This window comes from Niallia sp. FSL W8-0954, from assembly GCF_038005605.1.
In the GTDB taxonomy this organism is placed as follows: Bacteria; Bacillota; Bacilli; order Bacillales; family Cytobacillaceae; genus Niallia; species Niallia circulans_A.
Map to the genome: position 1 here is coordinate 1,434,178 of NZ_JBBOTN010000001.1, position 57,671 is coordinate 1,491,848.

Sequence of the window (57,671 nt, forward strand, 5' to 3'; positions counted from 1 at the left end):
TCCTGGAATGCTAGCAGAAATCACTGGATTAGCTGACGCTCTTCAGTGGAGAATAGAGGATGCATTACGAGAATTTGGCGGCCATTATGTAGAGTATGGAAGAAGTGGATGCTCTATTTTAGCAGGCTCCCAGTATTTAATTAGAAACTATGATAGTCATCCAGGTTCCTATGAGGGTCGCTATATGATCTATCAGCCAACTGATACTGGATATGCAGTAATCGGTCCATCTATGCAAATAACAGGAAGAATAGATGGGATAAATGAAAAAGGTCTCGCAATGGGTTATAACTTTATTAATCGAGTTGGTTCAGGGGATGGTTTTATTTGTAATATGATTGGTCGAATGATTTTAGAGACATGTGCAAATGTAGAAGAGGCCATTGATTTATTAAAAGAAATACCACACCGAACATCCTTTAGTTATGTGTTATTAGATCCAAGTGGAGAGGCGTATGTTGTAGAAGCAACTCCACGATCTGTCATTGCCAGAAAATCTAATATTAGTACGAATCACTTTGAAATATTAAAAGAAGAAAACCGCTATCAGATGGATGAATCTATACAAAGAAAGCAGAATATCGAAAAGCAGCAGGGAAATCATTCAAATGTGTATGAGGCCTTTCGAATATTGAATGACAGAGATAAAGAGATATTTTCAAATAAGTATAATGCTTGGTCTGGAACACTGCACACCGCAGCATATTTACCTAATGAAAGAAAAGCGTGGTTTGCGCTTGGGAGTGATCGAATGCCTGTTATCATCGATTTAGAATCTTTCTTAAAGGGAGAAAAGCTGAACTTTAAAAAAATTATAGGGCAGCTTGATTATGATACTCCCTTTATTAATATGGAGCTATTATAGTGTATTTATATAAAAAGGAAGTTAGTGATGGTAAGAACAATCATAATTAACTTCCTTTTTTGCGTTTGCTGAAACTCTGAAGTAGGGAATATTGTTTTTCTTCCGTTAGATTCGTGTATCAGAAATGGCATTCCTAATTCTTTCTAATGATTGATTAGCAACATTTTTATTTAAAATCATTACATTGACATACAATGCATCTATTAAACTAAGCTGGCCAATTCTTGATGATAAAGCTTCCGAACGATATTCTGTTTCCTCAGAGCTTGTGAACAGTGCTACATCTGTATTCTGGCCGATTGGTGATTTAGGATACCCAGTGATACCGATTGTTTTGGCACCATTGTTTTTTGCTGTTTTCATTATGTTAATAGTATCTTTATTAGTGCCAGAATGTGAAATAATTACAGCTACATCCTTCTCTGAAAGCTGAGAAGAGGACATTAGTTGAAAATGAGAGTCAACGAATGAAAACGCTTTAATTCCAGTTCGGACAAATTTATGAAAAGCATCCATAGCGATAACTGCTGAACCACCTGTACCATAGAATTCAACCCGATTTGCCTGTAAGAGAAATTCCACTGCTTTTTGAATCGAATGACCATTTAATATTTCTAATGTATTTTCTAGTGTACGTACATTCGACTTAAATACTTTTTCAGTAACGGTTTTTACACTGTCATTTTCATTAATCTCTTCATGTATTTGCTGAATAGGTTCAATTACTTCTGAGGCCAATGCTATTTTCATTGCTTGATAGCCTTTAAATCCAATTCGTTTACAGAAACGAAAAACAGTAGCATCTGCTACTCCTAGATCCTCTGCTAATTCGTTAATGGTGGAATGAATGATTTTTTCTGGATTCTCAAGAATATAATCAGCGATTTTTTTTTCTTTTTCACTCAGTCTAGCGTAATAGGAACGAATTTTCCCAAGACAATTTTGCGCCATTGACTTCTATCCTTTCCAAATTAATATAGTTGTAGTATAACACAATTAGTCTCTTGAAAAAAAATTTCTTATTAAAATAATTTTTTTCAAAAAATATTTTCAAGGGGGTATATTTTCGAAAAAAATTTCTATATAATAGTATATAGAAAGAAATATTTTTTCAAAAGGAGAGATAACGAATGAACATCGGTCTTATAGGTTTAGGAAAAATGGGTTTTAACTTGGCTTTAAATATGGTGGACCATAAGTATAGTGTAACAGCTTTTGATATAAATGAAAGCGCTGTAAAAGAAATTTCTAATAAAAATGTAACAGGAGTTAATACAATTGAAAAATTAGTAAGAAATTTGCCAGCTCCAAGAGTAATTTGGCTAATGGTGCCAGCAGGAGAAGTAACGGAAAATGTCTTGCGTGAAGTAAAGAAATATGTGGAAGCAGGGGATATTATTATCGATGGTGGGAATTCCCATTATAAAGATTCCAAGAGAAGAGGATTAGATTTACAAGAGTTAGGAATCTTCTATCTAGATGTTGGCACAAGCGGCGGAGTAGATGGAGCTCGACATGGTGCCTGTATGATGATTGGCGGCAATAAAGGAATATTTGATAAGGTAGAAGGATTATTTAAAGATTTATGTGTGGAAAATGGTTATACGTATACCGGCGTGTCTGGAAGCGGCCATTTTCTGAAAATGGTTCATAATGGAATTGAGTATGGCATGATGCAATCCATTGCAGAAGGATTTGAATTGTTAGAGAAAAGTGAGTATGATTTTGATAATGAAGGAGTTGCAAAGGTTTGGAATAATGGCTCTGTTATTCGTTCGTGGTTAATGGAATTAGCACAAAATGCCTTTTCTAAGGATTCAAAACTGGAAGGAATCAAAGGAGTAATGCATTCCTCTGGTGAAGGCAAATGGACGCTAGAAACAGCCCTAGATTTACAAACTGCTATGCCAGTTACAGCCTTATCTTTAATGATGCGTTATCGTTCGTTAGAGGAAGATACCTTCTCTGGAAAAGTGGTTGCTTCCTTACGAAATGAGTTTGGTGGGCATAGTGTAGAATCAAAATAGAATGACAAGGAAATCCTTTAGCAGGTAGAAGTAATGCTGAAGGATTTTTTTGATAAAATAATATTAATGTATCGGAATGGTTTCTTGACTATGGTAAGAATACAGAAAAAGGAGGCGGAAATACATGAGAACTTGTCAGAATTGTGATCAAAAATGGACTTGGAAGCAAACTTTAAAAAGCTCTTTTACATTAGATAATAAACTGATTTGTCCACATTGCAGGGAAAAGCAATATGTTACCTCTCGAACAAGAGGGATAACGTTTATGGCAACTATTTTAATAATCACATTTACGCTGCTTAGCAATCTTCTCTTTGGACCTTCCTTTGTCTTTGTAGTTATTCTAATAAGTTTTATCCTAATCGTTCTTGGACTTTATCCTTTCTGGGTCGAACTTTCCAATAAAGAAACAGGGTCATAGCAATAAGCAGGCTAACTAATAAAAGGTGGAAAGACAAAATCTTTAATTTAGTAGCGCAGCCCAATTCGTTACACTACAGACTGTGGATGATCCACAAACCTTCTTTCTTAAAAAGCATAAAAAACCCAAACAATTATACGATATATTGGTATCACCGTAAAATTGTTTGGGTTTGAATTCGTTCGACTGAGTTACTTTATATGCAGGTAATTTTCTTAAGATGTTTGTGGTGCTTATTTAACCCATTTATTCTGAAAAGATGCTATGGCATCATATTCTTTTTCTAAAGCTCGAGAAATACGGATATAAATAGCGGTTAAATCTTGATAGATATCAACATTCTCTTGAATTGGCTGATGGGAATGTGTACTACCGACTAATTGTTTCATAATCGAAAAATCATCAATTTCTCCGAGTGCATACATACCTAAAACGATGGCACCAAGACAAGAGCTTTCAAAGCTTTCTGGAACGACTACTTCTTGATCAAAAATGTCTGCCATCATTTGTCTCCATAGTTCAGAACGAGCAAAGCCACCTGTTGCTTGAATTTGCTTTGGTGCTCCAATCACTTCTTGTAAGGCTAACATCACCGTATAAAGATTTAAGATAACTCCTTCTAATACAGCTCTCACCATATGTTCTTTTTTATGATGTAAACCTAGTCCAAAGAAGGAGCCTCTTGCATTGGCATTCCATAAAGGCGCTCGTTCCCCAGCAAGATATGGATGGAATAATAAACCGTCCGCACCAGGTGTAACTCTAGAAGCAATTTTTGTTAAAACTTCATAAGGATCAATTCCGAGTCTCTTTGCCGTTTCCACTTCCGAGGAAGCTAATTCATCACGAACCCAGCGGAATGTCATGCCACCATTATTTACAGGGCCACCAACTACCCAGTGATCTTCTGTTAAGCAATAACAAAAGATTCTTCCTTTAGGATCGGTTACTGGTTTATCGGTTACAGTACGAATCGCCCCGCTTGTACCGATTGTCACAGCGACAACTCCAGGGTCAATAGCATTTACCCCAAGATTAGATAGTACGCCATCACTTGCGCCAACCACAAATGGAGTTTCAGCAGGAATTCCAAGTTCCGCTGCATAGTTATCCTTCAGTCCTGTTAAATAATGGGTCGTCGGAACGGGTTTTGCCAACTGCTCAGATGTTACGCCGGCAACTTTTAAAGCTTCTTGATCCCAATTTAAGTGTTCAAGATTAAACAGTCCTGTTGCAGAAGCAATTGAGTAATCGATCACAAATTCGTTAAATAAGCGATAGAAAATATATTCTTTAATGCCAATAAATTTAGCTGCCTTTGTAAAAATATCTGGTTGATCATTTCTTAGCCAAGTTAATTTTGATAAAGGAGTCATAGGGTGAATTGGCGTTCCTGTTCTGCGGTATATTTCCAAACCATTATATTCTTCTTTGATTTTTTTTGCCCAAGAGGAAGAACGGCTGTCAGCCCAAGTAATACAACGTGTTATTGGTTTCCCCTTTTCATCTAATGCAATAACACTGTGCATTGCTGAACTAAAGGAAACTAATTTTATTTTACTAGTATCCACGTTCGCTTTTTTAATAGCTGTTTTCATTGTTTCCATTACAGCCTGAAAAATTTGCTCTGGATCTTGCTCTGCGATGGCTGGTGCAGGGCTATGCAGCGGATATTCAACATGATGCATGCTTAATACTTTGCCAGCTTCAGCAAATAAGACAGATTTTGTACTCGTTGTACCAATGTCTACACCTAAATATAGGGATGATAATTGCATATTAAAAACTCCTTTAATAAAAAGTCTAAAAAATATTTCATAAAAATATAAATTCGCAGAAAAAAATTTCTTTAATTATATTTTAAAGGAAACAAAATGATTTTGAAACTGTTTTCATTCATTATTTTAAATTAATTTCCCATTATTCTTCCTCAAAAGATAAAATAATTGTTGATTTCTCAGATAGCTGTAAATTTTTGCCCTGGTTAGCATAAAAATAAAGCAAAAATATGCTAAACTTAATCTATCTTATGGGGAAGGAGTTTTTTGAATGAATAACGAGATTGAAACGACTTATGAGGCTATTTATAATCAAATTCTCCATTTTCAACTGCAACTGGAAGCGTTGAGTATACAAGCAGGTTCATGGCAAGAAGAGGATCAAGAACAGTTAATTAGAATGTCTATTGCCCTTCAAGCCTCGAAAGATATTTTGGAAAATATGCTTACACCAGGGAAAAAGCTGAACTTTATTTATGAAAAAGGAATGTTCAGCTTGGAAATGTTTGATGAAAAATAAGCATTAAAGAAGAATATCCTCGCTTGGCCGAATATTCTTCTTTCGAAATTCTCCAGGAGTAATACCAGTAGATTTCCGAAATACTTTTGTAAAATAGTTGGCATTCGCAAAACCTACTTGGACTGAAATGTCTTCAATAGAATATTTGGTTTGATATAATAACTCTGCTCCCTTTATGATACGGATATTCGTTAAATATTGAATCGGTGTAATTCCAAGTACCTTTTTGAATAAACGAGTGAAGTGGAAGCGGGAAAGCGCAGCAGCCTCTGCCATATCATCTGGTCCGATTGGTTTATGATAGTGATTTTGAGCAAATAATGTCGCATTTAGTATACTTTCAGGAAGCTGAATGTCTCCTATGTTCTTCTTATATTGATACAATTCCATGATAAAGGAATAGGCGAGACTTGAAGCATAAAAAGCGTTATTTATCTGTTTATCTTTTGCTAGCTGATAAATATGCAGAAGGTGCTGAATGGGTCTCGAGTCCGAAGCTAATTGAATAATTGGCTGCTCGTTTTCCGTAAGAGAACGCCAGCATTTTTTTACCGTTTCACCATATAGTGTAATAAAAATAAATTCCCAATGCTCACTAGTTGGAGGCAGATAGTATCTGTATTCCTCTGAAATATCAATTAAAAATGCCTTTCCAGCTGTCAATTTATGATTTTTACCTCCAAGTTCAATAGCACCAATTCCAGATATGGTATATTGAAAAACATACATACTATCCTCTTTACGCTTTTTTCCTTTCCAATTATATAGATGGGAGGTTTGATTTTCCCATCCGATTGACCAAATTTGGGCTACCTCTTTTGTAATTTTTTCCGTAAATCTGTAAGCAAATACATTATTATCTTTTTTGGACAATAGAATGCTCCTTTCTTAGTAGAGCTGGCATTGGTAGATACTTGCCTTGGATAAGATAGGAGTAATAGATAGAAATTAAGTGTTTGGCATAAAAATTTGAAATTTATTAGCAAATTATTACCCTTTTCCCTTTCTTATTTTACCATTGAGAGAGAAAGGTTTGAAGCATAAAATAAAATTGTAAACGGTTTAATGGAAGTCTAGAAATATGAGTAAGCATAAATGTTCATAAAAAAAGGAGAGATAGAAATGGCAAAAAATCTATTTGCAACTTTTACAAATATTTTTAATGAAACAGAAACAAGCATCCGTACTTTTTTTGCACCAGGACGTGTGAATTTAATAGGTGAACATACTGATTATAATGGAGGACATGTTTTTCCTTGTGCCTTATCTATTGGTACGACAGCACTTGTAAGAAAAAGATCAGATCGAGTGATTCAATTTTATTCTACAAATTTTGCGGATTTAGGTATTATTAAAGTTTCTTTAGACGATCTATCCTTTAATCAAGCAGATGATTGGGCGAATTATCCAAAGGGAGTAATAGTAACGCTTGCGCAATATGGATATCAGCTCGATGCTGGATTCGATGTTTTATATGAAGGAGAAATTCCCAATGGTGCTGGCTTATCTTCGTCTGCATCCATTGAAGTAGTGACAGCCATTATGTTAAATGAGTTGTATTCCTTTGCAATTGATCAAGTCAGCTTAGTAAAAATGTGTCAAAAAGCAGAAAATGAATATATTGGTGTGAGCTGTGGAATTATGGATCAATTTGCAATCGGAATGGGCAAAGAAAAACATGCTATATTACTAGATTGCGACACACTTGACTATGTGTACAGCCCACTAGATTTAGATGCTGCTTCTTTAATTATTGCCAATACAAATAAACGCAGAGGGCTAGCGGATTCTAAATATAATGAGAGACGAGGAGAGTGTGAAAGAGCATTAAGAGACTTGCAGGGAGAATTAGAGATTCGATCATTAGGTGAATTAACGCCAGAGGAATTCGATTCGCATGCTCATTTGATTAAGCAAGATGTCGATAGAATGAGAGCAAAGCATGCTGTGTATGAAAATGCTCGAACAATAGAAGCTGTAAAAAAACTTCAAGCAGGAGATATTGCAGGATTTGGACAATTAATGAATGCATCACATATCTCCTTACGTGATGATTATGAAGTGACCGGAAAGGAATTAGACGCACTAGTGGAAGCTGCTTGGGAACAAGCAGGGGTTATTGGATCTCGTATGACGGGAGCAGGCTTTGGCGGTTGTACGATCAGTATTGTCAACAATGAGCATATTGATTCTTTTATCGAGACGGTCGGAGCGAAATATGAGGAGCAAACAGGATTGAAGGCAGACTTTTATGTTGTTCAAGTTGGAGATGGAGCCAAGGAAATTGTTGAATAGTAACAGTTAAATAAAAAGGAGAGAGAAAATATGGCGATATTAGTATGTGGTGGTGCCGGTTATATCGGAAGTCATATGGTTTCTGAATTATTAGACCTAGGTGAAGAAGTAATTGTTGTTGATAATCTTCAAACTGGGCATAAAGCTGCTGTAAGAGCGGAAGCAACCCTTTATATTGGCGATTTACGGAATGAAAGCTTCTTAGAAGAGGTCTTTAAGAATCATACGATTGAAGCGGTAGTCCATTTCGCTGCTGACTCTTTAGTAGGTGAAAGTGTAACAAATCCGTTGAAATACTATGATAATAATGTAAACGGTGCGATGACTTTATTGAAAGTGATGCACGCAAATGATGTGAAGAGAATTGTTTTCTCGTCAACTGCAGCAACTTATGGAGAGGCAAAGAATTTTCCGATTCAGGAGAGTGATGACACGATTCCAACGAATCCCTATGGAGAAACCAAACTAGCCATCGAAAAAATGCTAAAGTGGTGTGAAGCAGCATATGGGATTCATTATGTAGCTCTTCGTTATTTTAATGTAGCAGGTGCGCATATAGATGGGAGATTAGGGGAAGATCATTTTCCAGAAACGCATTTAATTCCCATTATACTGCAAGTAGCGTTAGGAAAGAGAGAAGTAATTAGTATTTTTGGTGATGATTATGAGACACATGATGGGTCATGTATTAGAGATTATATTCATGTCACCGATTTGGCTAATGCTCATATCCTTGCTTTAAAAAAATTGCAGAAAGAAGAAACAAGCGGTATTTACAATCTAGGGAGTGGAACAGGTTTCACGGTGAAAGAAGTAATTGAGACAGCGAGAAAGGTAACGGGGCATCCTATTCCAGCAGAAATTGCTCCAAGAAGAGCAGGGGATCCGGCGCGATTAGTTGCTTCATCAGAGAAAGCGCAAGTAGAGTTAGGGTGGAATCCACAGTACACTTCACTGGAGACAATGATAGGAAGTGCATGGAACTGGTTCCAAGCAAATCCGAATGGCTATAAAGAATAAATGAGAATGCACTAAGAGGAAAGGAGCAATGTTATATGACAACCACTATTTATCAGCATGTAGAACAATTGCTTCATTATGGAATAGAATCAAACTTAATTACAAAATGGGATATAGATGTAGTGCGGAATAAATTACTCGAAATCTTAGAATTGGATGATTTTGTCCCATCAGAGATTAGCGCTCCAGTGAAAATAGAGTTGCGTGAACTATTAGATACTATTTTAGATTGGGCTGCTGAACATAATCTCTTGGTAGAAAATACAATTACCTATCGAGATTTACTAGATACTAAATTAATGGCTTGCTTTGTTCCGCTGCCCTCTGAAATAAATAATAGATTTGCCATGCTCTATAAGGATAAGGGAGCAAAGAGTGCAACTAGTTGGTTTTATGACTTTTCAAAAAAAGTTGATTACATCCGCACGGATCGAATTGCTAAAAATGAAGAGTGGCTGGCGCATACGAGTTATGGAGATTTAGAGATTACGATTAACTTGTCTAAGCCAGAAAAAAATCCACAAGAAATAGCTGCTCTAAAAAAAGTAAAACAAGGTTTTTATCCTAAATGTTTGTTATGTAAAGAAAATGCTGGTTATGCAGGAAGAGTTAATCATCCGGCTAGACAAAATCATCGTATTATACCAGTGACTCTAGAAGAGGAACAATGGTTCCTGCAGTTTTCGCCATATGTTTACTATAATGAGCATGCTATTTGTTTTTCTGAACGGCATGAGCCAATGACCATTTCGAAAAGAACATTTACTAGATTACTAGAATTTGTTCACCAATATCCTCATTACTTTATGGGGTCTAATGCCGATCTGCCGATAGTTGGAGGGTCCATTCTTGCCCATGAGCATTTTCAAGGGGGATATCATGAATTTCCGATGGCAAAGGCAGAAATAGAAGCTGGATTTACGTTGGAGCAGTTTCCTGCTATCCATGCAGGAATAGTTAAATGGCCGATGTCTGTTTTACGTCTAAATGGTACAGACAAACAACAATTAGTGGAAGCATCTGATTATATATTAAAAAAATGGCTGGATTATAGTGATGAAAGTGTTGATATTCTTGCATATACAAACGGTGTTCGTCATAATACGATCACGCCAATTGCAAGAATGCGCAATGGCCAATATGAAATGGATTTAGTGCTCCGTAATAATCGTACAAGTGAAGAATATCCATTCGGGATCTTCCATCCACATGAGGAAGTTCATGCGATTAAACAAGAGAATATTGGTTTGATTGAAGTGATGGGGTTAGCAGTTTTGCCAGGAAGATTGAAAGTAGAAATGAGCTTACTTGCAGAGAATATCGTCAAAGCTGATTTTGAAGAGCGCATCCGTCTAGAGCCAGCTATTGTAAAACACTTAGCATGGGCAAAAAAAGTTAAAGAAAACAATCCACAGATGACAAAAGAAAATGTAAGTACTATCTTACAAACAGAAATAGGAATTGTTTTTGAGACAATCTTACATCATGCCGGTGTATTTAAAAGAGATGACGATGGAACAAAAGCCTTTTATCGGTTTATAGAGACACTATAAAAAGTGCAGAGGAAAAAGATTAGATTGGTTAAGGTTAGAATATGAATGAGAGATGAAAAAAATTCTTAGAGATCACTCGTTTTATAAGAAAACAGGCGGTCTCTAAGAAATCAACTCTTAAACTTAATATTAAAGAACCTTTAGCGCCAAGTGATTGTGAATGGTTTTATAAAAATGCTGCTTATCTGTTTGCTGCTTTTTTAACCGGAGCTTAGGGTTCGGGATATGTAATTGGACTTTATGATAATCTCTATAAGATAAATAAATAGTATAAACTGATTTTCCAAGAGCGGTAAAGAATGCTTCTGGTACCATAATTCTCTTTAAAGCCCCTTCATATGGTTCAATCGAAAACATAAACTGGTTATGGATGTTGTTTCGATCGCGGAACAGGAGATGTTCAATCTCTTTTGGGTGATCACCTGCAATACGAATATCGAAGCGGAAGAAACCATTCGTATATTCACAATTTATTAATTCAGCATACATAGGGACTCTAATAAAGTTATAAGGCGAGCTTAGCGGAGAAACCCAGTAAGCAGTATCATCTTTAACTACATGTTTTTTTATTTTTTCTTGATTCATCCATCGAAATAATGTTTCGATATCCTTATAGCGTTTTTGTGAAAATAACTGATAACAAACCTTATTATAAGGATGGTAAAAATGGTCACTGATCTCATAATCCAACGAAGAAGTCGTCCGTAACATTTTTTTCATGGTGGATATATATGCTTTCCTTTTTAAAAACTCATCTAATTTCCCTTTAAATGTTTGATTGTTTTCCGTTCTTAGCGTATGATACCGATTTATAAATCGATTAAAGCAATCAAATTCATACAAGCGATTAAGGACCATTCGCTTTAACTCTGAATCCATTTCTTTCTCTTTAAAGTAGTTGATTACTTTTCGATTACAATGCATTTTATTTAATACATTCGTCTGCTTCGTCAAGGATTCGTCATTATCATCTAAGCGATTTAAATAGTAGATAACAGCTTCTGTTGTTGAGATTTTTTTACAATTAGTCAATACTTCCATGAAAAATTGCTTATCTTCTCCATACTTCATCTCAGGAAATTGAATTTGGTTCTGTTTTATAATGCTAGACTTCATTAATCTTGCCCTAGGTCCTAAATGATGAAAAATATGTGGGATACTCGCCGGGGGGATACTTCTTCTTTCTTTCCATGATTCGTGTTCGCCTACTATGGCATTTTTTTTAGACGTGACTTTAATTGTTTTTCCCACTATATAATCATCATCTGTTTCATTTAGTACACTATAGAGTTTTTCCAAGCCAGTCTTTTCAAACCAATCATCTGCATCTAAAAAAGTTAAGTAAGGGGCCGATGAAAGTTCAATGCCTAAATTTCTAGGATAGCCAGGTGTGCCTGTGTTTTTCGCTAGAAGAGCGAGTTTAATATTAGGATGCTCGTTAACAAATTTCTTCAAGATAGAACGAGTTTGATCTTTAGAGCCATCATCAATAAGTATATATTCAATCTGTGGCATAATGGATTGCTGTAAAACCGATTCAATCGTCTTCTGGATCGTTTTTTCATTGTTAAATACGGGGGTAATAACAGAAATAATCGGCTGTTCTAAATAGTTTGCACTCTGTAATAGTTCATATTTATATTTATTGTTTTTTCGAAGAGATGATATATTTTTCATTGCATTCCCTACCTTCATAATTAAAACTAAAAGAAAGTCCTTATAGCAATCATTATGAATCAACAAGCTACAAGGTATACTTCCATAAATAGAAAAAATAGTGCATACGTTATTGTTTTTTATCCTGTATAATATAGAGAGAGAAGAACAAGTAAGGAAATCTAGCTTTACATCAAGGAAAAATGAAAAGGCTTTCTTAATTAGCGGGTTTCAAAGAATGCCTGCTCTATAATTGATTTTTCTGGAAGAAAGCAATGTATAAGGAGGTTTATAGGTGACAACTATTAGTGATATCGCTAAACTTGCGGGCGTGGCCAAAAGTACTGTTTCTAGATATTTAAATGAAGGTTCTGTCAGTGAAGCCACGAAAAGAAAAATACAGCATATTATCAAAGAAACCGGCTATACGCCTAATGCATTTGCTCAAAGCTTAAAAGCAAAGAAGACAAATATTATTGGAACAATTGTGCCTCAATTAGATTCGTATGCTTTTTCACGGACTTTAATAGGAATAGATGAAGAGTTGAAGGCAAGGAATTATCAAATGTTAATTTCTCATTCAAATTTAGATTTGGAACGGGAAATAGAAAATATTCATTCTTTAGTAAGACAGAAGGTTGCTGGGATCATTTTATTAGCAACAGAAGTTACGAATCGCCATTTAATGATCATTAAACAACTAGGAATCCCTGTGCTTATTGTAGGGCAACAGCATGAGGAGATTCCAAGTTTAATTCATAATGATTATGAAGCAGCATATGAATTAGGGAAATATATACTTTCTCAAGGGCATAAAAGAATCGCCTTCCTTGGTCTCCAAGAAAAAAATGTTGCAATAGGAATTGATCGGAAAGAAGGGTTTAAGAAAAGTATCGAGGAAACAGCAAATATAGATGTCCAATTTTTTGAGGTGAAGATGGATCAAGAAACACAATCATTTTCCATTGTTTCTGAAATAATCGATCGATTTCACCCTAGCATCATTGTATGTGCTACAGATAATATTGCCATGGGAACAATGAAAGCAATCTATTCGAAGGGGATTTCTATTCCTTGCGATCTGTCCATAACCGGGTTTGGTGGGTATGAAATGACTGAGATGATATATCCAGGTTTAACCACTGCAAAGTTTTTTTATAAAGATGCTGGCAATCTAGCAGCCAGAAAGATGTTAAGTCTCATTAATGGTGATGATACTCCCATGAAAACAGTTTCTGGGTATGAAATTATTTACCGCGAAAGTGTTAGGCAAATGTAAGTTCAACTAAATGATATCAGCTAAAAGTGGATTTAGCCGATATCATTTATTCATATTTTTAGAAATAGCAGCAAGAAGGACAATAGGAACTTGACGAAATAAAAGGAAATAACTATAATTTGAGGTGAAACCGATTACCGCTAGTTAGTTTGGGGAAATAGAAAAATAGTGAATATCTGATAGGTTAATATTTAATCATCCAAGAAGAATAAGTATAAATCAACTGGTATAGACATCTAGATATATAGATACGCATATTTTTAAAAAAAGGAGCTTTTAGAATCATGATAACGGATGAAGCAAAAGAATTAATATTAAAAAATGTATGTATTTACACAGAAACGGAAGTTAATCCAAATGGGTATGTAGTTGTGAAGGAAGGGAAAATTAATTCGATTGGGTTAATGGACTCCTTCCTTGAAAAAGAATGGGAAAATGCACATATACTAGATTTTCCAAAGGGTATGAATTTAATACCAGGGTTTATTGATATTCATATCCATGGAGCAAATAATGCTGACGCAATGGATGCGTCACAGCAAGCCTTAGAAATTATGGCTGAGACATTGCCAAAAGAAGGAACAACAAGCTTTTTAGCAACTACCATGACACAAGAGGTAGAAAGTATTGAAAATGCGCTCACAACTATTGCCCAGTATGTCGAGACAGCTGATCAATCAGGAAAAGCAGAAATCATCGGGATTCACTTAGAAGGTCCCTTTATCTCCGAAAAGAGAGTTGGAGCACAGCCAGTCCAATCTGTTAAAAAGCCGAATGTAGAGTTATTTAAAAAATGGCAGACATTATCCAATAATCAAATCAAACTTGTTACGATGGCACCTGAGGAAGATGAAAACTTTGAGCTTGTTCGCTATTTAAAGGCAGAGAATATCGTTCCATCAATAGGGCACTCAGATGCAGTTTATGAGCAAGTATTATCAAGCATTCAAGCTGGTGTAAATCATGTTACTCATCTGTTTAATGGAATGAGAGGTCTGCATCATCGTGATCCAGGAGTTGCAGGCGCAGCCTTGCTCCATTCGGAGTTAATGGCTGAAATGATTGTCGATGGTGTTCATATTCATCCAGAAATAGTTAAACTTGCTTTTTTACAAAAGGGGGCTGAACATATCATTCTCATTACAGATAGCATGCGGGCAAAATGGCTTGCGGATGGTATTTCATCCTTAGGTGGGCAAAAGGTAATTGTTCGTGATGGAAAAGCGTTATTAGAAAATGGTGCTCTTGCGGGTAGTACATTAAAAATGAATGATGCTATCAATAATATGATGAAATTTACAGGATGCTCTTTACAGGATGTTGTCAAGATGGCATCTTATAATCCAGCTAAGCAAATTGGTGTCTTGGATAAAAAGGGAAGTATTGCAAAAGGTAAAGATGCAGATTTAGTCGTATTAGATGAAAATAATCAAGTGGCACTAACAATTTGTAAAGGGAAAATTGTATATTCGAATGGAGGATTTTCAGCATGAAATTAATTGAAGTTCAAAACTACGATGAAATGAGTAAAGTAGCAGCCAAAAAAATAATAGAGCAAATACAAACGAAGCCAAATAGTGTGCTAGGTCTTGCTACTGGGGGAACTCCAGTAGGAACCTATCAGTATTTAATAAAGGATTTTACGGAGAACCAAACATCCTATGAAAAAGTTATCACCGTTAATTTAGATGAATATGTTGGTTTAGAAGAGGATAATCCTCAAAGTTATAGCTATTATATGAAAGAACACTTATTTAATCATATAAATATTCCTGAAAATCAAACTCATTTGCCTTTTGCCAAAAATATTGATGATAAAGAAGCAGGAAAAAATTATGAGAAACTGATTGATTCTTTTGGTGGAATGGATATGCAAGTTTTAGGAATAGGTGAAAATGGACATATCGGTTTTAATGAACCAGGTACTTCGTTCTCTTCTACAACTGATGTTGTTCAATTAGCTGACTCGACAAGAGAGGCAAATGCTCGCTATTTTACTAGTATGGATGAGGTACCAACACATGCTATCTCTATGGGGATTTCCACTATAATGAAAAGTCGGAAAATCTTATTGCTCGTGTCTGGAGTGAAGAAGGCATCTGTGCTTAATCAGTTATTTCATTCCGATATAAAAGAGGATCTTCCAGCTTCTATTTTGAAAAAGCATCCGGATGTTACAATTATCGCTGATCAGGAGGCTTTATCTATTTTGAAAGAAAATAAAGGAAGTGTGTATAGTTGATCATTAAAGATTCACATATTCCTATCTATTATCAATTAGAAATGGAGATAAAAGAAATTATTAAAGAGCTAAAGCCTGGTGACCCTATTAGCTCGGAACGGGAGTTTTCCGAAAAATACGGTATTAGCAGGATGACGGTTCGTCAAGCTATTAATAACTTAGTAGCTGAAGGCGTACTTGTTCGTCAAAGAGGGAAAGGGACTTTTGTTGCTGCACAAAAGGTAGAACAAGAGCTTTCTGGATTAACAAGTTTCTCGGAAGATATGCATTCAAGAGGGTTAACACCAAAAACAAAAATTCTTGATTTTAAAATAATTCCTTGTCCAAGAGGCATTGCCAGTAAGTTGAAGATAGAAGAGGGCGACCAAGTTTATGAGGTTAGCCGATTACGGATTGCGGATGATATCCCAATGGCCCTTGAAACTTCCTACCTTCCGACGCTCTTGATTAAGGAGCTGCAGGAAGAGACTTTACATGGTTCTATATATGAATATGTGGAGCAAACTTTACATCAAAAGATTAGTCACGCTACCCAAACAATTGAATCAACGTTATCCCATAAAAATGAAAGTGCATCTCTTGGGATTAAAGAGGGGGCACCGGTGCTGCTGATGGAGCGTTTTAGTTATTTGGCTAATGGAACTCCTTTTGAATATGTGAAATCTATTTATCGCGGAGACCGGTATAAATTTATTATTGATATGAAGAGATCTTAATCACGATGCTAGATTACTACAAAGTAGTTACATGAACTGATGATAAAGAGATGGAGTCCCTACAAATAGAGACTGTATAAATATGGTCAGTAATTGCTTCTGACGACAGCATATTTAAAATAAAGTTTGATGAAAAACATAAATATAACAATGGAAATACGGTAGCCCCTTTGTAGGACTTCCGTATTTTTTTTTGTAAAGTGAAAAGGGAAATAGTAGAGAAGAGGAGGTTTAGTCATCTGTATTCTAGAATTCATTATATTGGGGCTTGAGGTGAATAAATAGGGGAAGAAATTTACTAAATAGGAGGAGCCTATATGTCTATTGATATAAATTGTGATTTAGGGGAAAGCTATGGTGCTTATCAAATTGGGAATGATGAAACAATTATCCCCTATGTAACTAGTGTAAATATTGCTTGTGGTTTTCATGCCGGTGATCCAACTACCATGAGGAAAACGGTGAATCTTGCACTGGAGAATAAAGTGGCGATTGGTGCCCATCCAGGCTTTAATGATGTTCTTGGCTTCGGGAGGAGAGAAATAAATATATCACCCAATGAAGTATATGATATAGTCATTTATCAAATAGGAGCATTAGAAGCATTTGTGAAAGCAGAGGGCGGAACCTTGCAGCATATAAAGCCACATGGTGCGTTATATAATATGGCTGTGAAAGATGGACGATTGGCTGATGCGATTGCCAAAGCTATTTACAAGATAAATCCTGCGTATATTCTATTCGGTTTAGCGAACAGTGAATTGATTAGAGCAGGGAAACGTTATGGCTTAGAAACTGCTAACGAGGTATTTGCAGATCGAACTTATCAATCAGATGGAAGTTTAACCCCACGTACACATAAACAAGCTCTTATCGACTGCCCTAAACAGGCAGCTAAACAGATAATTGATATGGTTAAGAATAAAAAGGTTACCTCTGTACAAGGTGAAGAGATACCTATTCAAGCAGATACCATATGTATTCATGGTGATTCCACCCATGGTATATCCATTGTAAAAGAAGTAACATCTACGTTACTTCAATCGACAATAACCATCCGCAATTTTATGGAGAAAATATAAGTATTTGAATTTAGTATTGCTAAAAAACCCCCTCAACTAGGATGTTGGAAACTAACTACAATAAAAGAATTTAGTTACAATTAATGATTTAATAAAATGAATAGAAAATTAATCAATTTTTAAAGAAAAAACTGGAATTTTTATTACGTTAAGATGTATAATATATTTCATTGATGTTACAATAAAATAGTTTTGTAATTGCTTTGTAACAAAAAAGATAAATACTTTAGGATAGTAATAATTAAATGAAGAACTCGCAAGAAATACATACTTACTATTTAATAATGGAATAAAAAATGCTCTCTGGAATTTTAGTAATAGGAGTTTTTTGATTGTTATCTGTCCGTTGATTCACTGGTTTTGTTAGGGGTGGGGGAAATGGGTTCGATTGAAGAGCTCTATGAAAGATATAGTCAAGAATTAATTCATTTTCTGATCTATTTAGGGGTGAAAAAGGAAGAGGCAGAAGATTTAGTACAAGAAGTTTTTATACGATTGCTAAAAACAAAGTGTCTCTTTAAAGGGGAAAGTAGTGAGCGAACTTGGCTATATACAATTGCTAAAAATATTGCCATTGATCATTTTAGAAAACAAAAAAATTCCTATACCTTTGATTGTGAAATACCTATCCATATAAAGGATGAACAAGCTCTTCCTGATGAAGTTGCCATGAAGAAAGAACAGCTTGATTGGATTAAACATTTACTTTATTGTTGTACAGAAGATCAAAAAAAAGTAATTTACTGCAGATATTTAAAGGAATTGTCTATAGGAGAAACTGCTTTGAATTTGGGGTGGTCTGAAAGTAAAGTGAAGACGACACAGCATCGGGCTTTAAAATTGCTCAAAAAGAATTTAGTAGGCATATAAAGTCCGCAAGGTAACAGAAGGAGTTAAATGTGTTAGGGACAAATTTAACTTTCACTTACATTAAAAAAGTGGAGGCATATCCTCCACTTTTTTGTTTACTTTATTCCTTTCATCTTGTTTTGAATCATAGGTGATAACAAGAAAAGGATAATACTTAAGAAAATAGCTACTCCTCCAAGAATACCGAAATATGCAACTTCAGATATTTTTGTGAATAATGGGGCGATTTGTGCATTTAGTGCTTGGGCAGCAGCACTGGATAAGAACCAAAGACTCATTGTCTGTGCAGAGAAAGCCGCTGGCGCCAGTTTAGTTGTAGCAGACAGGCCAACTGGAGATATACATAGCTCTCCAACTACTACTAGGAAATAGCTTAATACTAACCATAATGGGCTAACTAATGTGTTTACTCCGCTTAAATAAGCAGGTAACATCATAATGATAAAGGATAAACCGGCAAACAATAAAGCAATTGAAAACTTCTTAGAAACAGAAGGTTGACGATTTCCAAGCTTAACCCAAATCCATGCAAATACCGGTGCAAATATAATAATGAACAATGGATTGATTGATTGGAAAATAGTTGGTGAAAGACTAAATCTGCCAAACTCTAATTGTGTTCGTTTATCAGCATAGGCAGCAAGAATGGTTGATCCTTGTTCTTGAATCGCCCAGAACATAACGGCAGCTAAAAACAGTGGGATATAGGCAATCAATCTAGAACGCTCATCACGAGTAGTTTTTGGACTGCGATACATAACAATAAAATAAATAGCTGGAATTAAGAAGCCGAGAATTCCGACAATTGTGACAAAAGATTCGAAAGTTAAGATTTTCAATGGAATTAAAATAGCTAAAATGATGGCAATGACCACTATGCTAATACCAATAGAAGAATATACCTTTTTCTTTTCTTTTTTAGATAATGGATTTGGCACAAATGTACCAGCAAGACCTAAATTCTTCTTCTTTGTCATCATGAATACAATTAATCCACATAACATACCAATTGCAGCAAGTCCAAAACCAAGATGGAAACTATAATTCATTCCAATTTCGCCAACAATAATTGGTGACAGGAATCCACCAAGGTTAATTCCCATGTAGAATATACTAAAACCTGCGTCACGACGCGCATCCTCTGGACTATACATTTCTCCAACAATACTTGATACATTTGGTTTTAATAATCCTGTTCCGATAACAATTAAAATCATGGAAATAAAGAACATGGTAATACTACCCGGCACAGCTAATACAATGTGACCAAGCATAATGAATATACCGCCATAGAAAACGGCCTTACTTGTCCCAAATATTCTATCTGCAAACCATCCACCAATTATACCAGACATATAAACGAGTGAACCGTAGATAGATACAATGGCAATCGCCGTACCTTCGGAAATACCTAATCCACCTTTAGATACTTCGTAGTACATATAATAAACTAGGATGGCTCTCATCCCATAGTAGGAAAATCTTTCCCAAAATTCTGTAAAGAAAAGTGTAAACAACCCTTTAGGGTGACCAAAAAATCCCTTTTGGGGAACACTGTCCACAATTTTCTGTTTATTTAAATCTGACATTAAAGAAACCTCCTCTATTATTTTAATATAATACTGAAAAGATACTAGACTTGTCAAAAAAAATTTTGCTAGAGCATAAAATTGGAATAAATTGTGGCTTTTTAGAGTCTAAATTCATAATAATCATTTTATTATGAAAAATAATAATGTTTTTAATATAATTTTTTTGCTTCAAGTGAGTAGTTTTAATTTGATTCGAAATATATGTATAAAAAATTAGCAGAAGGAAGCATACTAGAAAAAAACGAGTTGGTGAGCACGGGTGCAACAATTCAATGAGCAAGCATATAGACATAAAAACATGAATATGTCTATTATTGGAACAAATTATTTAAGTGTAAGCAATCCTTTGATGCCACTATGGTGGGCTCTTGCCATGCCAGGTACTGGTCATATTATGGTTGGAAAGTTATTGATAGGAGTACTTTTATTTATATGGGAATTTTTGATTAATACACAGGCGCATTTAAATTTAGCTATTTTGTACTCCTGTATTGGCGAATTTCAATTAGCTGCTGAATCGCTGGATATAAGATGGTTTTTTTTCTATGTAGGAATTTATATTTTTAATGCATGGGATGCATACAGAATAACTACGGATATTAATCAATTTTCTAAGTTAGCTAAAGAGGAAAGATATCCACTAATGCCATTTGTCATCCATCCATTGGGAATCAATTATTTGCAGCGAGTAAATAAATGGGTACCAGTATTTTGGTCCATCATTACTCCAGGTCTTGGTCATTTAATTCTTAGAAACTTTTTAACGGGTTCATTTTTATTAGCTAGTCATCTAATCATAATCTACCATTCAAAAGCATTAGAAGGAATTTATTTCACTTGCAGAGGATTGTACGGTTTAGCGACCTCCATTATTAATATAGAATGGCTTCTGTTTCTGCCGTCCATTTATCTATTTGCTGCATGTGATACATATTACCATGCCATCGAAATGAATCAACTGTTTAGACTAGAACAGAGCCATTATCTTGAACAAAAATATTCTTTTTATCTTAAAAGAAACTTTAAAATAAAGGACAATAATCCATGAATATTATCTCCGTCTTTGATCATTCCTTAAAAGTCGAATTGGTACTACATGAATTAGAAAAACATCATATTCGCAAGGAAGATATATTTGTATCATCTCTTAATAAAAAAGGGGTAGAGAAAAAATATATGGATCCTTTCAATGCAGATGGTTTTAATATGTTCTTTGTTGCTAGTGTGAGTATGATTATGATGCTTTTGGGGACCATCTATGGATTTGTTCTTTATTTAGGTCCAATTCTTTGGGGATTAATTGGTTTAATAGCGGGAATTTGTATCACTATTCCGGTAGATTATTTGTATAAGCGGTGGAGAAATAAAGAAGAGATAAAGCCAAGTAAAGCGGAGTTAATTATCGTTATTCATTGTGAGGAGACTCAAGTAGCTTTAATAGAAAGTCTATTGTACCAACATCATACAATTGGGTTAGTTAAAATATAAAAAAAAGGAATCTAAATTTATAGACTCCTTGTTACTATTTTATCCACGTATTGCTTTAATTGCTTCTTCACGATTAGGATTGTTATAAATAAATGATCCGGCAACAAGAACATTCGCGCCTGCCTCTTTGACTAATACAGCAGTTTCAGTATTAATACCACCGTCTACTTCAATATCAAGTGTTGGATTTAACAGATCTGCTAACTGACGTACTTCTTTAATTTTAGGAAGGACATTAGGAATAAAAGCCTGTCCGCCAAAACCAGGATTAACTGTCATTAATAGAACCATGTCAATATCTTCGATAATATGCTTAATCATTTCTACTGGCGTACTTGGATTTAATACTACTCCAGCCTTTACGCCCTGTTCTTTTATTAATTGAATAGTACGATGCAAGTGGCGAGAGGCCTCTACATGTACGGTGATGATATCAGCACCAGCCTTAGCGAATGCTGGAATATAAGCATCTGGATTTTCAATCATTAAATGAACATCTAATGGCAAAGTTGTCACAGGACGAATTGCTTCCACAATAAGTGGGCCAATAGTTATATTTGGTACAAAATGACCATCCATTACATCCACATGAATGTAATCAGCGCCACCTCGTTCTACATCTTTCACTTCATCCCCTAGCTTAGCAAAATCAGCGGAGAGAATGGAGGGTGCAATCTTAATCATTTGTATGCCTCCCTTTCTTAATCTATGTATTACATCAAAATTATAGCAGATTGTGAGATATCGAACAAGCTGATTGGATGCGCTTGCTTGTTTTTATGAAAGGTGAGGATAAAAAATTGTAGCCACTTCGTTCGAATAAGAGGATAAATAGAAGTGGCTATCCATAAGTGAATCTCATCATAGTGAAGAATTATAGTTTAGTTATGATTTCTTTTTGAATATCAGCTGGTGCTGCAGCATAATTTGTTGAAATACATGCAATAAGCATTTCTTTATTCTTGTAGAAAGGTTCTTTGTTTTTATTATAATAAAAACGAACACTTTCTTCTTCTTTAAAAAATTCTTTTCCGATTTTTAATAGAGTAGTAACGGGTAGTTTCTCAAAGGAAACAGTGCTTACTTCTTCTTTTCTAGAAACTACAGGCTGTTCTTGGTCTGTATTCTTAAATTCGCTCACCAATTTTTTTAGAACTTTTTCTTGCGAGATTACTTGTTTCAAAAGTTTTTTACGAACTCTTTTTTTCTTCGATTGAAGTCCAAAAGTTTCTAATATATAGTGATGTAATTCTGTATTTTGTGTTACTTCTTCTTGCATCTTACTCATTGTATCCATTGCAAAACTCCTCTAATCTTTTCTTTCACCACTAAATCCATAGAAAATAGGGATTTGGCACTGAATCATTATATACTAAACTGTTAAAAGTACAAAATTTACTTCGGTTAACGAAATAAAAAATATACATTCTAATAAATAAGAGCTGATTTCCGTTGCAGGGGTTCGCTTTCCGTGGGCTCGCGCTGAGACGATTCAGCCTAAAGGCCTGCAGGGTCTCAGGTTGTCTCGCAGATCCCACAGGAGTCTCACCCCTTTCACTCCAAGCAATGCATAATAATTCTATTTGCATTTCCTAAATTCCTTTTGTCAGCAAGCTGAAAGAAGGCCTCAAAAGCCTTCTTTCCTTTATCCACGTTCTTCAAATAGGCGGACAATTTCTACGATTACATTTGTTGCTTTTACCATGTTATCGACAGAAATGAACTCATATTTACCATGGAAGTTTTCTCCACCTGTAAAAATATTGGGAGTTGGCAATCCCATATAAGATAACTGTGAACCATCTGTACCACCGCGAATTGGCTGAACAATTGGTGTAATACCGAGATTTACCATTGCTTGATAGGCTACATCCACAATTTCTTTTACGGGTTCAATTTTTTCCCGCATATTGTAGTATTGGTCGTTTAATTCCAGTTTTACTGTTTCGGCACCATACTTTTCATTTAACTCCGCTACAATTGTCTGCAGGATTCTTTTTCTCTCTTCAAAAGAAGTACGATCAAAATCACGGATAATATAAGCAAGCTTTGTTTCTTCCACGTCTCCCTCAAAGGATAGTAAATGATAAAAACCTTCATAGCCCTCCGTATATTCAGGTGCCTCATTTGCTGGTAAGCGGTTTTGTAATTCCATCGCTATTTTCATACTATTAACCATTTTTCCTTTTGCTGTACCAGGATGAACATTCGTTCCCTTCACTGTGATTTTTGCGCCAGCAGCATTGAAGCTTTCATATTGCAATTCGCCTAATGGCCCGCCATCAACAGTGTAAGCAAAATCAGCATTAAAGGCTTTTACGTTAAATTTATGTGGACCTCTGCCGATTTCCTCATCTGGTGTAAATGCCACTCTAATTTTACCATGTTTAATTGCTGGGTTTTCTTTTAAGTAAATAAGAGCTGTTACAATTTCTGCAATACCTGCTTTGTTATCTGCTCCTAGTAAGGTTGTGCCATCCGTTGTCAACAAAGTATGTCCTACGTAATTTTTTAATTCTGGAAAATCTTTAGGAGATAAAACGATATGTAAATCTTCGTTTAAGGTAATATCCTCCCCATCATAATTTTCCACTTTTTGTGGACGTACATTTTTACCTGTAAAATCAGTAGCAGTATCTAAGTGAGCAAGGAAGCCGATTGTCGGCACTTTTTTCTCAGTATTTGCTGGCAAAGTTGCCATCACATAACCGTTTTCATCAATCGTTACTTCTTCCATACCAATTTCTTTAAGCTCTTCCACCAATAAATTGGCTAATGTTAATTGTCCTGGTGTAGACGGACATTCTAAATTATTTTCATTTGATTGGGTATCGACAACTGCATACGATACAAAACGATTTATTATATTTTCTTTCATGCGATTCAACTCCTTTATCAGATAGTTTGATTTTATCATAGGAGGAATGAATAAGACGAATATTGTGAATTTATGCTAAAAAGTCTCCCATTTCAGTTGTCGTTGGTAAATAGGTATGTTCACAATTATGTTGAATTTAGTGGAGGATTGATGCTTTATTTACAGAGCTTTTTAGATAGAATATAGTTAATAGGGTTTGAAAAAGGAGATTGAGAATGAAAAGAAAAAATAGACCGATTATTATATTTAGTGTAATTGTGGTAATTATTATTATTTGTATCGCAGCTATATGGACACTAAAGAGTAAGGATAATGACGCAATTGAAGACATACAGAAAATAAATGCATCAGCTACTTTTAATCAACAAGAGGAAGAATATATCGTTTATTTCTGGCAAGCCACTTGTACATACTGTAAACAAATTGAAAAAGATGTTCTTTCTTTTAGCAATAACGGTGACACACCTATTTATGTTGTAGATATGCAGGATGAAAAAAATGAATCGAGCTGGTATGACTGGGAAGAGCATCATAAAAAGTATGACCAAGTAATTGGGAAAATCGAAGACGGGAAAGAAGTATGGAATGAGGGCATAAACATAGAGAATTTCCAAAATGATAAAAATACTGCTTGGGGAATTGTCGCGAACGAAGAAAACCAAATCATTGCAACACATAATACTGCTTTCGGAAACGAAGTACCAGAAAACGCGGAAGAAATTGAGATTACAGGAACACCAACGATGATAAAAATCAAAGATGGGAAATTTGCAGCATATGCAGTCGGCGTGGAAGAAACTGTAGAAATGCTAGGGAAGTAAACAGTAAAGAAGCTTTAAGATAGGGTGAACCTGTCTTAAAGCTTCTTTTTTTGAAGAAGAGCGACAAAGTGACAGAATTCGGCGGGAGGGATGTTCATAAAAGGAATGAAAGCCAAAAAGTAGGACGGGAAAAAGAAAAGTGGCATTCATTAAAAGGATGAAAGCCCAAAAAACAAAAACATTCGGAAAAAGTAGTGTTCATGAAGGGAATGAAAGTCAGAAAGAAGAAGGTCAAAGAGAAAAGTGGCGTTCATCAAGCAAAAGAAAGCGAAAATACATCTTAACTCACTAAAAAACAATAATAAGCGAAAGCGTAACATAGATACACATCATATTCTTCCCTTTTAAGAGGATTAGTCTTTAAAAAGAGAAATAAAAACAAATAAACTATTTCAAAAACAAACAAACATATTATATAATGTATTTGGGGTATAAAAAAACAATTTCTGAAGGGAGAAATATTAATGGTACAGAATTTATGGAATAATGAAAAAGCTTCGCAGTTAAATAAGGGATTAGAAGAACTTGTATATCGTTCCAACTTAATCGGAACAGATCGAGCAGTATGTAATTGGGGTGGCGGTAATACTTCAATGAAAACAATCGAAAAGGATTTTCGTGGTAGAGACATAGAAGTAATGTGGGTAAAAGGAAGTGGTTCAGATTTAGCAACAATGAAAGCGCATAATTTTACTGGTCTAAAGCTAGAGGATATAAAACCGTTAATGGAAAGAAAAGAAATGTCAGATGAGGAAATGGTTGCTTATCTATCTCATTGTATGATTGATCGTTCTCATCCAAGGGCATCTATTGAAACTTTATTACACGCTTTTTTACCGTATAAACATGTAGATCATACACATCCCGATGCTATTATTAGTATTTGCTGTGCTGATAATGGAAAACAAATTGCCGAAGAAATATATGGGAATCGTTTCGTTTGGGTACCGTATATTCGTCCTGGCTTCACCTTATCTAAAATGATTGCAGAAGGTGTGAAGAATAATCCAAATGCAGAATTAGTATTAATGGAAAAACACGGTCTTGTTGTTTGGGGAGAAACTGCCGAAGAAAGCTATAACAAAACAATTTCAATTATTAACGAAGCGGAAAAATATATTCATAATAAAATAGACGAGGAGCAAGTATTTGGCGGAGAACAATATCCTGCTTTAAATGAAGAAGAGGCAGAAGAAATTTTAAGCCAAGTAATGCCAGTAATCCGGGGCGCGGTTAGTGGAGAAAAACAAATGCTGTTAACCTACGATAGAGGGGCTGATGTGCTTCAATTTGTAAATAGCAAGGATGCGAAAACCTTATCACAAATTGGTGCAGCATGCCCAGATCATCTTGTACATACGAAAAGACAGCCTTTATATATTGAATGGAATCCAACAACGAAAGATATTGCTAGTTTAAAAGAAAAGATTAAATCAGGTGTAGAAGAATTTAAAAAAGAATATACATCGTATTTTGATAGAAACAAAGAGACTGGAGATCAAATTTCTGAAACTGCTCCGCGTGTTATTTTAATACCTGGTATTGGTATGGTTAACACTGGGAAGACACTAGCTATGGCAGCAGTAAGCGGCGCTTTATACCACCGTGCAATTTCTGTTATGAAGGGAACTACCACCTTAGGTAATTTCGTCTCGTTAAATGAAAATGAATCATTTAAAATAGAGTATTGGCCACTAGAATTGTATAAATTAGCTCTTGCCCCGAAAGAAGCTGAATTCTCTCGTAAAGTCGCATTTGTTACAGGTGGAGCTGGTGGGATAGGCAGTGAAACATGTCGACTATTTGCAGAGCAAGGGGCACATGTTGTTATTGCAGATCTTAATATAGAAGGTGCCGAAAAGGTTGCAGCAGAAATAAATGAGAAGTATGGTTCCATGAGAGCATTAGCTGTTAAGATGGATGTAACAAAAGAAGATGCGGTGAAAGAAGCGTACAAGAAAACAGCTCTAACCTTTGGTGGTGTGGATATCATCGTCAATAACGCTGGTCTTGCTACTTCTAGCCCGTTTGACGAAACGTCTCTACAAGAATGGAATTTAAACTTAAATGTTCTTGGTACAGGGTATTTTCTAGTTGCAAGAGAAGCGTTCAAACAAATGAAGGAACAAGGACTAGGTGGAAGTATGGTCTTCATTGGTTCTAAAAACTCTGTCTACGCAGGGAAGAATGTTACGGCCTATAGTTCTGTAAAAGCAATGGAAGCGCATCTTGCACGATGTATTGCAGCAGAGGGAGGAGAATTCGGTATACGTGTTAATACTGTCTTACCTGATGCCGTATTACAAGGATCCGCTATTTGGGGCTCTAAGTGGCGTGAAGAGCGAGCAGCTAACTATGGAATTGAACCAGATCAATTAGAAGAGCATTATAAAAAACGGACCACTTTATTAGTTAATATTTTTCCAAAGGATATAGCGGAAGCGATTTGTTATTTCTCTTCCTCCAAAGCGGAGAAAACTACTGGATGCATGCTGACAGTAGATGGAGGAGTTCCAGCGGCCTTTACTAGATAATATTGGTTAGATTATTATTCTAATTTGTGCTTTTGACAGCCTCAAAGAGATAAAGATAAGCATAAAGGAAGTGTGATTTCCATGAAAATCACACTTCTTTTTAATGTTAAATAAGGTAATATATGTTAATATGGTTTATGAATGTTTATTAAACTAACGGATGAAAATTGGTTAAAAGTTGTTTTGTATTCCTGAATAAGACGAGGGAAATGAGGACATCTCTGTGAAATAGTATTAACGAATGACTAAAATATTTTTCCAGCTAATACCCTCAACTAATGGAAGGTCAATTTGGTTAAGTGGATATACCATTTGTGATGTTTCTAATAGTCCTCTAAAGCCAGGGAATATTATATTTGCAAAGGGGAGTAGGCGTTTATGAAAAGAATATTTTATAGTATGCTAATTCTTTTTCTATTAAGTGCATGTTCAAAAGGAGGGGGAATGGAGACGGAAGAGGAAATAGTCGATACAAATAATGTGAAGGTTCCTAGTACCATTTTTTATTCTGACAAACAAAATAGTGTAATTGATGAAGAAGAAATGAAATCAAGCATAAAAACATACTTAGACACCCATGAAGAATTATCTCTTGCTAGTTCCCCTTTTCAAGAGATAATAGACGAAGAAAAAGAATTAACGAAAAGTGATTTAGAGAAGTTAAAGCAAATTAACAGGCTTACAAGAGAAAATGATGATAACTTTTTAAACTATATCTCACAAAATACATTACCCCAGGGTTATCAAGAAGAATCCGAAAGAATAAGTAGATATATTACAAGTTTAAATGGGATGCTAGATGAATTAGATACAGTGCTCGACCAACTTACAGACGACTTGAATGAAGATGTCATTCCTACAGTAAACATGGACTCTTTATATAAAAGCAGTAAGGTAGTTAACGGAAGAGAACAGAAAAAAATAGAAGAGTTTCTGGAAAATAAAAATATCAAGACTAAAGCATTTGGACGTAAGCAATAAGAAAACAGCAGATTAGAACTGTAAACAGGGCTGTTCTTAAAAATAGAATGGCAAAACAGATAAAGCAGCATAGCTTCTTTTATAGGGAGAGCTGCTTTATGTATTCACCGTTTACAGTTTAACTTTCTGTGTGTTAGCGTTAATTCCTCCCCACCTTATTTATCAAAAAATATGTAAGATTCCTCGGAATAGTTGCTAAATTATTCTGTACTCTCATAATAATACAAAGATAGTTAAATTAGGAGGCAGACCTTCTTGGATCATGTTTTAATGGAACAATTAAGGAAGTTAACAGAGGAAGAAATATGCATTGTTCAGCAAAAACAAGGGGTAATAAAAGACATCTATACTAGTCAAAGTAATTTTATCATAGAAAGTGAAAAGTTTTTGCGTAATGATAAAATGATAGCGGTTAGAAAGCATACACGTTTTATTGATTTTCCTAAACATAAGCATAATTATATTGAGATTAATTATGTCGTAAATGGTCAGTTAAAGCAGAAAGTTGGGAACGATGAAATCGTGTTGAAAAGAGGAGAACTTCTATTTTTAAATCAGCACATGGAACATGAAATAGAGGCGTGTGATAAGGACGATATCGTCGTTAATTTCATCATTCAGCCGCCATTTTTTCAATTTATATTTCAATATTTACATGAAGAAAATAAGCTGACAGATTTTTTAATTAGTAGTTTATTTAAACATAAAGAGAGTGGTCAGTATTTATATTACAAGGTTTCAGAGGTCATAGAAATTCAGGATATAATTGGGAAACTATTAAAAGAAGAAAGTAATAATTCCATTTTATCTGAATCGACGATGAAGCTTTATATGGGATTATTAATGATTGAACTGATAAAAAATACTGATAAGATTCAACAAAATGAAGGAGTAACACAAGATCATTATGTAGTCATAGAGGCTTTGAGTTACATCGAAGAGCACTATCAGCTAGGGACACTGAATGAACTTGCTGGACGCCTTCACCAATCAATGTCTTCATTAAGTAAAAATATTAAGAAAGCAACAGGCTATACTTTTAAGGAATTGCAGCAGGAAAAGCGACTGAGCGAAGCAAAGAATCTATTAGAGACAACGGATCTTCCAATTAAGAGGATTGTAGAAGAAGTAGGTTATGATAATATAAGTTATTTCTATCGGATATTTAAAGAAAAATATAGAATGACGCCAAAAGCGTTTCGGTTGAAACTAGCAAAATAGTAATATGCTAGTTTTTTCTTTGTAATCTAATTCCTTTTATAAAACAATGAAGGAGATATGGAAAATAAGGACAATAAAAAAGAAAAGTGCGTTATTTTATTTAAAAATGAAACCCATTACAATATCCCTAAGAAAACGTTTTTTAATTCCTTTTCAAGGAGAGGTGTAAATGACTAGATATACACTGGCAGTAGATATTGGGGCCTCAAGTGGTAGGCTTATTCTCGGGTCTGTTTCATTAGAAAAATTAGAACTGAAAGAAATTCACCGGTTCGAAAATAGGATGATCAAAAAAGGACAGCATTATTGCTGGGATATAGAAATGATATTTTCGGAAATAAAAAAAGGAATTAAAAAATGTAATGACATAGGAATTACTCCTGAAAGTATTGGTATCGATACATGGGCAGTAGATTTTGTATTACTAGATGAAAAGGGGGAACTTTTAACAGATGCTGTTGCTTATAGGGACGATCGAACGGATGGCATGATGGAAGAAGTATTCCAGAAAATAATGAAAGAAAGATTGTATTTAGAAACGGGAATTCAATTCCAAAAATTTAATACTATTTATCAGTTATATTCGTTAAAAAAGACACAGCCAGAAGTATTCGCACAAGCGAAAACCTTTTTAATGATACCTGATTATTTACACTATTTATTATCAGGTATTGCAGTGAATGAATACACCAATGCTACTTCGACACAGTTATTAAATGCTTTCACCAAAAAATGGGATAAAACGATACTTGATACATTAGAGATCAATAAAGAAATATTCCAAGAAATTAAAAAGCCAAATACGATTCTTGGGAATTTAAGACCAGAATTAGTGGAAGAGTTTGGCTTTGATATGAAAGTGATTTTGCCAGCGACTCATGATACAGGTTCAGCAGTAATTTCAGTTCCAGCTTTTAATGATACAATCTATATCAGTTCGGGGACATGGTCATTGATTGGTGTGGAAAATAGATTTCCAATTTGTGTGACAAAGGCTTTAGATTATAACTTTACTAATGAAGGAGGAATTGATTATCGCTATCGTTTCTTAAAAAATATTATGGGACTATGGATGATACAGGAAGTCAGACGCAATTATAATAACCAATACTCTTTTGCCAAGTTTGTTGAATTAGCAAAAGAGGCACAAGGTTTTTCAAGTATTGTAAATGTAAATGATAATCGTTTTCTAAAGCCTGACAATATGGTAGAAGAAATTCAGAACTATTGTCTAGAAACAGGACAGCAAGTTCCGGCAACACCTGGAGAAATAGCGAAATGTGTTTATGATAGTTTAGTAGATAGCTATGTTATAGCGATAAATGAGATAGAAGAAATTTTTGAAAAAACTTTTCCGAGTATTAATATTATTGGCGGCGGCTGTCAGAATGAAATGCTAAACCAGCTACTTGCAGAAGCGTCTCAGAAGGAGGTATATGCTGGACCGATAGAAGCGACAGCAATTGGGAATATTGTTTCTCAATTCATCGCATTAGGAGAAATAGATAGTTTATCAGAGGCTAGACAAATGATAAAGCAATCATTTGAGATAAAAGTATATAAAGCTGCGGAAGATGCAATCAAATAAAAGGAGGACACAAACATGTCTGTTAAAGAAAATTTTGAGCTGGCAAAAAAACAATATGAGCAATGGGGAGTAAATGTAGAAGAAGCATTAGAAAAGCTAAAGAATATCCCGATTTCAATCCATTGTTGGCAAGGGGATGACATTGCTGGATTTGAAGTAAATCAAAGAGAATTATCTGGTGGTATTGATGTAACAGGGAATTATCCTGGGAAAGCAACGAATCCGGAGGAATTAAGAAGCGATTTAGAGAAGGCGCTCTCACTTATTCCTGGAAGACATCGCGTGAATCTCCATGCTATTTATGCAGAAACCAATGGGCTAGCCGTAGAAAGAGATGAGCTAGAGCCAAAGCATTTTGAAAATTGGGTGCAATGGGCAAAAGAAAATGGCTTAGGGCTGGATTTTAATCCGACTTTATTTTCCCATGAAAAAGCAGCTGATGGATTAACGTTAGCTCATCCAGATCAAGAAATTCGTGATTTTTGGATTCAACATTGTATTGCTAGTCGAAAAATTGCTGAATATTTCGGGAAAGAGCTCGGAACGCCTGCATTAACGAATATATGGATACCGGATGGCTACAAAGACATTCCAAGCGACCGTTTAACTCCAAGAAAAAGACTAAAGGATTCCTTGGATAAAATTTATGCTGTAGAAACAGATGAACGCTATAATTTAGATGCAGTAGAAAGCAAGGTTTTTGGAATTGGTTCAGAATCTTATGTAGTCGGTTCCCATGAATTTTACTTAGGCTATGCCTTGAAAAATAATAAATTATGCCTCATGGATACAGGTCATTATCATCCGACCGAGACTGTTTCGAATAAAATTTCTTCCATGCTTTTATTTAGTGATAAATTGGCATTACATGTATCTCGACCAGTAAGATGGGATAGTGATCATGTTGTTATTTTAGATGATGAACTAAAAGAAATTGCTGTAGAAATCGTACGTAATGATGCATTAGATAAAGTAATTATAGGTCTTGATTTCTTTGATGCAAGCATTAACCGCGTAGCAGCATGGACAATTGGTACAAGAAATATGATTAAAGCACTTTTAAATGCATTATTGCTTCCAAATGATAAATTAAAACAATTACAAGAGGAAGGAAATTTTACAGAGAGATTGGCATTAATGGAAGAATTTAAAACATATCCATTTGGGGCAATCTGGGATTACTATTGTGAACAAATGGATGTACCGGTGCGTGAATCTTGGCTGAATGAAGTGAAAGTGTATGAGGAAGAAGTTCTTTCCAAAAGATAAAATAAAAAGAAACCACTCTCAACCGTGAGTGGTTTCTTTTTATTGGTTAAAAGGTGGAATTGCATGTTGGATACTTGTTTTTTCTTTTCACTGCAAATGTTTCCATGTATAATGATACATACAGTTTTTTCCTTTGGAGGTGTGGTTTTTGAAGCGGTTACTGTATGTATATATGTTTGTTTTTATATTATTTGGTATTTATTTTTATTATTCTCATTTGTATAATGCTTTAGACGATAATAACGGTGTAAAAAGAGAGCGCTTACAAGTTGTCGTTAATGACGAGTTTGTGATGGTCACCTTTCTGGCAGGGATGGATTACTGGAAGTCGGCATTAAAGGGATTTGAGGATGCGGCTAATGAATGGAATGTTTCGGTTGCTTATAGAGGTGGAACGCAATATGACCTGCATGAGCAAATTACTATATTAGAGCAAGTGATTGCCAAGAAGCCTGCTGGGATTGCTCTTTCTGCCATAAATCCGAATAATCTAAATGCCACCATTGATAAAGCTGTGGAGATGGGAATCCCAGTTGTTTTGTTCGATTCTGATGCACCGTTAAGTAAAGCATCAGCCTTTTTAGGTACTAACAATTATGAAGCGGGTGTAAAGGCAGCAGATAAACTGTCATCCCTTATAAATAAAAAGGGAAAAGTAGCCGTCATTACGTTACCAGATCAGTTAAACCATCAAGAAAGAACAAAAGGGTTTGTGGAAACCATTAAATCAAACTATCCGAATATTGAAGTGGTGCAAGTCCAAAATGGAGAAGGCGATCAACTGAAATCGGAAAAAATAGCAAAAGAGATAATGAAAAACTATCCAGATATTAAAGGGATATTTGTAACAGAAGCAAATGGGGGAGTCGGAGTAGCAGATGCAGCAAAAGAAAACAAGAAGATGGATGTAAAGATTATTAGCTTTGATGTAGACAGAAAGACATTAGATAACATAGAAAACGGAACTATATCTGCAACCATTGCTCAGGGAACATGGAATATGGGCTATTGGTCCATGCAGTTTCTTTTTAAACTGCATCAAAAGGACATCATTAGCGATCCTCATGGCCTGCCTTCTTATGTCGATACGGGAATTACCATTGTTACAAAGGATAATGTGAAAGAATACTATGCCGAATATACAAAGTAAGGAAGAAAGGTTTAGATAAATGTTTGCGAAATTAAGGAAAGTTAATGATTTTTCACTAAGAGATAAATTGATTGCTTTGTTTTTACTAATTAGTATTATCCCAGCCATTGGACTAGGTTTATTAGTCGGTGTAACAGTGGAAAAAATTTTAGGAGAACAAGCAACAAAAAATACCTTGCAATTAATCAATCAAGTAAACACGACATTAGAATCTTCCATAACAAATGTACAAAATGTAAGTTATCTCATTTCGATGGATGCACAAATTAAGACTTTTTTTTCCTCAAATCGAAAGGAAGGCAACGAGACGGATCAAAGTTATTCTATTCGCCAAACAATGCAAGGGTTTACATCCTTGTACCCAGAAATTGCAGGAATCCTACTAATAAATAAGCAAGGAAAATATATTAGTAATGAACTTTATGCAGAGGATAAGGTTGATTTAACAAAGGAGGAGTGGTACAAGGAAGCAGTCCGTAATAAAGGGATCTTTAAAATTATTGGGAAGCCTGAAAAGCGTCATATTATCAGCCAAATTAATTACAAGGATGAAGATGTCGTGACTGTTGTTAGGGCAATCGTCGATAGAGATACACAAGAAATAACCGGTGTCTTATTAATCGATTTAAAATTAAGAGTCATTGGAGAAGCGATGAATAATGTCCATATTGGATTATCGGGATTTTTAACTGTAATAGATGAAAATGGTAAAGAGATTTATTCTACTTCTAATAGTGAAGCAATCGAGATTCCAGAAACGATTTTATTGGAAGGAGATTGGGGGGCTTATAAAAAGGTAGTAGATGGGGAGAAGATGGAGTTTATTTATCAAAGAACCCCTTTTTCCAATTGGACAACAGTTGGGATATTTCATTCAGATGAATCAGTAGCAGAGGTAAAAGAAATTCAATTGTATTTGTTCTTTTTTGTATTTTTTTTATGTTTTGCCGGTATAACGGTGTCTTATTATTTTTCTCATTCTATTTCCAATCCGATCATTGAATTAATGACGATGATGAGAAAAATTGAAGATGGCCAGATGGAAATCCGCTATAAGGGGAAACGAAAAGATGAGATTGGCAGACTAGGAAAAACATTTAATCATATGATTACAAAGATTAATAGTTTAATAACATTAACAGAAGTGCAAGAAAAACAAAAGAGAGAAGCAGAATTAAGAAGTCTTCAAGCACATATAAAGCCACATTTTCTATACAATACATTAGATACGATTAATTGGATGGCAAGAAAGCATGGAGCAAAAGATGTTGCAGAGGTAGTTGCATCATTATCTTCCTTTTTCAGAATTGGTTTAAGTAAGGGCAATGATATGATTCCCTTAAAAGACGAAATGAAGCATATTCAAAGTTATCTTATGATTCAAAAGGCAAGATATCAGGAGAAATTAAGTTATGAAATTATATATGATTCTAATTTGACAGAAGTAACAATCCTTAAGTTGGTCCTTCAGCCTATAGTGGAGAATGCAATTTATCACGGAATAAAAGAAAGGAGAGGACCTGGAAACATAATAATCTCTGCAATTCAGGAAAATGCGTGCTTACTTTTAAAAGTTACGGATGATGGAAAAGGCATGGAAGAGGAGGAGTTACATGCACTAAGAGAAAAACTAAATACACTTGTGATCTTAAAAAAGGAAAGGAAGGAACAGATAAATTTTGGCTATGGCATGATGAATGTACAAGCAAGAATTAAACTTACATATGGAGACGCGTATGGTCTCACAATTGATAGTGAGCCTGATAAAGGAACAACAGTAACGATAAAACTTCCCATGAATCTAGAGGAAAAGAAGGAGTGAGAATGAATGGATAAACAAATATGGAATGTGTTAATTGCCGATGATGAACCCATTATTCGGGAAGGGATACGGAATGTCATCGATTGGTCTGCACTTCAGATGAATGTTATAGCAGAAGCGGAGGATGGGGAAGAGGCGATAGAGCTTTCGCTGATGCATTCTGTCGACATCCTCCTTATAGATATAAATATGCCAATTGCAAATGGATTAATGGTGATTAAACAGGTAAAAGCCAAGCTGCCAGACTGCCAAATTATTATTATAACGGGGTATGATGAATTTAAGTATGCCCAAGAAGCCGTTCGATTAAATGTATTCGATTATTTATTAAAACCTATCGATCCAGATCATCTAATGGGATTGTTAAATAAGATAAAAATGGAGTTAGTAGAAGTAAATAAAAAAAGGGCTTTATTGGACAGAACGTCCGAGCAATTCACTAAAAATCTGCCGACCTTACAACATAATTTCTTCCGTGAATGGATAGGGGGCAAATTAACGAACGAGGAAATAAAGGAACAATTAGCTTTTTACTATTTAAATACGAGTATACCTAAACAACTAGTAGTTATTTCTTGTTTGGAATTTCTCGAGAACAAGTCTATCTTAAGTGAAAAGGAAAAAGGAGAGATTCAAGAATCGTTAAAATATCATATTCTCTTATTCTTAAAACACAAGGAAATAGGTTATTTTCATGATGAATCAGGTTTGATCGCTCTAATTATCTGGCAAACTATCACTAATGAGGTAGCTTTACAGTTGGAGGAATATATCAGAAAAGAACTAAAAATGTCTATTGCCATCTATATAAATAACAATGAAGTGGATTACAAACAACTCTTTTCCTTATATAAAAACTGTAAAGAAATGATCCAAAAGGAAATGAATATTTCACCTATTGTGAGAAGGGCAAAGAGTATTATTGACCATCAATATGCAGATTCTTCCCTTTCACTCGAGAAGGTTGCGATCACTTTACAGGTATCTCCTGTTTATTTAAGTAGATTAATGAAGCAAGAATTAAAAGTAAGTTTCGTCCAGCTCCTTACAACGAAACGAATGAAACAGGCAATATACTTACTTCAATCAACGGATTATCCAATTATCACGATATCTCAGCTAGTAGGGTATGAAACGCAGCATTATTTTAGTACAGCGTTTAAAAAGATTATGGGCGTTTCCCCTAATAAATATCGTAGAAATATTATGGAGGAAACAAATAATATAAAGTGAAGGAAGTAGGGGCCATGAAAGATGGGCTTCTTTTTTTTTGCGTAATAAGCCTAAACGCTGACCAGGAAAATAGGTGGAAGATCAACTGTCCGTATAGCCAATTGAATTAACTAAGATGGGTAAAGGGATAGATAAGACACCACAAATCTTTTTTTAGTGAAATGAAAGCGTTTTAATTTAAGTTAAAAAAGTATAAAAATAGTAAATTATTTGAAAAGACCATCCTTGAGGCAGATGCTATAGTAAGTTTAGTCAAAATAAATGCTTAAGAAAAATGTAGAAAGGGGGAAGTTTGTTTGTGTAAAAAAGTGTATACATTTATTGCTGTCATTGTACTAACATTTATTACTACTGCATGTGGAGTTGAAAAAACATCTGGAGAGTCAAAAGGGTTTATTGGTATTTCCATGCCTACCAAATCATCAGAAAGATGGGTAAATGATGGAGAAAATATGAAAAAACTGTTTGAAGAACTTGGCTTTAAAACGGATTTACAATATGCAGAGGATGTGATTGAAAATCAAACAGCACAAATTGAAAATATGATCACAAAAGGCGTAGATATTCTTGTCATTGCCCCCATCGATGACCGATCTGGTTTAACAGGAGTTTTAGAGAGAGCCCATAAGGATGGCATAAAAATTATTTCTTATGACCGTTTAATACAGCACAGTGAATATGTAGATTATTATGCAACATTCGATAATTTTAAAGTAGGAGAGCTGCAAGGACAATATATTGAGGAGAAGTTAGGATTGAAAGAATCTGAAGGACCATTTAATATAGAGATTTTTGCAGGATCACCAGATGATAACAATGCATACTTTTTCTTCGATGGAGCAATGTCAGTCCTTCAGCCATATATAGATTCTGGCAAACTAGTCGTAAGAAGTAAGCAAACAAAATTTAGTCAAGGAGCGACACTCCGCTGGGATGGGGCACTAGCTCAAGCTAGAATGGATAATTTATTAAGCGCACATTATTCCTCTGAACGGATAGATGCCGTCTTGTCTCCCTATGATGGTATTAGTATTGGGGTTATCTCGTCTTTAAGGGGTGTTGGCTATGGAAGCAAAGATAAACCGATGCCGATTATAACAGGGCAAGATGCAGAGCTTGCTTCTATTAAAGCAATTATAAATGGAAGACAAACGCAAACCATTTTCAAAGATACACGAGAATTAGCTAAGAAAGCTGTGGAAATGGCAAGGGCATTACTCAATGGAGAGGAAGCAGAAGTAAATGATACGGAAACATATAACAACGGAAAAAAAGTAGTTCCTGCTTATCTTTTGAAACCGGTTTCTGTGGATATAGAAAATTATGAAGCTGAATTAGTTGATACGAATTATTATACGAAAGAGCAGCTGGGACAGTAATAGTAAGAAAAAATAGAGGTGGTGAAGGACATGGCAAATATAATTCTTGAAATGCAAAATATTACAAAGGAGTTCCCAGGCGTTAAAGCTTTAGATGATGTTAATTTAAAGGTTAAGCAAGGAGAAATACACGCTCTTTGTGGGGAAAATGGTGCTGGTAAATCAACTTTAATGAAGGTATTGAGCGGAGTTTACCCACATGGTACTTATTCTGGAGATATTTTCTTTCATAATGAAGTTTGCATATTTAAAGACATCAAACAAAGCGAAGAGCTAGGAATCGTAATCATCCATCAAGAACTTGCATTAGTATCGGAATTGACGATAGCAGAAAATCTCTTTTTAGGAAATGAAATCGTTAACAAGGGCGTTGTTGATTGGAATAAAACAATTTTGCGTACACGGGAATTGCTTAAAAAAGTCGGATTAAGTGAATCACCAAATACAAAGGTAAGTGATATTGGAGTAGGTAAACAACAATTAGTAGAAATCGCAAAAGCTTTATCAAAGGATGTTAAGCTGCTTATTTTAGATGAACCAACAGCTTCTTTAAATGAGAATGACAGCGAAAACTTACTAAATTTATTATTAGACCTTAAAAAACAAGGAATGTCTGCCATCATTATATCGCATAAACTGAATGAAATTGAAAAGGTTGCCGATTCTATTACCATTTTAAGAGATGGAAAAACGATTGAGACATTGGATGTAAAGAATGATCAGGTGGATGAAAACAGAATTATCAAAGGTATGGTAGGGAGAGATCTTACCAATCGATATCCTGAGCGAATTCCTCATATTGGAGAGGTTGTTTTTGAGGTAAAAGATTGGAATGTATACCATCCAAAGCATATGGATAGGAAAGTGATCGATAATGTCTCCTTAACAATCAGAAGGGGAGAGATTGTCGGGGTTGCGGGGTTAATGGGAGCTGGACGTACAGAATTAGCAATGAGCCTATTTGGAAGAGCATATGGAAAGAATATTAATGGAAAAATAATAAAAAATGGGAAAGAAGTGCAATTCAAAGATGTAACTGCAGCTATCAATAATGGGCTAGCCTATGTTTCGGAAGATAGAAAAGGCAATGGTTTAATCTTAATGGAAGACATTAAACAGAATATTACGCTTGCAACGCTTGACCGTATTTCTAAACATTCTGTGTTAGATAAGAATCAAGAGATAAAGGTTGCAGAAGAATATCGGCAGAAATTCAGAATAAAAACGCCAAGCATCTTTCAAAAAGCTGGAAATCTGAGTGGCGGTAATCAACAGAAAATCGTATTAAGTAAATGGGTTTTTTCAGAGCCGGATATCTTAATTTTAGATGAACCTACTAGAGGAATAGACGTTGGTTCTAAGTATGAAATTTATACAATCATTAATGATCTTGTCAATGAGGGAAAAAGTATTCTAATGATTTCGTCTGAATTACCAGAGTTATTAGGGATGTGTGACCGTATTTATGTAATGAATGAGGGGCGCATAACAGGAGAAGTTCTTAAAGAAGAAGCAAATCAAGAGAAATTAATGAAATATATGACCAAAAGTAAAGTAAGGGGGTAAGCGAACAATGCAGCCACAAATAAAACCAAATCCAGTAGGTTCACAAAAAAGCAAATCACTTTTTCATGTTAATTTCCGTCAGTATAGTATGATTATCGCTTTAGTATTCATCATGGTATTGTTTCAAATTATTACGGATGGATTATTACTAAAACCCTTAAATATTACAAACTTAATCTTACAAAATAGCTATATATTAGTTTTAGCAGTTGGAATGTTACTTGTTATCGTCACGGGACACATTGATTTATCGGTAGGATCAATTGCCGCATTTGTTGGAGCCATCTCTGCCATTATGATGGTAAATTATGAAATGTCACCATTTTTAGCAATCGTCATTTCTTTAGTATTAGGTGCTGTTATCGGAGCATGGCAAGGTTTTTGGATTGCATATGTCCGAATTCCAGCATTTATAGTCACACTAGCAGGAATGCTCCTATTTAGAGGGTTGACGATGATTGTATTAGAAGGGAAATCGATTGCACCTTTTCCTGAATCCTTTCAGAAAATCAGCTCTGGATTTATTCCTGATATAAGTGGAGGATCGCTGCATCTATTAACGATTTTAATTGGTGCTGTTTTATCTATCATTATCATTTTCCTTCAATTAAAAAACAGAAGGAATCAATTAAAACATCAATTTGATGTCCAACCATTTGGCCTATTTGTATCGAAGTTAGTAGGAATGATTTTAATTTTGAATATCTTTACCTTTGTTCTCGCAACCTATGAGGGCATCCCCAATATTTTAATTGTATTAGGTATTCTGATTGTTATTTATACATTTGTAACAAACAAAACAAAAGCAGGAAGACATATCTATGCAATCGGAGGAAATGAGAAGGCAGCTTTGCTTTCTGGGATTAAAACGAAAAAGATGACATTTATGGTATTTGTTAATATGGGAGTACTTTCTGCATTGTCTGGTCTCTTATTCGCTGCACGTTTGAATGCGGCTACTCCAAAAGCTGGTAATCTTTTTGAACTGGATGCCATTGCAGCTTGTTTCATCGGTGGAGCTTCTGCATATGGGGGTATTGGAACCATACCTGGAGCAATTATTGGTGGTTTGGTAATGGGAATCATGAATAATGGAATGTCACTAATGGGACTTGGCATTGACTGGCAGCAAGGAATTAAAGGGCTGGTACTTTTAGCAGCTGTAGCATTTGATATTTATAATAAAAACAAAGCACAATAGTTTGATAGGAAGGGATGGAGTAAGGATTATCTTATTTCATCCTTTTTTTGATGGGAGGGCTTCTTATTAAAACGAAAAATATGCTATAGTAATAAACATATATCAACTTAATCCCAAGAAAACAAAAATGGAGGGAGAACTTCGAAAGTGCTTGTAGCAGAAAGACGTAGAAAAATTGTGGAGCTTGTGAATGAAAGAATAAGTATACGCGTATCAGAATTAAGTGAAATTTTTTCGGTAACGGAGGAAACGATTAGAAGAGATTTAGAGAAATTAGAGCAGGATAAGCTTTTGATGAGAAGTCATGGAGGGGCAGTGAGTATTGAAAAAGAACCAAGTGATACTCCTTTCATGGAGAGAGAGGTTACGAACGCAGAACAAAAGAGAGCAATAGCCCGAGAAGCGGTAAAGCGCATACAGCCTGGAGAACAAATCATCTTGGATGGTAGTACTACTGCCTGGTATATGGCGTCACAATTACCTGATATGCCTTTAACTGTGATTACTAATTCTATTAAAGTAGCGTTGGAATTAAGTAAGAAGGAACAGATTAGAGTAATATCAACAGGTGGAATGCTTTTGTCGAAATCATTATCTTATGTAGGACCACTGGCTGAACGTTCCCTTGAACGATATTATGTTAATAAGCTGTTTTTATCATGTAAAGGAGTAGATATGCAAAGTGGTCTAAGTGATGCTAATGAATGGCAGGCATTATTAAAGAAGCAGATGATGAATATATCATCAGAGGTTACTCTTCTTGTTGATTCAAGCAAATTCGGAGTAAAGACTTTTGCTCATATTGCCAATCTAGATCAAATACAATATGTCATTACAGATGAACGTATTCCGGAAGAATATGCAAATTGGTTTCAAGAAAAAAATATCTCTTTTCAGGTCGTTCCGTCATAAAATGATTTGTTCAAGCTTACGGGCAGAAAATGAAAGATGGCACCAATATTTTTGATAATAGATTGGTGCTATCTTTTTTTATTACTCTTTTTAAACCACAGGCTCTGCCTGTGTGAAAATAAAACTTGTAGAGTCGTATTAGAAAAAAACTCCAATCGTTATAATAGAAGATGGCCGTCAAACCAACTTCAAATAACGAGAGGAGTTCTGCTCATGTCGAGCGACAATAGTTTATCACATACAAGATGGAATTGTAAGTATCATATCGTATTTATTCCCAAATACAGAAGGAAAGTAGTATATGGGAAATTAAGAAAAGATATAGGTGCTATATTGAGAAAACTATGTGAAATGAAAGATGTAGAAATAATGGAAGCACATGCCATGCCAGATCATATACACATGCTGGTAAAAATACCACCGAAAATGTCTGTTTCGTATTTCATGGGATATTTAAAAGGTAAAAGTTCATTGATGATCCATGATAGACATGCAAATTTAAAATATAATCATGGAAATCGAACGTTTTGGGCGAAAGGATATTACGTAAGTACGGTTGGATTAAACGAAAAAACAATTGCAAAGTATATACGAGAGCAAGAAGCAGAGGACCGTTTGCGAGATAATATGAGCAAACGAGAATACGTCGATCCATTTAAAGATAAGTAGGGAGAGTAAACGGTTGGCGGTCAATTTAGAGGTCCCTTTAGGGGCTTCGTTGGTAAAGTGCCCTTATAGGGCGAAATTAAAACCGCCGGTTCTACCGGCGGATACTTACTTTGGAGAGAATGTGATTTTAAAACAAATCAAAATAAAACAAAAAAAATAACAGAAAATACAAAATGATAAGTTGTTTTTATTTTTGAATGTGTTGACTTATTTTTGTTTAAGTCATAAAATAAGGATATGAAAAACAAGATTAATAGATTAAGGGAGTGAAGAGAAATGGTTGCGATTATGCAAAAGCAAAATATTTTAGATGCTCCATTTATTAAAGAAATGAGTGAAGCAACATTTAATATGTGGAATATGGGCTGGGATGAACGGAATGGAGGAAATATCAGTTATCTTTTAGAAGAAGAGTTAGTGGAACAGTATTTGGATACTGGCAAAATTATTCGGTCTATCCCTCTGAAGTTTCCAGTGGCAGAATTGGCAGGGAAGTATTTTATTGTAACAGGATCTGGGAAGTATTTTAAAAATGTGAAAAAAGATCCTGCAAATACACTTGGTGTTTTAAAAATAGATAAGAGTGGAGAAAAAGTGCATATACTATGGGGATTTGAAGATGGGTCGAATCCTACAAGTGAGTTACCCTCCCATTTTATGAGCCATATTGCACGTTTACGAGTAGACCCAAATCATCGGATTATCATGCATAACCATGCCACAAATATACTTGCAATGACATTTATGCATGATTTAGATGAAGCAAGTTTTACAAAAACACTATGGCAAATGTGTACCGAATGTATTGTTGTTTTTCCGGATGCAATCGGGATTCTGCCTTGGATGGTTCCTGGAACAGATGAAATTGGAGAAAAAACAGCAGCGAAAATGAGAGAGCATCGTTTAGTTGTTTGGCCACATCATGGAATATTCGGTGCCGGATCCACAATGGATGAAACATTCGGGCTGATTGAAACAGCAGAAAAAGCAGCACAAATTTATACGATTATTGGGGATGCTTCAAAGATTAAGCAAACCATTACGGACCAGCAGTTACAAGACTTAGCAGATGCTTTTCAAGTAGTACCTAGAGAAGGCATATTACATCTATAAAAGAATCAGGGCAAATCGCTCTTTCTTTATAAATAATCATGTGAATTATTGAACAAATAAAAGGAGGCAAATCAAATGTGTGCACATGTATTTTATGTTCCAAGTACAAATTTAATGGGAAGAGGCTGCCTGCAGGAAGTGCTGATGACAATTTACATGTTTATTCCTTGCAACCAACATATATGAAAAATCGGTGGACAGTTAGCTAAAGTTTTAGATGAGAAACGATTGCGTAAAAATAATAAAGGATGTCTTAAAGAGTTTAACTAACTATTTAAGACATCCTTATTTTATTCTACAACTCGCTTTAAGCCAATGCTAGCTAAAGCAGTGTGTAAATTGGCACATGTCGTAATTTTACTAAAGTCGATTCCTAATGAAATAATCGTTTGAGCAATTTCTGGTCTAATACCAGAAACGATGGATTTAACACCAATTAAGTCTAAGGCATGAACGACTTTAAATAAATTGTCTGCCACCATTGTATCGACGATTGGTACTCCTGAAATATCTAAAATGAGATATTCAATTTTTAAATTGGCAGATTCCTGCAAGGCAACTTCTAAAATTAATTGAGATCGCTGTGTATCAATTTCCCCAATAAGAGGTATGATGGCTGTTTCTTTTGCTATTGGAACAACTGGAACAGACAGCTCTTCTAAAGCTGTATAAGCAAGCTTCATTATCTGTGTGTTATGCTCTTCATAAATATGCCCTATGTAAGCACTAATTTCATCGAGTATAGGATCAATAATCTTGCCAACATCCAACATGGTAATTGGCGCGAAAGATTTCTGTTCTAATTCTTCTGTGAATACATCCCAGATCACATTTCGGTATATCGATAAGGAACGCAGGGCAGATTGTAATGGAATATGGTTCTTTACAAAGGCTTTCCCAGTTTTATCCGACCAATACTCTATTCCTTTCGCATCTTTCTTATCTTTTAAGGCTTCAGCCAAGATAAGGAAAAGCTTAGCGTTCCATTTATGCATATCTTCTTCGGGATAAGGAAGAGAAAAATTAGATGCCTGCTGCTGTAAAAATTGCGAAAGCAGCCTATTTGTATTTTCAGCAAGGATGTTCTGGTTTTCTATAATTTTGTTCCCGATATAAGCTAATTCATCCTTCAAAATGCTCACTCCTAGTTTAAATCTATTAATAGTATACATGTTCTTTCATTATATGTGGAGTAAATGAGCTTTTCCACCATTGATAAATTAATAATTTCGCAGAAAAAAATTGAGTAAGCTTTCTATGTCTTAATCAACCCTTTTTATTCTACTTAATTTTTTCTGTGCTGTCTGTAAATATAAAGATGAACCGTTTTTACATTTCTATTTAGCAATATCTATAGGCAATGTTTTTCATGTCCATACAAGCTAGAGTATGGGAATATCATTGATTAGTTAAATCAAATTCTAAAAATTATAGGGATATCTTATCAAAAAAAGCAGTAAATAACCAATGAATTTTAAGGGATTTACAAAAAACCTTTTTATTAGGGAATACATAAAAAAGTGGAAAATGTAAGGGGATTTATCCAGGCAAGTAGAGGTAAGAGCTAACTTGGTTTATGACAAAGGAAGTTTTGAAAACGCATTACTAATCAGTTGACAACTTGTATATACATGTTATGATGAAAGAGAATAAAAATTATTAGTCTTGTTCAAATTCCGAATCATATAGAAGAAACGTTTCTATAATGTCAAACCAACTCGTAAATCTATTGAGCAAGTACTAGTAATCAAAAGGAAGTAAAAAAACGTAAATGCTAACTGTATTGTGTTTTACAGACAGGAAAAAGAACATAATTTTCACATCGGTGGTGTATATAGATGAAACAAGCATGGTGGCAAAAGGCAGTTGTGTATCAAATTTATCCGAAGAGTTTTCAAGATACAACAGGAAACGGTGTAGGAGATATTCAAGGGATTATTAAAAGATTAGATTATTTAAAAGAATTAGGGGTAGATGTATTGTGGTTAACACCTATTTATGCTTCTCCTCAAAAGGATAATGGCTACGATATTAGTGATTATTATTCCATTCATCATGAATATGGAACGATGGAAGATTTTGATCAGCTATTAAAGGAAGCCCATCAAAAAGGTCTGAAAGTTATTATGGATATCGTTGTTAACCATACTTCAACGGAACATGAATGGTTTAAACAAGCAGCATCTTCTAAAGATAACCCATATCGTGATTTTTATATTTGGAAAGATGGAAAAGAAGATGGCAGTGAACCAACGAATTGGCAATCTAAATTTGGCGGCAATGCATGGCAGTATGATGAAAAAACAGGCCAGTATTATTTACACCTTTTTGATATAACGCAAGCTGATTTAAATTGGGAAAATGAGAAGCTTCGTAATGAAGTGTATAAAATGATGCAATTTTGGTTTGAAAAAGGTGTAGATGGTTTCCGTCTTGATGTCATTAATTTGATTTCAAAAAATCAAGATTTCCCAGATGATGACGGTTCCGCAGCGCCTGGAGATGGAAGGAAATTTTATACAGATGGACCTCGTGTGCACGAATTTATCCATGAAATGAATCAAGAAGTATTTTCCAAATATGACAGTATGACAGTTGGAGAAATGTCTTCTACAACACTAGAGCATTGCGTTAAATTTACAAAGCCAGAGCGAAATGAGTTAAGTATGACTTTTAATTTCCACCATCTAAAGGTTGATTATCCCGACGGAGAGAAGTGGGAAATTGGCGAAATGGATTTTCTGGCTCTGAAACAAATTTTATCTAAATGGCAAGTTGGTATGAATGAAGGGGGAGGATGGAATGCCCTTTTCTGGTGTAACCATGATCAGCCACGTATTGTTTCCCGTTATGGGAATGATGGGGAATTCCATAAGGAATCTGCAAAAATGCTTGCTACTACTATTCATATGATGCAAGGCACACCTTATATTTATCAAGGAGAAGAATTTGGCATGACAGATCCTAAATTTACTTCGATTGATCAGTATAGAGATGTGGAATCTTTGAATATGTATAATATTTTACAAGCAAACGGTAAATCAGAAGAAGAAATTCTCGAAATTTTGCGCAGAAAATCTCGTGATAACTCTCGTACACCTGTTCAGTGGAACGGTGAGAAAAATGCTGGATTTACGGATGGAACGCCATGGATTGAAACGGCTCGAAATTATCGAGAACTAAATGCAGAAAATGCATTAAAGGATAAAGAGTCTATTTTCTATCACTATCAAAAACTTATCCAGCTGCGGAAAGAATACAATATCATTACAGACGGAGATTATGAACTACTTGCTCCTGAAGATGATAAAATATTTGCCTATTTACGCAGTACAGATAAAGAGAAATTATTAGTCGTTAATAATTTCTATGAAGAAGAAGTGACATTTACTTTACCAGAGCACATTGATTGGACAGGATTAACAGGTACCATTCTTCTATCTAATTATCCTGATTCCGATTCCATGAGAGAAAGTATAAAGCTAAGAGCATATGAGTCTATTGTCTATTATATAAAGTAATAATATTTCGTGCAGATATAGGCTTTTAGAAATATTATTTATTAGATTTATGGGAAAATTTCTGTTATTAAGTTAAAATAGGAAGTGAATCTTTTATTGGAGGGTGCTACCTTGTTTAAAAATCTATTTAAGAGAAATAAGGAAGAAAAAACGAATACGACTCAAACTTATATTCAACCATTAGAAGGAAAGCTATTAAGCATTACAGAAGTTCCAGATCCAGTATTTGCGCAAAAGATGATGGGAGACGGCATAGCGGTTGATCCATCCAATGGCGTATTAGTTGCTCCAGCAGACGGACAAATTATGAATGTGTTCCCAACAAAGCATGCAGTAAGCATGACTGATAACAATGGAAAAGAAATCTTAATTCATGTTGGATTAGATACAGTTAGTTTAAAAGGGGAAGGGTTTACTTCTTTTGTTAAAGATGGAGATAAAGTAAAACAAGGACAAAAATTAATGGAAATTGATTTTGATGCAATCAAATCAAAGGTTCCTTCCATCATTACGCCAATGGTATTTACTAACCTTGAAGAGAATGAAAAAGTGATAGTAGAAGGTAACGAGATTAGAATAGGATAATAATGAATGCTATGAGGTAATTTTACCTTATAGCTTTTTTTATTCGGAAAAGGGATAAACTGCCTACAGGTAAAACTGTAGGTTTTTTATATGTGTTTGAATTTCCCATCTTTCTTTAGGGATAATTTTATAAAAAGTATTGCTGTTCTCTTCTACAGCAAGAAGAGTAAGGACTCATAATATCCTTCAAAAAAGGACAGTCTGATCAGTATTTTCTTCAAATTACACGAAAAATTCGCCTATATCTTACCAAACCTAATGAAACAACCTACGCATAATTAGTAGCCTGTACATATAATGGCATGAAAATACTAAGAGAAGAGGTGAAAGCATGAAAGTTGTAATTTTATGTGGGGGCAAAGGTATGAGAATGAGAGGCTTAACAGAGAATATACCAAAAGCCTTAGCTGATGTTAATGGGAAGCCGATTATCTGGCATATTATGAAGCATTATAGTGAATATGGTCATCAAGATTTCATTTTGCCTGTGGGCTATAAAGGAGAGCAGATAAAAGATTACTTTGTTAATTCAGCCTGGAGAAACAATAATATACAAATTGATTTAGCAAACAATCAATATAACATTCTAGAAAAAACAGAGCCATGGACAATAACTTGTATAGATACTGGTCAAGATACAATGACTGGAGCACGAATTAAACAGTTAGAATCATATATAGATGATGATATCTTTTTATTAACCTATGGGGATGGTTTGTCTGATATTGACTTAGATAAACTTATTGCCTTTCATAAAGAAAAAGGAAAAACAGTTACACTTACAGGCATCAAAAAAAATAATCAATATGGAGTACTGGATATAGAAGATGGTATTGCTAACCGCTTTGCCGAAAAGCCGATTTTAGATGACTGGATTAATGGGGGATTTTTTGTTTGCAATAAGGAGTTCTTTCAGTATCTATCAGCCCAGCCGGATTGTGTGTTAGAGGAAGAGCCATTAAGAAAGTTAATTGAAAAGAGAGAACTTGCTGTCTATTTGCATGAAGGTATATGGGTATCTATTGATACGCCAAAGGACTTGGAAGATGCAAGAAAGATTTGGAAAAAAGAACAATAGATATAAGGGAGAGAGAGGATTGCCATGAAATGGCTAAAAAGAAATATCATATCAGACTTTTTAAAAGCATTGTCGAATAATGAGAAACAAGAAAAGTCAGCGACGTTAAATATTCAACTGTTTTCAAAAGAGATTTCAGTGAAATTCCATGTAGATAATCTAGTTGATATTATAAATGGGGCAAGGAAAAATAATAAGGTACTGGAATTACCCTCACCACCAGAAGAAACTTCCACACCGGAGATTATAGATGCACAAGCATCAGTTGTTAATGAAAATGCCCAGGAAACAATGGGGGCTATTATACAAAATGAAGAAGTAATCGATCAAGAAAAAGCGAGACAAGAAGCGGAAGCGAAAGAAAAAGCAAGACAAGAGGCAGAAGCGAAAAAAGCAAGACAAGAAGCAGAAGCGAAAAAAGCAAGACAAGAAGCAGAAGCGAAAAAAGAAAGACAAGAAGCAGAAGCGAAAAAAGCAAGACAAGAAGCAGAAGCGAAAAAAGCAAGACAAGAAGCAGAAGCGAAAAAAGCAAGACAAGAAGCGGAAGCGAAAGAAAAAGCAAGACAAGAAGCAGAAGCGAAAAAAGCAAGACAAGAAGCAGCGGCAAAAGAAAAAGCAAAACAAGAAGCAGCGGCGAAAGAAAAAGCGAGACAAGAAGCGGCGGCAAAAGAAAAAGCGAGACAAGAAGCAGCGGAAAAAGAAAAAGCAAAACAAGAAGCAGCGGCGAAAGAAAAAGCGAGACAAGAAGCGGCAGCAAAAGAAAAAGCAAAACAAGAAGCAGTGGCGAAAGAAAAAGCAAAACAAGAAGCAGTGGCGAAAGAAAAAGCAAAACAAGAAGCAGTGGCGAAAGAAAAAGCGAGACAAGAAGCAGCGGCAAAAGAAAAAGCAAAACAAGAAGCAGCGGCGAAAGAAAAAGCGAGACAAGAAGCAGCGGCGAAAGAAAAAGCAAGACAAGAAGCAGCGGCAAAAGAAAAAGCGAGACAAGAAGCAGCGGAAAAAGAAAAAGCAAAACAAGAAGCAGCGGCGAAAGAAAAAGCGAGACAAGAAGCGGCAGCAAAAGAAAAAGCAAAACAAGAAGCAGCGGCGAAAGAAAAAGCAAAACAAGAAGCAGCGGCGAAAGAAAAAGCGAGACAAGAAGCAGCGGCAAAAGAAAAAGCGAGACAAGAAGCAGCGGCAAAAGAAAAAACAAAACAAGAAACCTTAAAAGAAGCAAAAGATCAACAAATAGTATTAGTAAACACAAAAGAGCAAACTAAATTATCGCCAACAGAGCCAATCGCATCAACCAATCAAAATTTTTGTGTGATTGCCGGTAAAGAATATTGCATTAAAATTATGGCGGTTTATGAGTCTCTTGCTAAAAATAGTGATAACTTCAACTTATGGGTATGTTGTACGGATGCCATTACGCACAAATTTTTAAATGAAAAGAATCTAAAAAATATGCATCTTATTAGAGTAGAAGAAATAGAGAATGATCAATTAAGAGCAGTTAAACAAGAACGAATGATTAATGAATATTGTTGGACATTAAAATCTTTCCTAATTGAATATATCTTAAAAAATAACGATATTGAGCAAGTATTATACTGCGACGGAGATATTTATTTCTTCTCTAATCCAGCAAGTATTTTTAATGAGTGGGGTTCTGCTTCCATCTTTTTAACTCCACAAAGAGATCTAGATTGGGTAGAACAAAAATATGGGAAGTACCAAGCAGGTATTATTGGATTTAGAAAAGATGAAATTGGATTGTCAGCTGTTCAATGGTGGAAGGAGCGCTGCATTGAATGGTGTGGAGTAGTTGAGAGCAATGGACGTTTTGGAGATCAAAAGTATTTAGATCAACTGCCAATAATGTATGATAACGTGCGAATATCTTCTAATTTAGGAGTAAATGCTGCACCTTGGAATATTATCTACAATAATGATTTCAACGTTTCTTTACAAGGAGATAAAGTTTTTATCAATAACGATCCACTTGTTGCTTATCATTTTTCCTGTATAACCATATATGATAGTGATAAATATGATTTATGGAGTATGCATCAATTAAATATTCAAAAGGAAATTATGAATTACATTTATGTTCCATACCTTGATTTATTAGAAAATTTAATCAAAAACTATCAAAATAGTTATCCTGGTATTATTAAGGCAACATTATCGACAAAAGACTTTATTCAAGCGAAGACAAAATATCAATCAACAAAATTGAAAAAAAGAATGATTCAATACAATAACTATTTATTATTAACCTCCATATTTAGTAAAGAATATTTAGTTAAAGGACTTGCAATGTATCACTCGCTTAGCAGACAAATAGATAATTTTCACATATGGATTTGTACAATGGATTCAGAAACCCATGATGTCTTATCCAATCTAAACTTAAAAAATGTCACGCTAATACCAGTAGAGACCTTTGAAAACCCACAATTAAAAGAGATAAAACAACAACGAACGCTGCAAGAATATTGTTGGACAATAAAAGCGACGTTACTAGAACATTTACTATCCACACATGCAGATATTGACCATCTCTTCTATTGTGATAGTGATTTATATTTCTTCTCTAACCCACTTTCTGTAATTGATGACTTTGGTAGATACTCTGTTTATTTATGTCGTCAACGCGGAACGGATACACTGGAACATTTTCATGGACAATATCAAGCGGGATTTATCGGCTTCAAAAACGAACGAAATAGCCGAAAAATTCTAAATTGGTGGAAGAAGAAGTGTTTAGAAGAATGTTCAGAGGTTTATAACGATGAACGTAAATCATGGGGAGATCAATTGTATTTAGACCGCATCCCAGAAATATTTGATAATATAAAAGTGAATCAAAACCCTGGAATCAACGCTGCTCCATGGAATCTTATTTTGAACAATACAGACCAAGAAGTAACCATGAGGGAGAAAAATGTATATATTGACAATAATCCATTGATATTCTTCCATTTTGGAAGCCTGCTGATCTTAAATGAGAATGAATTTGATCTATGGAAGCTAGAAAAAGTAGACATTTCATCCGCCACTTTAACGTATATTTATAATCCGTATTTAACGAAAGTAAAGGAGCTATTGAGCAGCTTATCTAATAACGCCCAATTCTTTGCTAATCTTCCTAGCGGATATATAGCCAAAAATCCTTATTCCATTGTCTCTTTATAAGAGGTGGGTGGCATGAAGTTAAAAAATAAAAAAGTTTTAGTTACAGGTGCTTATGGTTTTATTGGCTCCCATCTTATTAAACGGTTAGTGAAAGAAAATGCGTCTGTCGCTGTTATTATTCGAGAACATTCCAATCCTTGGAGAGTACAGGAATATTTGCCTCATTTAAAAAAATATGAGGCAAATATTCAAAATCGCTCAGACATATGTCGGATTATTCATGAATTTCAACCAGATTATATTTTTCATTTAGCAGCTTATGGAACAAACCCAAGTAACAGAAATGACTTACTTGCATACGAAACTAATATAGTTGGAACAATGAATATTTTATTTGCAGCCAAAGGTACCAAGTGTAAAAAAATTATTTGTCTTGGCAGTAGTTCTGAATATGGAGATAAAAAGGAAAAGATTCATGAAGATATGTTATTAGAACCAGTTGATATCTATGGAAGTACAAAAGCAGCATCTACTATTATTTCCCATCAGTTAGCACAAGAATATAAGCTTCCCATTATCACTTTACGGGCATTTAATATTTTTGGGGAAGCAGAAGATAATCATAAATTATTCTCTCATATTATTGAAAAAGTACTACGTGGTGACGAGGTGAAATTAACGTCGTGTGATCAATACCGTGATTATAGTTATGTCGGCAATATCGTCGATGGCTTAATCCTTGCAGCCACATATGAAGGAAGTAATAATATGATTTTAAATATAGCTTCTGGAAATGCCTATCCTTTACGATATTTTGTTGATTTGATTTATCAGCATTTAGGTACAAAGCAAGTACCATTATATGGTGCCATTCCCAAAAGGGAGAATGAAAGAAATGCGCCTATCCCTGATATTACAAAGATTCGAAAAGTGCTTGGATGGACTCCTGCTGTTTCCATAGAAGAGGGGATAAAGAAAACCATTGCCTGGTATAAAAGTTATTATCATTTTCATTAATGGGAGTGGAGGTGTTACTTATGACAACTGATTGGCGAAAAATTTATAAAAATAAAACGGTACTGATAACTGGTCATACAGGTTTTAAAGGTTCTTGGCTGGCTATTTGGTTAATGAAGCTAGGTGCGAATGTAATTGGTTATTCTTTAGATCCAATTGGAGAAGAGAGTTTATTTAAATTAACAGAACTGAATAATAAAGTGAAGGATATTAGAGCAGATATTCGTGATGCTGCTAAACTACAAGCAGTTTTTGAAGAATATCAACCTGAAATTGTCTTTCATTTGGCAGCACAGCCATTAGTGAAACAATCTTATCGAGACCCTATCTATACGTATGAAGTGAATGTAATGGGGACAATGCATGTATTGGAAGCAATCAGAAAGTCACCTTCTGTAAAAGCAGGTGTAATGGTAACCAGTGATAAGTGTTATGATAATAAGGAATGGGTATGGGGCTATCGTGAAACAGATCCGATGGGAGGATATGATCCATATAGTTCCAGTAAAGGATGCTGCGAACTATTGATTTCTTCTTATCAGCATTCCTTCTTTCCAATTGAGTCTTATTCTAAGCATGGTAAGTTAATTGCTTCTGTACGAGCGGGTAATGTAATTGGGGGAGGGGATTGGTCGGAAGACCGCATTATTCCTGATAGTGTCCGCTCCTTAATGTCTGATCAAGCGATTAAATTACGTTCTCCTCATTCTGTTCGTCCGTGGCAGCATGTATTAGAACCACTTTCAGGTTATTTAAAAATAGGTGCATATCTATATGAAGGAAAAACACAATATGCCGAAAGCTGGAACTTTGGACCAGAATCTGATAGTGTGACAACCGTCCAACAATTAGTCGAAAAAATTGTTGAACACTGGAATGGTGGCACGTGGGAAGTAGAACCTTCTTATTCTGCAGAACATGAAGCAAAGCTTCTTAGTTTAGATATAAATAAAGCAAAGTATTATTTAGATTGGCATCCAAAATGGAATATTGATGAGACTGTCTTTTATACAATAGAATGGTATAGATTGTATCACAAAGTGGACGTTTACGAGCTATGCTTAAAACAGATAAAAGAGTATGAAAAATAAAATCATTTGATTAATAGAAGCTTTCCTTCCCTTTAATAGAGAATGGCTCTAAAAAGGGAAAGGTTTAAAGAGCTTCTATTTTTATTTTTTAGGTTAACCATAGATTATACCGGCTTTTTATATGTATAAAAGGGATGTTCCGTAGAATAGGAACATCCCTTTTAAATTACTTTTTTAATGACAAGATAAAGTTTTTATGTCTTGCGACAATTCTCTCTTTTGCTTGCCTAAGCTTTTTTCGGTTCTTATTGCTTGTTAAATAATATTCTTTGTTTTCAATCGTTTCCGCTAGTTTCTCCGTATTGGATAGTAACGTATAAGGTAATTGATGGACAGAGGCGGCGAAATCTACACCTTTTGAGCGATAAGCTAATTGGAAGAATGGGGTACCGCTTGATGCAGAAAGTACATTTGCATGCAGCTTTAAGTTAAGTGAAAAGTGGCATAGCGATAAGAAAGAATAAATTTGTGAAGCTGTGCAAACTTCTGGAATGAATGTGACTTTTCCTTTCTTCTTTATGCTCTCATATAGTTCCTTGCAGTGAGGGACATCTAAATCCCACATTGGAAAAATTACAATTTGGTATCCTTTTTTTAAAAGATTGGTACATGCTTTAATGATTTGCTTTTTAAGTTTATATTCATCATAGCCAAAAAGGATGTTTTGGGTGGTACCCCAATTGACCGCAATTATTTTTTTATCGTGATCTTGCAAGTATTTGCTTCTTATATAGTCGTCCTTTTGGGGAGTAAACAGCATCCCAGAATCACCGATTATCTGGTAATTACTCGTTGGCGAAGGATTTAAAGTCTTAATATACTTTTGTGTAAGTGGTCCTCTAAGACCTGCGAATGTGGAGTATTCAATCACTTTTTTTATTTTGTCTCTATTAATCTCTTTATTATTGAAGGTGGTGGAGGATAATTGGAATTTTCCCCTTTTAAAGGATTCAATTGTTTCTTCCGTCATATAATCAATACCTGTTCCATAGCAATATAGTGGAAGTTTCATTTCGATTGCCTCTAATGCCAAATCGATAAAGAAATTGCCCTGAAATAAAGAGCCACCTCCTAAGATAACGATATCAAATGGTTTTTCTCCATATAATTCTTTTAGGGTTTTAGAAGAATTAATTGGGTAGGAGAATAAAGTATAGTCCTCGTGAAGCCATCTTTCGCAAGCTTGAGCAAATGCTTCATAACAAACTTCATCTCCGATATTATTAACACCCAAATAACCAAGATATAAGATTCTCATTGCTCGTTGCCCCCTTCTTTAGCAAGAATTTCTTCAATATGAGCAAGGAGCTGCTGCGCACGAACTTGTACAGAATGTTTTTTTCTTACCATTTTATAGCCATTTAAAGCAATTTTTTTCCCTAATGTTTCATAATTTCTTAAATGATATTTAGCCTTACGCATAAAATTTTCTTCATTGATTTCAATGAAATGAACTCCAGGGATAAATCCTAAATCTTTAATTTCTTTTGTGCAGGCAGCTAGTAATAAAGTATTACAAGCTAAAGTCTCGTAGTATTTCATTACAGGATAATGATAAATGGAATCACAAGTAAAAAACATTTTTGCTTTGTTCAGTTCTTGTGCGAAGCTGCTCGCTACTTTAAATGATCTCTCATCATACTGTTGGTGGAAATAGCCAGGATGCGCATGATAGGTGAAATTTGATAAATTCTTCATTTGATCAAGAATTTTTTGACGTAATGGATAAACAGTAGGATGTACAGCCCCCATCATTAAATAATCAATGGTTTTCGGTTGCTTGAAGTCTTTAAATACATCAATATTTACATAATGAGGAAACCATATCATTTTATCTTTAAATTCTGGATACCATTCTAAAAAAGTATCTCTATAATGGGTGAAGATATATTTCACATTATTTTCTTTAATGAATGCTCTTCTTTGATCCATTTGGTAGTTTAAATCATGCATGATAATCCCAAATGGAATATTGCAGTCCTTTAGACCAGTTACTTTTGGTGATCTGGTAGGACGTAAATCATTAACTAGGATAAAGTCAGGCTGAAAGTTCATTTTTTGTATCGTCTCACTTATATTACCGTCTTCCTCCCAGGTTCTAATATCAACGTATTTTTTTAATTCTTTTGTTAAATAATACGTATTTCTTTCTATCCCATTTTCCCAATTTTTTGTAATAAAAAGTATCTTTCTTTTCTTCTTTAATGTCATCAGCATCATGTCCTTTCCCTAATGTTTACTATATATTCTATTCTTGTCCTCCATAAATCGGACCATAGCAAATGGTCCAAATGTTAGCTGCTGGTCACCTTTTTATGGATTGTCCATATACTATTAAGAGATATGAGAGGTAGGAGGAGTACTTAGATGAGTAAGATTATTCTTTCAGGTTATTATGGAGAACAGAATGGCGGAGATGATGCATTGTTACTAGTATCCTCTTGGGGAAGCCGGAAATTTCTATCTGGAGATAAAATTTATGGGACATGTATACAAAAGCCTGTTCTGCCATTAAATGCGGAAATTGAAGCATTATTTGTTCAAGAAGAACAAGAACGTAATGAAAACTTACTTCGTTTGTACAGGCATTGTTATGAGAGTGATTTAATTTTATTTGGTGGTGGCTCTGTTTTTCATTCGACAGATAAAATGACAAGAGATAGCGATTTAATCGATTTAAATAGAGGAAAAGGAGCAGCGGCAATTGGGGTATCCTTTGGACCATTTAGAGATTCGGCTGCTGAAGGTGCATGTAAAAAGCTTATCGAAAAGTTTAATTATATCGGCTGTAGAGATGAGGAAAGCTATGAACTAATTCGTTCTTTCTCCTCCGATGTAAAGGTAGAATTAACATTTGATTTAGCCGTACTTTTACCACTTGTAGCTGGTGAAAATTTTAATGGAATTCACACAAGAAAAGGTTTGGGAATTTCCTTATGTCACTACGAGAGATATATTGGTGGAGATACAAGTATTGAAAAGACGAGACTGAAAAAAATAGTCAATGTTCTAAATGGACTTCACCAGGAGGAAATAGAAGAGTTAGTCTTTATTGACTTTAATGGTCATCCTATTTTTGGAGATCAAGACATACATCGTGAAGTCATCGACCAATTACACACAAAGATTCCTATTAAGCATCTGTCTTATGATAAAGATCCAATGAACACTCTCCGAACTATTGCCTCATTAAAGGGATTGATTGGGATGAGACTGCATAGCTCTGTGTTTGGCTATATTACAAATACACCGACAATCATTCTTTCTTACCATCCTAAATGTGATGGATGGGCCAAGCAAATTCAAGCAGATAAAGAGTATATTATTCCGTCCCATTCCTTTGAAGAGGAGAGCATATGGCATGCTCTTAAACAAATTATAGCTGGACAATATAGGTATCCAAAACTATCGATAAAGGATGCACAATCACTAGCGATGAAAAATTGGGAGGGTGCAAGATGGTCGCTGTCTCAGTAGTTATTCCACTATATAATAAAGTACAATATATTGAACGAACGATT

Annotated in this window: 50 protein-coding genes (2 of these 50 only partly in view); 39 read left to right on the plus strand and 11 right to left on the minus strand. The window is 34.9% G+C overall.

Going from position 1 to position 57,671, the window contains the following annotated elements:
• Positions 1-865, plus strand: partial view of a C45 family autoproteolytic acyltransferase/hydolase gene (locus NX902_RS07140; protein WP_095329971.1) — the 3' portion only. Its footprint begins 185 nt before the window's first position; the window shows 865 of its 1,050 coding nt (coding positions 186-1,050); its start codon lies off the left edge, out of view; it ends in the stop codon at positions 863-865.
• 105 nt (positions 866-970) lie between these two features.
• Here NX902_RS07140 and NX902_RS07145 read toward each other — a convergent pair whose 3' ends face one another.
• Complete coding sequence (locus tag NX902_RS07145) at positions 971-1,816, minus strand: MurR/RpiR family transcriptional regulator (RefSeq protein WP_095329970.1); 846 nt, start codon at positions 1,814-1,816, stop codon at positions 971-973.
• 179 nt (positions 1,817-1,995) lie between these two features.
• On the opposite strand from NX902_RS07145, the gene gnd reads away from it, so the two are divergent.
• Both gnd and NX902_RS07155 read left to right on the plus strand, forming a co-directional pair.
• Entirely contained in the window at positions 1,996-2,892 is an 897-nt protein-coding gene (gene gnd, locus NX902_RS07150) for a phosphogluconate dehydrogenase (NAD(+)-dependent, decarboxylating) (RefSeq protein WP_095329969.1), read from the plus strand.
• A gap of 124 nt (positions 2,893-3,016) precedes the next feature.
• Positions 3,017-3,313 carry a TIGR04104 family putative zinc finger protein gene (locus NX902_RS07155; protein ID WP_095329968.1) on the plus strand — a complete coding sequence of 99 codons (297 nt, stop codon included), beginning with the start codon at positions 3,017-3,019 and terminating at the stop codon, positions 3,311-3,313.
• Between the two features lie 233 nt (positions 3,314-3,546).
• On the opposite strand, the gene gntK is transcribed toward NX902_RS07155, so the two are convergent.
• Entirely contained in the window at positions 3,547-5,091 is a 1,545-nt protein-coding gene (gene gntK / locus NX902_RS07160; RefSeq protein ID WP_249878955.1) for a gluconokinase, read from the minus strand.
• Positions 5,092-5,362: 271 nt separating this feature from the next.
• Here gntK and NX902_RS07165 point away from each other — a divergent pair, with 271 nt between their 5' ends.
• The gene (locus tag NX902_RS07165) at positions 5,363-5,611 is read left to right on the plus strand and encodes a hypothetical protein (protein ID WP_095329966.1); all 249 of its coding nucleotides are present in this window, start codon (positions 5,363-5,365) and stop codon (positions 5,609-5,611) included.
• 3 nt (positions 5,612-5,614) lie between these two features.
• Here the strand turns inward: NX902_RS07165 and NX902_RS07170 are convergent, their stop codons facing one another.
• Positions 5,615-6,484 carry an AraC family transcriptional regulator gene (locus tag NX902_RS07170; protein ID WP_172859247.1) on the minus strand — a complete coding sequence of 290 codons (870 nt, stop codon included), beginning with the start codon at positions 6,482-6,484 and terminating at the stop codon, positions 5,615-5,617.
• 249 nt (positions 6,485-6,733) lie between these two features.
• Here NX902_RS07170 and NX902_RS07175 point away from each other — a divergent pair, with 249 nt between their 5' ends.
• The 3 genes from NX902_RS07175 to galT are packed head-to-tail and all read left to right on the plus strand — an operon-like array spanning position 6,734 to position 10,479.
• On the plus strand, positions 6,734-7,906 hold the full coding sequence (locus tag NX902_RS07175) for a galactokinase (protein ID WP_095329964.1): 1,173 nt from the start codon (positions 6,734-6,736) through the stop codon (positions 7,904-7,906).
• Between the two features lie 30 nt (positions 7,907-7,936).
• Positions 7,937-8,926: a UDP-glucose 4-epimerase GalE gene (gene galE, locus NX902_RS07180; protein WP_095329963.1), complete on the plus strand. Its 990-nt coding sequence runs from the start codon at positions 7,937-7,939 to the stop codon at positions 8,924-8,926.
• A gap of 35 nt (positions 8,927-8,961) precedes the next feature.
• A complete protein-coding gene (gene galT, locus NX902_RS07185) occupies positions 8,962-10,479 on the plus strand; it encodes a UDP-glucose--hexose-1-phosphate uridylyltransferase (protein ID WP_095329962.1) in 1,518 nt (505 codons plus the stop codon).
• A 129-nt stretch (positions 10,480-10,608) separates the two neighbouring features.
• On the opposite strand, the gene NX902_RS07190 is transcribed toward galT, so the two are convergent.
• Positions 10,609-12,156, minus strand: coding sequence for a glycosyltransferase family 2 protein (locus tag NX902_RS07190; RefSeq protein WP_164463593.1), 1,548 nt, complete (start codon positions 12,154-12,156; stop codon positions 10,609-10,611).
• Positions 12,157-12,430: 274 nt separating this feature from the next.
• Between NX902_RS07190 and NX902_RS07195 the strand changes: the two genes are divergently transcribed.
• The 6 genes from NX902_RS07195 to NX902_RS07220 all read left to right on the plus strand — a co-directional run bounded on the left by NX902_RS07195 (position 12,431) and on the right by NX902_RS07220 (position 18,324).
• Positions 12,431-13,414 carry a LacI family DNA-binding transcriptional regulator gene (locus NX902_RS07195; RefSeq protein ID WP_095329960.1) on the plus strand — a complete coding sequence of 328 codons (984 nt, stop codon included), beginning with the start codon at positions 12,431-12,433 and terminating at the stop codon, positions 13,412-13,414.
• Between the two features lie 284 nt (positions 13,415-13,698).
• Positions 13,699-14,907, plus strand: a complete 1,209-nt coding sequence (nagA, locus tag NX902_RS07200; protein WP_095329959.1) for an N-acetylglucosamine-6-phosphate deacetylase — start codon at positions 13,699-13,701, stop codon at positions 14,905-14,907.
• Positions 14,904-15,656 carry a glucosamine-6-phosphate deaminase gene (gene nagB, locus NX902_RS07205; RefSeq protein ID WP_095329958.1) on the plus strand — a complete coding sequence of 251 codons (753 nt, stop codon included), beginning with the start codon at positions 14,904-14,906 and terminating at the stop codon, positions 15,654-15,656. The genes nagA and nagB overlap by 4 nt, the downstream gene beginning before the upstream one ends.
• Positions 15,653-16,372 (plus strand): GntR family transcriptional regulator, encoded by a 720-nt coding sequence (locus tag NX902_RS07210; protein WP_095329957.1) that lies wholly within the window; start codon positions 15,653-15,655, stop codon positions 16,370-16,372. Before nagB ends, NX902_RS07210 begins: the two co-directional genes overlap by 4 nt.
• A gap of 317 nt (positions 16,373-16,689) precedes the next feature.
• Positions 16,690-17,454 (plus strand): LamB/YcsF family protein, encoded by a 765-nt coding sequence (locus tag NX902_RS07215; RefSeq protein ID WP_095329956.1) that lies wholly within the window; start codon positions 16,690-16,692, stop codon positions 17,452-17,454.
• Positions 17,455-17,832: 378 nt separating this feature from the next.
• Positions 17,833-18,324: an RNA polymerase sigma factor gene (locus NX902_RS07220; RefSeq protein ID WP_095329955.1), complete on the plus strand. Its 492-nt coding sequence runs from the start codon at positions 17,833-17,835 to the stop codon at positions 18,322-18,324.
• 95 nt (positions 18,325-18,419) lie between these two features.
• Here NX902_RS07220 and NX902_RS07225 read toward each other — a convergent pair whose 3' ends face one another.
• On the minus strand, positions 18,420-19,913 hold the full coding sequence (locus NX902_RS07225) for a peptide MFS transporter (RefSeq protein WP_095329954.1): 1,494 nt from the start codon (positions 19,911-19,913) through the stop codon (positions 18,420-18,422).
• A gap of 262 nt (positions 19,914-20,175) precedes the next feature.
• On the opposite strand from NX902_RS07225, the gene NX902_RS07230 reads away from it, so the two are divergent.
• Entirely contained in the window at positions 20,176-20,964 is a 789-nt protein-coding gene (locus NX902_RS07230) for a hypothetical protein (RefSeq protein WP_095329953.1), read from the plus strand.
• Complete coding sequence (locus tag NX902_RS07235; protein ID WP_095329952.1) at positions 20,961-21,404, plus strand: hypothetical protein; 444 nt, start codon at positions 20,961-20,963, stop codon at positions 21,402-21,404. The genes NX902_RS07230 and NX902_RS07235 overlap by 4 nt, the downstream gene beginning before the upstream one ends.
• A 39-nt stretch (positions 21,405-21,443) precedes the next feature.
• Here NX902_RS07235 and rpe read toward each other — a convergent pair whose 3' ends face one another.
• From rpe to pepT, 3 genes are all read right to left on the minus strand, one after another.
• On the minus strand, positions 21,444-22,088 hold the full coding sequence (rpe, locus tag NX902_RS07240) for a ribulose-phosphate 3-epimerase (protein ID WP_095329951.1): 645 nt from the start codon (positions 22,086-22,088) through the stop codon (positions 21,444-21,446).
• Positions 22,089-22,278: 190 nt separating this feature from the next.
• A complete protein-coding gene (locus NX902_RS07245; protein ID WP_204259950.1) occupies positions 22,279-22,692 on the minus strand; it encodes a hypothetical protein in 414 nt (137 codons plus the stop codon).
• Between the two features lie 357 nt (positions 22,693-23,049).
• Positions 23,050-24,282: a peptidase T gene (gene pepT, locus NX902_RS07250; RefSeq protein ID WP_095329949.1), complete on the minus strand. Its 1,233-nt coding sequence runs from the start codon at positions 24,280-24,282 to the stop codon at positions 23,050-23,052.
• A gap of 215 nt (positions 24,283-24,497) precedes the next feature.
• Between pepT and NX902_RS07255 the strand changes: the two genes are divergently transcribed.
• From NX902_RS07255 to rhaD, 16 genes are all read left to right on the plus strand, one after another.
• The gene (locus NX902_RS07255) at positions 24,498-25,103 is read left to right on the plus strand and encodes a thioredoxin fold domain-containing protein (RefSeq protein WP_095329948.1); all 606 of its coding nucleotides are present in this window, start codon (positions 24,498-24,500) and stop codon (positions 25,101-25,103) included.
• Positions 25,104-25,260: 157 nt separating this feature from the next.
• The gene (locus NX902_RS07260; RefSeq protein ID WP_286167819.1) at positions 25,261-25,395 is read left to right on the plus strand and encodes a hypothetical protein; all 135 of its coding nucleotides are present in this window, start codon (positions 25,261-25,263) and stop codon (positions 25,393-25,395) included.
• A gap of 172 nt (positions 25,396-25,567) precedes the next feature.
• Positions 25,568-27,637 carry a bifunctional aldolase/short-chain dehydrogenase gene (locus NX902_RS07265; RefSeq protein ID WP_095329947.1) on the plus strand — a complete coding sequence of 690 codons (2,070 nt, stop codon included), beginning with the start codon at positions 25,568-25,570 and terminating at the stop codon, positions 27,635-27,637.
• Positions 27,638-28,015: 378 nt separating this feature from the next.
• Positions 28,016-28,618, plus strand: coding sequence for an NDxxF motif lipoprotein (locus tag NX902_RS07270; RefSeq protein WP_095329946.1), 603 nt, complete (start codon positions 28,016-28,018; stop codon positions 28,616-28,618).
• 255 nt (positions 28,619-28,873) lie between these two features.
• Positions 28,874-29,839 carry an AraC family transcriptional regulator gene (locus tag NX902_RS07275; RefSeq protein ID WP_095329945.1) on the plus strand — a complete coding sequence of 322 codons (966 nt, stop codon included), beginning with the start codon at positions 28,874-28,876 and terminating at the stop codon, positions 29,837-29,839.
• A 169-nt stretch (positions 29,840-30,008) separates the two neighbouring features.
• A complete protein-coding gene (gene rhaB, locus NX902_RS07280; RefSeq protein WP_095329944.1) occupies positions 30,009-31,427 on the plus strand; it encodes a rhamnulokinase in 1,419 nt (472 codons plus the stop codon).
• Positions 31,428-31,442: 15 nt separating this feature from the next.
• Complete coding sequence (rhaA, locus tag NX902_RS07285) at positions 31,443-32,696, plus strand: L-rhamnose isomerase (protein ID WP_095329943.1); 1,254 nt, start codon at positions 31,443-31,445, stop codon at positions 32,694-32,696.
• Between the two features lie 148 nt (positions 32,697-32,844).
• Complete coding sequence (locus NX902_RS07290) at positions 32,845-33,846, plus strand: substrate-binding domain-containing protein (RefSeq protein ID WP_095332075.1); 1,002 nt, start codon at positions 32,845-32,847, stop codon at positions 33,844-33,846.
• 19 nt (positions 33,847-33,865) lie between these two features.
• Entirely contained in the window at positions 33,866-35,668 is a 1,803-nt protein-coding gene (locus tag NX902_RS07295) for a cache domain-containing sensor histidine kinase (protein ID WP_095332077.1), read from the plus strand.
• Between the two features lie 6 nt (positions 35,669-35,674).
• Entirely contained in the window at positions 35,675-36,901 is a 1,227-nt protein-coding gene (locus tag NX902_RS07300; RefSeq protein WP_095332079.1) for a response regulator transcription factor, read from the plus strand.
• Positions 36,902-37,230: 329 nt separating this feature from the next.
• On the plus strand, positions 37,231-38,280 hold the full coding sequence (gene chvE, locus NX902_RS07305) for a multiple monosaccharide ABC transporter substrate-binding protein (RefSeq protein ID WP_235850310.1): 1,050 nt from the start codon (positions 37,231-37,233) through the stop codon (positions 38,278-38,280).
• A gap of 30 nt (positions 38,281-38,310) precedes the next feature.
• On the plus strand, positions 38,311-39,846 hold the full coding sequence (mmsA, locus tag NX902_RS07310; RefSeq protein ID WP_095332081.1) for a multiple monosaccharide ABC transporter ATP-binding protein: 1,536 nt from the start codon (positions 38,311-38,313) through the stop codon (positions 39,844-39,846).
• Between the two features lie 88 nt (positions 39,847-39,934).
• A complete protein-coding gene (gene mmsB, locus NX902_RS07315; RefSeq protein ID WP_235844462.1) occupies positions 39,935-41,047 on the plus strand; it encodes a multiple monosaccharide ABC transporter permease in 1,113 nt (370 codons plus the stop codon).
• A 147-nt stretch (positions 41,048-41,194) separates the two neighbouring features.
• The gene (locus tag NX902_RS07320) at positions 41,195-41,959 is read left to right on the plus strand and encodes a DeoR/GlpR family DNA-binding transcription regulator (RefSeq protein WP_095332085.1); all 765 of its coding nucleotides are present in this window, start codon (positions 41,195-41,197) and stop codon (positions 41,957-41,959) included.
• A gap of 213 nt (positions 41,960-42,172) precedes the next feature.
• Positions 42,173-42,628: an IS200/IS605 family transposase gene (gene tnpA / locus NX902_RS07325; protein ID WP_095330205.1), complete on the plus strand. Its 456-nt coding sequence runs from the start codon at positions 42,173-42,175 to the stop codon at positions 42,626-42,628.
• Positions 42,629-42,904: 276 nt separating this feature from the next.
• A complete protein-coding gene (gene rhaD / locus NX902_RS07330; RefSeq protein WP_095332087.1) occupies positions 42,905-43,741 on the plus strand; it encodes a rhamnulose-1-phosphate aldolase in 837 nt (278 codons plus the stop codon).
• A gap of 290 nt (positions 43,742-44,031) precedes the next feature.
• Here the strand turns inward: rhaD and NX902_RS07335 are convergent, their stop codons facing one another.
• Positions 44,032-44,883: an STAS domain-containing protein gene (locus tag NX902_RS07335; protein WP_412973425.1), complete on the minus strand. Its 852-nt coding sequence runs from the start codon at positions 44,881-44,883 to the stop codon at positions 44,032-44,034.
• Positions 44,884-45,579: 696 nt separating this feature from the next.
• Between NX902_RS07335 and treC the strand changes: the two genes are divergently transcribed.
• The 6 genes from treC (at position 45,580) to rfbG (ending at position 54,150) form a co-directional block, all read left to right on the plus strand.
• The gene (treC, locus tag NX902_RS07340) at positions 45,580-47,262 is read left to right on the plus strand and encodes an alpha,alpha-phosphotrehalase (RefSeq protein WP_095332089.1); all 1,683 of its coding nucleotides are present in this window, start codon (positions 45,580-45,582) and stop codon (positions 47,260-47,262) included.
• 111 nt (positions 47,263-47,373) lie between these two features.
• Complete coding sequence (locus NX902_RS07345) at positions 47,374-47,847, plus strand: PTS sugar transporter subunit IIA (protein ID WP_095332091.1); 474 nt, start codon at positions 47,374-47,376, stop codon at positions 47,845-47,847.
• Between the two features lie 331 nt (positions 47,848-48,178).
• Positions 48,179-48,925: a sugar phosphate nucleotidyltransferase gene (locus NX902_RS07350; protein ID WP_095332093.1), complete on the plus strand. Its 747-nt coding sequence runs from the start codon at positions 48,179-48,181 to the stop codon at positions 48,923-48,925.
• Positions 48,926-48,949: 24 nt separating this feature from the next.
• Complete coding sequence (locus NX902_RS07355; RefSeq protein WP_341160672.1) at positions 48,950-52,102, plus strand: hypothetical protein; 3,153 nt, start codon at positions 48,950-48,952, stop codon at positions 52,100-52,102.
• Positions 52,103-52,114: 12 nt separating this feature from the next.
• Positions 52,115-53,059, plus strand: a complete 945-nt coding sequence (locus NX902_RS07360; RefSeq protein WP_095332101.1) for an NAD-dependent epimerase/dehydratase family protein — start codon at positions 52,115-52,117, stop codon at positions 53,057-53,059.
• A gap of 20 nt (positions 53,060-53,079) precedes the next feature.
• On the plus strand, positions 53,080-54,150 hold the full coding sequence (gene rfbG, locus NX902_RS07365; protein WP_095332103.1) for a CDP-glucose 4,6-dehydratase: 1,071 nt from the start codon (positions 53,080-53,082) through the stop codon (positions 54,148-54,150).
• Between the two features lie 166 nt (positions 54,151-54,316).
• Here the strand turns inward: rfbG and NX902_RS07370 are convergent, their stop codons facing one another.
• Entirely contained in the window at positions 54,317-55,408 is a 1,092-nt protein-coding gene (locus NX902_RS07370; protein ID WP_095332105.1) for a polysaccharide pyruvyl transferase family protein, read from the minus strand.
• The gene (locus NX902_RS07375; protein ID WP_235850311.1) at positions 55,405-56,361 is read right to left on the minus strand and encodes a glycosyltransferase family protein; all 957 of its coding nucleotides are present in this window, start codon (positions 56,359-56,361) and stop codon (positions 55,405-55,407) included. Before NX902_RS07375 ends, NX902_RS07370 begins: the two co-directional genes overlap by 4 nt.
• A gap of 156 nt (positions 56,362-56,517) precedes the next feature.
• Between NX902_RS07375 and NX902_RS07380 the strand changes: the two genes are divergently transcribed.
• Together NX902_RS07380 and NX902_RS07385 are read left to right on the plus strand one after the other, a co-directional pair.
• Positions 56,518-57,627 carry a polysaccharide pyruvyl transferase family protein gene (locus NX902_RS07380; RefSeq protein WP_095332107.1) on the plus strand — a complete coding sequence of 370 codons (1,110 nt, stop codon included), beginning with the start codon at positions 56,518-56,520 and terminating at the stop codon, positions 57,625-57,627.
• Positions 57,609-57,671, plus strand: the beginning of a protein-coding gene (locus tag NX902_RS07385) for a glycosyltransferase family 2 protein (protein WP_095332109.1). It continues 873 nt past the right edge of the window; 63 of the gene's 936 nt are visible here — the first part of the coding sequence; its start codon is at positions 57,609-57,611; the stop codon falls past the right edge of the window. The genes NX902_RS07380 and NX902_RS07385 overlap by 19 nt, the downstream gene beginning before the upstream one ends.

Coding starts and splice junctions, on each gene's coding strand:
- NX902_RS07145 (WP_095329970.1), bottom strand. CDS start 1,816: ATGGCGCAAAATTGTCTTGGGAAAATTCGTTCCTATTACGCTAGACTG.
- gnd (WP_095329969.1), top strand. CDS start 1,996: ATGAACATCGGTCTTATAGGTTTAGGAAAAATGGGTTTTAACTTGGCT.
- NX902_RS07155 (WP_095329968.1), top strand. CDS start 3,017: ATGAGAACTTGTCAGAATTGTGATCAAAAATGGACTTGGAAGCAAACT.
- gntK (WP_249878955.1), bottom strand. CDS start 5,091: ATGCAATTATCATCCCTATATTTAGGTGTAGACATTGGTACAACGAGT.
- NX902_RS07165 (WP_095329966.1), top strand. CDS start 5,363: ATGAATAACGAGATTGAAACGACTTATGAGGCTATTTATAATCAAATT.
- NX902_RS07175 (WP_095329964.1), top strand. CDS start 6,734: ATGGCAAAAAATCTATTTGCAACTTTTACAAATATTTTTAATGAAACA.
- galE (WP_095329963.1), top strand. CDS start 7,937: ATGGCGATATTAGTATGTGGTGGTGCCGGTTATATCGGAAGTCATATG.
- galT (WP_095329962.1), top strand. CDS start 8,962: ATGACAACCACTATTTATCAGCATGTAGAACAATTGCTTCATTATGGA.
- NX902_RS07190 (WP_164463593.1), bottom strand. CDS start 12,156: ATGAAAAATATATCATCTCTTCGAAAAAACAATAAATATAAATATGAA.
- nagA (WP_095329959.1), top strand. CDS start 13,699: ATGATAACGGATGAAGCAAAAGAATTAATATTAAAAAATGTATGTATT.
- nagB (WP_095329958.1), top strand. CDS start 14,904: ATGAAATTAATTGAAGTTCAAAACTACGATGAAATGAGTAAAGTAGCA.
- NX902_RS07215 (WP_095329956.1), top strand. CDS start 16,690: ATGTCTATTGATATAAATTGTGATTTAGGGGAAAGCTATGGTGCTTAT.
- NX902_RS07220 (WP_095329955.1), top strand. CDS start 17,833: ATGGGTTCGATTGAAGAGCTCTATGAAAGATATAGTCAAGAATTAATT.
- NX902_RS07225 (WP_095329954.1), bottom strand. CDS start 19,913: ATGTCAGATTTAAATAAACAGAAAATTGTGGACAGTGTTCCCCAAAAG.
- NX902_RS07235 (WP_095329952.1), top strand. CDS start 20,961: ATGAATATTATCTCCGTCTTTGATCATTCCTTAAAAGTCGAATTGGTA.
- rpe (WP_095329951.1), bottom strand. CDS start 22,088: ATGATTAAGATTGCACCCTCCATTCTCTCCGCTGATTTTGCTAAGCTA.
- NX902_RS07245 (WP_204259950.1), bottom strand. CDS start 22,692: ATGAGTAAGATGCAAGAAGAAGTAACACAAAATACAGAATTACATCAC.
- pepT (WP_095329949.1), bottom strand. CDS start 24,282: ATGAAAGAAAATATAATAAATCGTTTTGTATCGTATGCAGTTGTCGAT.
- NX902_RS07255 (WP_095329948.1), top strand. CDS start 24,498: ATGAAAAGAAAAAATAGACCGATTATTATATTTAGTGTAATTGTGGTA.
- NX902_RS07260 (WP_286167819.1), top strand. CDS start 25,261: ATGAAAGCCCAAAAAACAAAAACATTCGGAAAAAGTAGTGTTCATGAA.
- NX902_RS07265 (WP_095329947.1), top strand. CDS start 25,568: ATGGTACAGAATTTATGGAATAATGAAAAAGCTTCGCAGTTAAATAAG.
- NX902_RS07270 (WP_095329946.1), top strand. CDS start 28,016: ATGAAAAGAATATTTTATAGTATGCTAATTCTTTTTCTATTAAGTGCA.
- rhaB (WP_095329944.1), top strand. CDS start 30,009: ATGACTAGATATACACTGGCAGTAGATATTGGGGCCTCAAGTGGTAGG.
- rhaA (WP_095329943.1), top strand. CDS start 31,443: ATGTCTGTTAAAGAAAATTTTGAGCTGGCAAAAAAACAATATGAGCAA.
- NX902_RS07295 (WP_095332077.1), top strand. CDS start 33,866: ATGTTTGCGAAATTAAGGAAAGTTAATGATTTTTCACTAAGAGATAAA.
- NX902_RS07300 (WP_095332079.1), top strand. CDS start 35,675: ATGGATAAACAAATATGGAATGTGTTAATTGCCGATGATGAACCCATT.
- mmsA (WP_095332081.1), top strand. CDS start 38,311: ATGGCAAATATAATTCTTGAAATGCAAAATATTACAAAGGAGTTCCCA.
- mmsB (WP_235844462.1), top strand. CDS start 39,935: ATGATTATCGCTTTAGTATTCATCATGGTATTGTTTCAAATTATTACG.
- tnpA (WP_095330205.1), top strand. CDS start 42,173: ATGTCGAGCGACAATAGTTTATCACATACAAGATGGAATTGTAAGTAT.
- rhaD (WP_095332087.1), top strand. CDS start 42,905: ATGGTTGCGATTATGCAAAAGCAAAATATTTTAGATGCTCCATTTATT.
- treC (WP_095332089.1), top strand. CDS start 45,580: ATGAAACAAGCATGGTGGCAAAAGGCAGTTGTGTATCAAATTTATCCG.
- NX902_RS07350 (WP_095332093.1), top strand. CDS start 48,179: ATGAAAGTTGTAATTTTATGTGGGGGCAAAGGTATGAGAATGAGAGGC.
- NX902_RS07355 (WP_341160672.1), top strand. CDS start 48,950: ATGAAATGGCTAAAAAGAAATATCATATCAGACTTTTTAAAAGCATTG.
- NX902_RS07360 (WP_095332101.1), top strand. CDS start 52,115: ATGAAGTTAAAAAATAAAAAAGTTTTAGTTACAGGTGCTTATGGTTTT.
- rfbG (WP_095332103.1), top strand. CDS start 53,080: ATGACAACTGATTGGCGAAAAATTTATAAAAATAAAACGGTACTGATA.
- NX902_RS07370 (WP_095332105.1), bottom strand. CDS start 55,408: ATGAGAATCTTATATCTTGGTTATTTGGGTGTTAATAATATCGGAGAT.
- NX902_RS07375 (WP_235850311.1), bottom strand. CDS start 56,361: ATGACATTAAAGAAGAAAAGAAAGATACTTTTTATTACAAAAAATTGG.
- NX902_RS07380 (WP_095332107.1), top strand. CDS start 56,518: ATGAGTAAGATTATTCTTTCAGGTTATTATGGAGAACAGAATGGCGGA.